Raw genomic sequence first — 57,671 nt, 5'->3', positions numbered from 1 at the left:
ATTGTTTTCCTTCCAGTATGGCAAAGATATTCTCTGGCCCGCCTTTTGAACTGACCAGACGGACTCTTTCGCCATGTAACGCTGATACCAGCTGAATATCACGGGCTATAGTCATACTGGTACCATATTTGTAACCTGCAATAATACCGGCTTCTTCATAGCGTTCGATCGCTGCTACAGGTAAAGAAGTGATACTGAGAAAGCACAGACCGACTGCTAAGAGCAGGCGTCTTATCTGGAGTGGACAGTTGCCGACGGATGATATCATGGCAGCTCCAGCTCCTGCATAAAGGCATCAAAGTCCTGCTGGGTATACCGGATTGGTTCGATATGACTGTGGGCGGTCTGATAATACAGCGCTTCTGTCCGGTCATAGTCGAAGTCATATAGTCTGCCTATCAGTTCAATCAGGGAATACTTGATCAGCATATTGGCTGAATACTGTAAGCCCTGTGACAGAGTTTTACTTACGCTTTTTTCCTGACCGGTACCACCTATCAGGTAGTAGTATTCCAGATCATTGGTGGTGCGGCCGGTTTTGATGTAGTTATTCACGACCAGCCCGGCTCTGCTTTCACCGTGGCGTCCGGTCAGAAACAGTGCCGCTTCTATCTGGAAGCTTTCAACTGAATCGTCTTGCTCTATGCCGCCGAACAGGCTGGTATCCAGGGCCGATGCTGAGAACTTAATATTATTGCCTTCTGTCCGACGCCCTTTCTCATCACTGGACGCCAGTACGCCATTTAGAGTAAATGTCTGAAATTTATAGTTATTCTCGAAAACGTCTATGACCTCAGGACGACAATTCTGACAGGAAGAAAATCTGGCATTGGTCTGAAGTTCAGTAATCAGTGTACTGGCAATATAAGCGAAATTGCTTTGTAACTCCGGGCTATTGGTAATGTTTTCAATATCCAGAACATTAATGAATATTTTTTTATCACTGGACAGAATCTTATTTTTCAATGCCAGCAGCATGAAATTATATTTCTGATTACCAGACTGGAAGGTTTCAATATTTTCATCAGGAGGAGGTGGTGGAGTGGTGGTACAGGCAGCCGTCAGCAGTACAGCAATAATCAGATTAACGCGCACGAACCTTATCGCCGTTAATGATGACATCCACTTCATTAATGTACTGGGCTCCCTTGATATTTCCAATTTCGATACAGGCACCCCGATTGTAGTGGTTAATCTCTTCGAACTCGACATCCAGAGTCAGTTTTCTGATACTGACGCCATCAACGTCTACTGAGCCTACTGAAATACAATCGCCCTTAGATGCAATATCGGAATCTACGTCAATCTTAATGACGATATTATCCCGGCCCTGCCCCGGGGAATCAAACTCGAATTCGCCGTAATGCTCTGTTTCCCCATCACGACTCTGATTCGTCATGCGGCGAGTATCTTCATGTCCATACTTCTGGCTGATATATTCATTGGCTTCACCCTGAGAGAGTTTGGCTCGCTGTCTGATCACTTCATCATCAAACGCAGATGCATAAACTTCAATGGCTGAAAATGTTATACCGGCTAAGAATATGACTGTTCTTATCATCTGTATCCACCATTGCAGGGAGCTGGTATCAATCAGCTCCCTGCCTGGTAACAATTAGTATGCCTGAACAGCACCCATTTCCAGAGAACCGCCGTTACGAACGTCTACGTTATTCGCTGAGGTGTTGATGTGGACATTAGAACCACGAACATTAGAGTCTGTTGCGTGGAAGTGACCCACTGATACCTCAGAGTTGCCTCTTGCTGTCAGGTTGTTCAGTTTAACATTAACATAAACTTTAGAGTCACGCAGATTGCTGTCGTTCAGGTTAACTGTACCTACTTCAGCTTCTGAGTTACGTACGTCTGCATTACCACTCAGGTGAGCATTGACGCTGATCGTGCTGTCAACGATGTTTGAATCAGCCGCAAATGCTGATGCGCTCATAACCATAGTAGCTGCCAGTGCAATAATAGACTTTTTCATGATTTAACTCCGTAATGAACAAATAACAATTGATGCATGTTTGTAACAGTACGCAGAGCTGTTCTGTGTTGATCAAGGATTCTGCTGGCAGGTCAGAGGTTATACGGGAGGTCCCTGAGTTGGCTTTTGCCTTTCCTGTGACAGCTGAGTAACTCTGCTAATAAGTAAGTTAATTCAATGTTTGTTACAAAGCAAGTTGCCAACTGTGACAAAAGTTCACAAATCGAGCGGAAAATTAATCAATGAAATGTTTTTTTTAATTGTTTTGATATTTTTTCCTTAAAAAACAATGCGCTGGGTGTGATTTTGATATTGTGATACAGGTCGCACTTTAAAAACATTACAGCAGCAATGTAATAGGATGTAATCAATACGACAAATAAAGACCTGTTTTATGTGCTGTGAGTAACGCTGTTTTTACCGTTTCTACTGAGAATATAACGGAGATGGTAACTCAGGATAATAGCCATATGGTTTTCCTGCGGTACCGGTATAAGGTTGTAACGGACGCAGCAAGGGACGAACTTTCAGTTCCGGACCTGAGCTGATATGGCGCCCCTGATGCATGATGATCCGGCGTGGGCTGCCCGTTACATAGTTCGCAGGGATCACATGACCATACCGCAATCCAGTGGTTTGCTGAGGTTTCTGAGCACACCCTGCTGTCAGCACGATGCTAGCCAGGCACACAGGGAACAAGTATTGTGAGATATGCATAATCTTTGGCCTTTTATATCTGTCTGAGTATCAGTCCGGTGTCTGGCAATATAATACCGGGTCTGTACATGGAAAAGATTGTTGAGGAACCGGGCTGAATCTGTTGATCCCTCCCAACAAAATTGTCAGGAGGGATAAATCAGGGGTTGTTACAGCTGATAATTACCGTCGCTGGCTTTAGACAGCAGGTACTGAGTCAGTAGCGGTACAGGTCGACCTGTTGCGCCTTTGTCTTTACCTCCGCTGTGCCAGGCCGTACCGGCAATATCCAGGTGAGCCCAGCGATAGTCTTCAGTAAAGCGGGACAGGAAGCAGGCTGCAGTAATGGTACCTGCCGGACGACCGCCAATATTGGCAATATCGGCAAAGTTAGAGTCCAGCTGCTGCTGATACTCAGACCACAGCGGCAGGTGCCATGCACGATCCGCAGCATAGATACCCGCTTCCAGCAGTTCTGCAGCCAAGTCATCGTCATTCGCCAGCAGGCCCGTAGCATGATGGCCCAGGCCGATAATGCAGGCGCCGGTCAGGGTTGCAATATCGACTACTGTTGCCGGGTTATAACGCTCGATATAGGTCAGTGCATCACACAGAACCAGACGGCCTTCTGCATCAGTGTTCAGAATTTCAACGGTTTTGCCTGACATGGTCGTTACGATATCGCCAGGCTTGGTTGCGTTACCCGCAGGCATATTTTCAACTGCCGCCACGACACCTACGACATTGATGGCTGGCTTCAGAGCTTTCAGCATCTGCAGTACGCCCATCACGCTGGCAGCACCACACATATCGAATTTCATCTCGTCCATACCGGCACCTGGCTTCAGGCTGATACCACCGGTATCGAAGGTCACGCCTTTACCGACCAGCACATGGGGCTGTTCATCACCGGCACCACGGTATTCCACCACCACCAGGCGAGAAGGCTGCACACTGCCCTGACCAACAGACAGCATAGAGTTCATACCCAGTTCTGACATCTGATCTTCGTTCAGTACTGTCAGGCTCATCTCGTCACAGTCTTCGACCAGAATCTCAGCCTGTTCTGCCAGGAAAACCGGCGTACAGACATTACCCGGCAGGTTACCCAGATTACGGGTGACATTCATACCCTGACCTGTGGCCTGACCCACAGCTAAGCCGGAGGCTACGGCATCCTGATCCTGAGTACTTACAGTGATACTGTCCAGGCTGATCGGATCGGCTTCTTTGCTCTTCATCTGATCAAAGACATACAGGCTGGTTTCGGTATTTTCTGCCAGCAGGCGGGCTTTCCAGCCGTTGCTTCGATCATCTTTCAGTGCCACATCGTCCAGGCTTAATGCCAGGCTGGTGACTTTCAGGCCTTTAACCGCACCAATGATGGCAGCGACCAGAGAACGGAACTTATTATCCGTCAGCTCTTCACTTTTACCGGTACCAACCAGCAACAGACGTTTTGCTGACAGGCCTTCTGCAAATGGCAGTAACAGAGTCTGGCTTTGTTTACCGGTAAAATCTTCCTGCTCAGTAATGCGGCTGATTAATCCACCCGCAGCCTGATCAATCTGCTGAGTCACCGGACTGAGTTCACCCTCAGCGCCGACAAAAGCGACCAGACAATCCGTGTTCAGCTCAGTCAGAGCCTGGTTGGTTGCGTTAAACTGCATAAAAACTCCACGTAGTAATCAGGTAAGAAGACAAATATCTATCCAATCCCGTTATAAGAACAATAGCCACAAGACAAAAGGGGAGTGTTATTGGATAATTTGCCCGCTGAAATCAGCTTCAGCTATTGTCCTCAGTTTACGCAATGGTTAACTGAACGCAAAGTCGGAAAAGTGAATCTACTCCGACAGTTATTAATCATCCGGGCCGGATTACCGGTCTGAACAGAACACATATCAGGCAGACAAACACAGGAGCTGCTTTTGATTATTTTCCGTTATCTGATCCGGGAAGTGCTGACCACCATGAGCGCGGTATCTCTGGTGTTACTGCTGATTATTCTCGGAGGTCGTTTTATCAAGCTGTTTGAAGATATTGCAGAAGGCTCGTTGTCTCTGGATTTTCTCTGGAGCCTGTTACTGCTGCAGTTACCTTCGGTACTGGAACTGATTCTGCCACTGGCTTTTTTTCTGGCGGTGATGCTGGCGTATGGGCGTCTGTATCAGGAAAATGAGATGGGGGTATTGCTGGCCTGTGGTTTTTCGCCGCGCAAACTGCTGTTGTATACCCTGTGCGTTGGTTTTTTCGTTGCTGGCATTGTGGGTAGTTTCAGCCTCTGGCTGACCCCCCAGAGTGAAGCCAGAGCCTTCAGTATTGTTGAAGATCAGAAAAAACGCATGGATTTTTCTACCATTAAATCCGGACGTTTTCAGAAGTTTTCCGGTGGTCAGGTAGTTTACAGTGAAGAGCTGACTGAAGAGAACACCCGCATGAGAGGTGTGTTTCTGTCCCGTGAAATTAAAGGGGATGATGGTCAGGTGCGGACAGCGGTATTCCGGGCGGATCAGGGCTATCAGTACCTGGACCCGGACACCGGCAGTCGTTTTCTGGTACTGGAAAACGGCGCTCGTTCTGAAGGTCAGGCGGGTTTTGGTGATTTTAACTTTCTGACCTTTGAACGTTATGCCGTACGTCTGGCAGAAAAAGATCCTGCACGTAACTCGGTGAAGGTGCGTCAGTTACCGACCAGCCAGATCTGGAATTCTGATACACCGGCCCATCAGGCCGGTGTACAGTGGCGCTTATCTCTGCCACTTATGGTAATTGTGGTGACGCTGCTGGCTGTGCCTCTGAGTTATGTCCGGCCACGTCAGGGACGATTTGCCAAACTCTTCCCGGCAGTATTTCTGCATATCTTCTATCTGAGTGGCCTGATCTCAGTCCAGGGCATGATAGAAAAGGGCAGACTAGACCCGGCCATTGGTATGTGGTCAGTGCATCTGGTGTTTATTGCGATTGCTCTGGCTTTATTATCTAAAGATTATCTGTTCAGTCGGGGCGGTAAACGCAATAAGAAAAATGGCAATAAACAGACTCCTCCTTCAGCCACAGGGACGGCATAACCGATGAAGACACTGGATCGTTATATCGCCCGTAATGTGCTGGGGGCTGTACTGGTAGTACAGACCCTGCTGCTAGGACTGGATTTTCTGCTGGCGCTGGTCAACGAGCTGGATAATCTGAATGAAACCTATCAGATTACCAATGCGTTGTACTTTGTCACGATGACTTTACCACGTCGTTTTTATGATCTGGTGCCGGTCAGTGTGATGGTGGGCTCTCTGATTGGTCTGGGGGCGCTGGCCAGCAGTAACGAACTGTCAGTGATCCGGGCTGCCGGGGTATCCATTGTTCGCATCATTGTCTCCGTGATGAAGCCCATGATGCTGTTGATGGCTCTGACCTTTGTGGTTGGTGAGTTTATCGCGCCTCAGACTGAAGTGACCGGTCAGAACTACCGTATTCTGAAACGATCCGGCAATACTATGGTGAAATCGGAATCAGGTGTCTGGCACAGAGACGGTAATGAATATTTCTATTTCTCTTCGATTCAGGCCAATGGTCAGTTATTTGGTGTCTCACGTTACGAGTTCAATGAAGAAAACCAGGAACTAAAAAGTATTGCTTATGCCGAATACGGGGTATATCAGGATGATCACTGGCTGCTGAAAGGGGTTCAGGTCAGTGAGGTTAACGATGATGGCGTTTTTACCGGTCGGACACCGGAGTGGGTATGGAAGACAGATCTGACACCTGATCTGATCAAGATGATTATTATCACTCCCCGTTACCTGGCACCCAGTGAGCTCTGGCAATACGGTCAGTATCTGAAAGAGCGTGGTCTGAAATCCCATGAGCATATGCTGGCGTTCTGGCAGAAGATGCTGATGCCTCTGACACTGTCTTCTCTGGTTCTGGTAGCGGCATCTTTTGTATTCGGGCCTTTACGCTCTGCTCCGGCGGGCACCCGGGTTTTCAGTGGTGTAGTGGTTGGCCTGCTGGTGAAATATCTGCAGGACATTCTTGGCCCGGCCAGTGTGGTGTACGGTTTTGAACCGGTTTGGGCTATTTTGCTACCTGCGCTGGGGTGTGCCTTGTATGGCGCTATACTGATCCGGCGTAGCGGCTGATACAGACCAATACAGATTGCTCTAAGCATTCAACGATTTAAGCATTCAACGATTTAAGCAGGATAAAACTATGTTTCGACGCGGGCGACAATTCTCTAATCAGCAATGGACACGGCCAGCTAATCTGACCCGTCGACTGGGTGCTTTGATGTATGATTTTCTGATTATTGTGGCATTGTGGATGTTTGCTGGTTTTGCCCGTTTGCCTTTTGTGGACGCGGATGCGATGACAGATCAGGCCGGGCCTGCTTTTCAGAGTGCACTGTTTGTTCTGACTTTTGGCTTCTTTGCCTTTTTCTGGTTGCGTACCGGACAGACCCTGGGTATGCAGGCCTGGCGTATCCGTGTACAGAACGAGGATGGCACTGCCATGTCGCCAACTCAGGCGCTGATGCGTTTTCTGTCGGCAGCAGCTTCTATTGCGTGTGTCGGATTAGGTTATGCCTGGATGTTGTTCTCTAAAAGTAAAAAAACCTGGCATGATCAGTTCTCGGATACCGTGGTGGTTTATGTCCCTTCAGATAAAGAGATGGCACAACTGGGTAGCAGTTCTGATAACGGAACAAAAGCTGGGTGTGAGGAGGAAGCTGGTGATGGAGAAAAAGCGGGAAATAACATCGGATCTAAGAGTAAGAAAAAAGGGAAATAATCAGGATGCTGATCCTGCTTCTTCCTCTTCATTCTTCAAATTAAATTGTTGACCTGGTTTGTCTGGGTGTAGCTGATATGAAAGCTTGTTATTGCATCTGATGCTGTAGGTGTGAGCGTTCAAAAAATAAGAGGGCATCGACTAAAGTTATAGCCTTTCAGGGAACTAAGATTACCGGTTATTGCTCTATATACGGGTTGAATGGAGATAGAGAACACTGGTCGTCTGCACCTTTTAACCACCAGAACTGATTCTGGCCGCATGAAGTATCAGGCGTTCTTATTTATCATCGCTTTTATTGATCCCACCCTTTGTATGCTGTTGTCATTTGTCATTGTGTTGAGAGCAGTCTGTACAGGAGGTTTTTAATCGGTTGATTGTTTAATGAGTAGTGACGATTCGAGAACATCTTTTTGTCTGTTGAAATCTGAAGCCTATCTGTTTAATAAGAAAGCCTATATTGAATCACGCTTGCTACAGGAAGGCTTACAGGTGACTGAGATATGGCAGGTTAAATTAACACTCAGGGATTTCTTTCAGATCTACGATAGCTGGGCTGCCCGCTTTTTTTCTGTATTACGAACCCCACCACTATTTACACTGGATCTGTTTATTGTGGAGGGGGACGATGCCATTGCCCGCATGCATACACTGAAATATCAGATTCGGCAGGAAATTGCTTTTGGTCTTAAGAAAGGTGGTTTTTTACATGCACCGGACTCTGTCGCAGAAGCCCGGCAACACAGAGCTATTCTACTTCAAAGAGTGGTCAGTAAAACGACTATCTCTGAGCCTGTTGATGGATGATTACTCTTTTTCTGACAATAAAATGCCTTTCAGGCCATGATCAGTGGCTGGCTTTTTTCAGATCAGATCCTAATATATTCATCCGTTTCTCCTCCTGAGAAAATGTTTAAGATAGTGCTGATAATATTCTGGCGACCGAACCAGAAATCACTATCTTACAGGTAAAGTAAAAGCAGTTCAGTCCACTATAACATTACTGGAATAGCTCGTTTTATTGCCTGGAAAGCGATCGAAAAGTGCCTGATGCGAACGGCGGGAAAACAGATCATCTCTGGATTCATACTGTGAGATCCACTCTTTCAGCATCGGCAGGTTGGCATCCTGAACCGCTTTAGACTCATACTTATGGGGTTCCCACGGCCTGTTTTCAGCATTCGCAATACAATCCTTAACGGGTAAATCCATAAAGATAATCTGGTCAGCATACTCGGCAACCAGCTCAAGCAAATCGGTATAACAACCTTCAATTACCCAGTTTTCGGTTGATCCCATAAATACTTCTATTTCTGCCATAGAGTCAGACAGAGCTTTTCTTACGGGGGGCATCTCTGGTAACCAGGCCAGAGTATCCAGGTCCAGATGCTGATAACCGTGTTGCTGACACAATTGTTTCGCCAGAGTCGACTTTCCTGCTCCGGAATTGCCAAAAATCAAAATCTTCTTCAATTCGCACCTTTTATTTCATGTCAGGGAAAGTTTCAAACTGGGGGAGATCAAACATCTTCTCTTCCCAATCAGCTCGACTACGAACAAAAATATGGGCATCAGGCTTTATGTTAATAGGAGAGTCAAGACTACCTGCAGGAACAGCCAGTAAACCCGTTACTTCAGAATAGACAGGTAACGCCGATCCGCATTGACGACAAAAACTGCGCTCATGTTTTGTTCCGGGCAAGCACCAGTTATTAACCATATCTTTACCACTTAGCCAGTTCAGGCGCGCGGAAGCCGAAAACAGGTTTGCTCCATGAGCTGATCCAGTATCTTTCTTGCAGTATGTGCAGTGGCAAAGATAGAAGGCATCAAACTCTCCATCAATCTCAAACTCAATACTTCCGCACAAGCACTTTCCTTTATACAAACTCATATTTATCTCCCTGGCAGCTGCAGTATGCGAGCATTAGCGCTCAGAAACGATCGATTTGATACCATTCCATGATAAAAAGGCAACAGCTCCACCGAACATTAGGGTATGAATAGTAAAAATAATCGCAATTTTAGATAAAGGCAGGGATAAATTATTTAGCGCCATAAGAGCTGCGAATGGCAACCCATACACAAGCCCTGTGGTAATAAAATAGTGAATAGCACCCCGGTTAAACTGATCGACAGCTTTATCCGGATCCGGGAACTGAATCCCATCATCACCTGACACCTGGACACCATCCACCAGAATCTGGCACCCCGTGCCAATACCACTTCTTCTGGCCGCTAATCGAATCTCGACGCTTTTAGTCTGGCCAGAAAAATCATATGATGTTTTTATACAGTCAAACAGCTGGAGCCAGCTTCCTTTTTTATGCTCAATAACCCGGCCATCTACTTCCAGTAATACCCGGTTATCAGGAGGAAAAAAGCTGACCTGGTTAATGACTTTAATCAGATGATTATCAACAACGATTCTCCAGACTTTCTCTTTCATAAGCATCCCTGAGCATCATGCTATAAAGTACTTTCTGCACCATTGATGACTATCATACTCCCCTTTTGTCATTTCTCCTGTTACACCGTTAACCAATATGTAGTAAATATGTTTCGTTACCATTGAATAGGATATGGTTTCTGGGCGTTGCGATGTATCACATAGCGAGCTTTACAGCTTTCTCACGAACACTTTGGAGTTACGCTGCCAGTTATAAAGCTCCTGGCGGCTTTGTGGTAAGCGCTCTACTCCCGCTGGGTCAAATCCTCGCTCTCTGAACCAGTGAGCTGTATGTGTGGTTAGTACAAACAACTCATTCAACCCCATTCGATTTGCTCGTTTTTCTATATGTTGCAGAATCAGGTCTCCCCTGTTACCTCCACGATACTCAGGATGAACCGCCACGCAAGCCAGCTCTCCAATCTGCTCATCCATAAATGGATAAAGTGCAGCACAAGCGATAATCATGCCGTCCAGTTCTACTACCGTGAACTGGTCAATCTCGTTTTCAAGCCGCTCCCGTGAACGTCTGACCAGAACCCCCTGATCTTCCAGAGGCTGAATCAGTTCCAGAACACCACCCACATCATCGATACTGGCATCACGGACCTGCTCATAAATCTCCTGAGTAATCATGGTGCCATTACCATCACGGGTAAACAGCTCTTCCAGTAAAGCACCGTCCTGCTGATAACTGATCAGATGGGCACGTTTCACACCAAAGCGACTGGCTTGCCAGGCTGCCTGTAACGTACTGTATAAAGGAAGCGTTTCATCCATCTGGTCTAGCATCTGGCGGGCCTCCCGCGGAGACATATCCCGGATCAGTTTATTCTCGCCATCCAGTAAACCAGCCTGATCACTGAATACAATCAGCTTTTCAGCTTTCAGCTCTATTGCAGCCTGAGTAGCTACCTCCTCTACACTCAGAGAAAAAACCTCCCCGGTAGGTGAAAAACCCACAGGAGGTAGTAACACAATCGCTCCATCGTCCAGTTGCCGGTTAATGGCATCACAGTTCACGCTGCGTACCAGACCGGTATGGCCAAAATCCTGACCATCAATCACACCTAATGGACGGGCCGTAATCATATTACCACTGGTCACTCGTATTGATGCGCCGTGCATCGGAGAATTTGGTAATCCCATCGACAGGCGAGCCTGAATATCAATCGCTGCCGATCCAGCAGCATCCTTGATGCATTCCATCACTTCCGGACTGATAACAGGTCTGCGGCTTTTATAGCTGAGTGTCAAATTCTGTAGCGCTAGCCGCTGGTGAATCTGGGGGCGCACACCAAATGCGACTACCAGACGAACCCCAAGACTGTTCAGTAAGCCAAGGTCATTAATAATATTGGTGAAGTTCTGATGTTGTAATGCATGACCATCCAGCAGCAGTACAAACGTACGGCCTCGATGAGCATTAATATAAGGTGACGAATTACGAAACCAGTGAACGTAGTCTTGCAGGTTATCCAAGGCGATCAGCTTCCAGGGTAATCAGGTCTGGCGAGTGCAGAAATTAGAGATTGCTTTGTGCTGATTGTAGTCGCCTGCACTCTGATAAGGAAGACTGCACTCATTCACACATAAGGCTTTCTTTTTGTAACACTTCTGATGTTACTGCGGATTGATAAATATTTTCTATCTTTCCCTGTCGTCCGATCTGTGCAAGTTCATAAAGAAAGAATAATTCTCAACGAAAAAAGCAGACTGATCATAGGGATATTTATGTCTTTTATGAGAATGATTTTCAATAAACTTCTTCAAACAGGGGAGTAACCGCACCTATCGTGCCGGTATTGTGCAAAAAACGATAAAACTAAGCAAAAAAGTCAGGTATAAGGGTTTTGTTCAAAGTTAAATAGGACTAAAATGGTCTACTATGACGAATACGGGTTGAACAATGCTGAAACTAAGTAAACTGACCGATTATGCTGCTGTAGTGATGGCTCATATAGCCAGAACCCCTGATCAGCTGTTTACCGCTTCGGATATTGCTGACCATGTCCAGATTCCTAAGCCTACTGTCAGTAAGACATTAAAGATGCTGCAAAAAGGTGGCCTGTTGATATCCCATCGCGGTGCTCAGGGCGGATATGGGCTGGCCAGGGCACCACAACAGATTACTGCCAGCGATATTATTGATGCCATTGAAGGCCCTTTTGGTATGACTGAATGCAGTCAGGAAGATGCTTTATGTAATCTGCAGGAAACCTGTGGTGTGGCAGATAACTGGCAACGGGTGAGTCTGGCTATCCGGCAGATGCTGAGCAGCATTACTCTGGTTCAGCTTGCCCAGAAAGAACCACTTCAGATGGGCTGGTTTGGACATGAACCCAGGCCAGAGCAAGTGGCAGATCAGCGTTCAGCCCAACAGGAAATTCCGCTGGTGGCTTTGTCCGGCGATTAGTAAAGACAAAGCAAGGCAACACAATAACGCCGGAATGACACCAGCCCTCACAGACAGCAGTGCTGAGACTGTGAAACCAGAATTGCAGACCGGATTCAGAAAGAAAATACCATAACTCTGCGGATAATATGCGGGGTGGGGAGAAAGAAATGGCAAGTCAAGAGATGGAACAGCTGGTACGTCGTGAGTACAAGCAGGGTTTCGTAACTGATATTGAAACAGAAATGGTTCCACCAGGCCTGAATGAAGACGTGATTCGTTTTATTTCGGCTAAAAAAGACGAACCTCAGTGGATGCTGGACTGGCGCTTAGCGGCGTTTGAGCAGTGGAAACAGATGGAGCACCCGGAGTGGGCGCACGTGAATTTCCCTGAAGTTGATTTCCAGGCCATCTCCTATTATGCAGCGCCTAAATCCTCTGAAGATAAGCCTAAGAGTCTGGATGAAGTAGACCCTAAGCTGCTGGAAACCTACGAAAAACTGGGTATTCCTCTGCATGAACGTGCGGCGCTGGCCGGTGTGGCGATGGATATGGTGTTCGACTCCGTATCGGTCACAACGACGTTTAAAGAGAAGCTGGGCGAAGCCGGTGTGATCTTCTGCTCCATCTCTGAAGCGATCCGTGAATATCCAGAACTGGTACAAAAGTATCTGGGGTCAGTGGTTCCGGTAACCGATAACTTCTATGCGGCGCTGAACTGCGCGGTGTTCTCTGATGGCTCTTTTGTTTACGTGCCAAAGGGCGTGAAATGCCCGATGGAGTTGTCCACTTACTTCCGTATCAACGCGGAAAACACCGGTCAGTTTGAACGTACCCTGATCGTGTGTGAGGAAGGCGCTCAGGTGTCTTACCTGGAAGGTTGTACCGCGCCGATGCGTGATGAAAACCAGCTGCATGCTGCGGTAGTAGAGCTGGTGGCGCTGGAAAATGCCGATATCAAATACTCAACGGTTCAGAACTGGTATCCCGGTGATGAAGAGGGTAAGGGCGGTATCTACAACTTCGTGACCAAGCGTGGCGAGTGTCGTGGTGATAACTCCAAGATCAGCTGGACTCAGGTTGAGACCGGTTCTGCCGTGACCTGGAAATACCCAAGCTGTGTACTGAAGGGTAAAAACTCCGTCGGTGAGTTCTACTCTGTTGCCGTCACCAACAACATGCAACAGGCTGATACCGGCACCAAGATGATCCATGTGGGTGAGGGCACTCGTTCGACGATTATCTCTAAAGGTATCTCTGCCGGTCGTTCCGATCAATCCTACCGTGGCCTGGTAAAAGTTCTGCCAGGCGCAAAAGGTGCCCGTAACTTTACCCAGTGTGATTCCCTGTTGATTGGCGATCAGTGTGGTGCGCATACATTCCCATATCAGGAAATTGCCAACAGCACAGCACAGGTTGAGCACGAAGCGACCACTTCCAAAATTGGTGAAGATCAGCTGTTCTACTGTCGTCAGCGTGGTATCTCTGAAGAAGATGCCGTGAACATGATCGTAAACGGCTTCTGTAAAGACGTATTTAAAGAACTGCCAATGGAGTTCGCAGTAGAGGCCGAGGCTCTGCTGAACGTCAGCCTGGAAGGTGCTGTGGGTTAAGTATCAGAGCTTAGAGGATCAGGTCTGGCCGGTTTCTGTTTTTAAACGGCAAAACATCCTGTTTTGATCCGTTTTCGCTTCGCCATCCATGGCTGCGCGTAAAACAGAAACTCTGTCCAGTCCTTGTCAGCTCCTTAGCTAACAGCCATATGTGGCAAACGAAAAGAATTCAGATTGTTGATAGGTGCGCAAGCCCATAGCGCCGCACCATCCGAGATAAAAGGTTAAACCATGTTAGAAGTTAAAGACCTGCGTGTTAGCGTTGAAGATAAAGAGATTCTGAAAGGCCTGAACCTGACCATTAATCCGGGTGAAGTTCACGCCATTATGGGCCCAAACGGTGCCGGTAAATCGACGCTGTCTGCAGTGATTGCAGGTCGTGATGGTTACGAAGTAACCGGCGGCAGCATCACTTTTGAAGGTGAAGACGTTCTGGAGATGGAAATTGAAGAGCGCGCCCGTGCCGGTATGCTGCTGGGTTTCCAGTACCCGGTTGAGATTCCAGGGGTGAAAAACGTTTACCTGCTGAAAGCGGCTCTGAACGCTAAGCGTGAGCACCTGGGTCTGCCTGAGATCGAAGCCCCTGAGTTTATGAAGCTGGTGCGCGAAAAGCTGCAGTTTATGAAGATGGACAACAGCTTCCTGCACCGTTCAGTGAACGAAGGCTTCTCCGGTGGTGAGAAAAAGCGTAACGAGATCCTGCAGATGCTGATCCTGGAGCCTAAGCTGGCGTTGTTGGATGAGATCGACTCGGGTCTGGATATCGACGCCCTGAAAGTCGTTGCAGAAGGTGTTAACAGCCTGCGTGACGAAGGCCGCTCCATCGTGATGGTGACGCACTATCAGCGTCTGCTGGACTACATCGTACCGGATCATATCCATGTTCTGTCCGGCGGTAAGATCATCAAGTCTGGCGACAAGTCTCTGGCGCTGGAGCTGGAAGAGCGCGGTTACGACTGGGTTATCGAGGAGGCTGCTCAATGAGCCTGAGTGAATATACTGATCAGTGGCTGTCTGCGGTAATGCCGCAGGTCAGCGAGGGTCCGGGTTGGTTAACGGATCTGCGCCAGGGTGCGGTTGAGCAGTTTGCCACTTCAGGTCTGCCTCACGCCCGTCTGGAAAACTGGAAATACACCGACGTTAAAGCACTGGCTAAACGTGATTTCAGGCTGCCGAAAAAGGTTGATGCCGCTGAATTGGTGGCGGAAAAGTCACTGGGTGTGCAGGGGCTGCGTCTGGTATTTGTTGATGGTCTGTTCAGTCCTGAGCAGTCTGACCTGGGCGAACTGCCAAAAGGCGTAAACGTACTGCCGCTGGCAGACAACGCCAATGCAGCGAAAACCGTATTGGGTCAGGTGGCTGCGGCTAACTTCAGTGGCTTTACCGCTCTGAACCTGGCCAGCTGGCAGGATGGTGTGCTGATCGATCTGGCCAACAATGCGGTACTGGAACAGCCGGTTTATCTGCAGTTTGTGTCGACAGCTCAGGACAATGCAGTACTGATTCAGCCGCGTATTCTGATCAAAGCCGGTGTACACGCGCAGGCGACGGTAATTGAGCATTACTCCGGTGCTGAAGAAGCCGCCAGCTTCAGCAATGTGGTGACCGAAGTGGATCTGGCCGATGGCGCCCGGATCACCCACTACAAGCTGCAACAGGAAAGCACTAAGCAATATCACGTGGCGAGTCTGCATGTACAGCAGCAGCGTGACAGCCGTTTCACCTCACACAATATCTGTCTGGGTGGCAAGCTGGCCCGTCAGGATATTCAGGTCGAGCTGAATGCGGAAGGTGCTGAGGTGTATCTGGATGGTCTGTATCTGGGTAATGGCCGTCAGCATCTGGATAACCACACTCTGGTGAATCACAACGCGCCGCACACCAACAGTAACGAAGACTACAAGGGCATTCTGAACGATCGTTCCCGTGGCGTTTTTAATGGTAGTGCTGTGGTACATAGAAACGCGCAGAAGATCGAGGCTCATCAATCCAACGCCAATCTGTTGCTGTCAGACAAAGCCGAGATTGATACCAAGCCTGAGCTGGAAATCTACGCCGATGATGTGAAGTGCTCCCACGGCAGCACTACAGGTCAGCTGGATGAAAGCGCACTGTTTGCCCTGCGCTCCCGTGGTATCGATGAAGCGATGGCGCGCGGTCTGTTGACGCTGGCCTTTGCCAACGAAGTAATTGATCGAATTGAGATCCCTGAAGTACACGACCAGATCGAAGAAGCCGTTGCTGGCCGTTTACCTGAAAAGTTCAACCTGAAAGGGCTGGTGTAATGAACGCGATCGCTCCCAAACACGGTTACAGTGAAGCACAACTGGCGCAGGAGATGCTTGCCCTGCGTGAGCAATTCCCACTGCTGAACCGTACGGTACACGGCAAGCCTCTGGTGTATTTTGATAATGGTGCTACGGTACAAAAGCCGGAAGCTGTGATCGAAAGCATGAACCAGTACTATCGTGAGCTGAACTCCAATATTCACCGTGGCGTGCACTATCTGTCCGGTGAAGCGACGGATGCTTACGAACAGGCCCGCGAGAAGGTGCGTCAGTTTATTAACGCACGCTCCAGCAAAGAAGTGATCTTTGTGCGTGGTACCACGGAAGCGATCAACTTAGTAGCCAACACCTTTGGTCGTCAGCTGTCAGAAGGCGATGAAGTGATTGTCTCCATGATGGAGCATCACGCCAATATCGTGCCCTGGCAGCTGCTGCGTGACCAGCTGGGTATCGTGCTGAAAGTGATCCCGGTGGATGAGGATGGTGAGCTGGATATGGCGGCACTGAACGCCATGATCAGCGATAAAACCAGACTGATCTCTGTGACTCATATCTCTAACGCGCTGGGCACCATTAACCCGGTGAAACAGATCACTCAGCTGGCGCATCTGCATGAGATTCCTGTACTGCTGGATGGCGCTCAAGCCGTACCGCACACAAAAGTGGATGTGCAGGATCTGGATTGTGATTTCTACGCCTTTTCCGGCCATAAAATGTACGGCCCGACCGGTGTCGGTATCCTGTACGGCAAAGAAACTATGCTGGAAAAGCTGCCGCCCTGGCAGGGCGGTGGCGATATGATTGACCATGTCAGCTTTGAAGAAACCACCTTTGCCGATCTACCTCATAAGTTTGAGGCGGGTACACCGGCCATTGCCGAAGGCATTGGTCTGGGTGTGGCCTGTGACTGGCTGACCAACGCAGGGCTGGATAAGATCGCGGCCTGGGAAGATATTCTGCTCAAGTATGCCACTGAACAGATGAATGAAATTCCGGGTATGCGGATTATCGGCAATGCCGAGCAAAAAGCCGGGGTGATCTCGTTTGTGATGGACGGTGTGCACGCTCAGGATCTGGGTGTACTGATCGATCAGCTGGGTGTCGCTATTCGTACCGGTCACCACTGTGCTATGCCTGTGCTGCATCACTTCGGTGTTAATGCGACGGCCCGTGCTTCTTTTGGTCTGTACAACACCAAAGAAGAGATTGATGTCTTTATAGCGGCTATGAACCGCGCGCGGGATATGCTGCTGTAAGGGGCCGGTGAATGAAAAAAGACGATAAAATCATTCTGCAACGGGATGTGGAAGCGATCTCCATCCCGTTCGGTAAAACCGTCACTCTGCCGGAAGGCGGTGAGGTGATCGTGATGCAGGCGAAGGGCGGCAGTGTCAGTGTCGGTTTTGAAAGCCGTTTGTATTTGATCGAAAGCTATAATCTGGATGCTATTGGCGGTGAAGCGAAAGCACGCCCCAGTCTGCCGGAAACCGCTTCAGCGAAAGAGCTGGAAGAGTATGTCTGGGAGCAGCTGCGTACCTGTTATGACCCGGAAATTCCGGTCAATATCGTAGATCTGGGATTAGTCTATGGCTGTCGTATCGACCAACTGCTGACCGGTGAAACCGTGGTGATCATCAAGATGACCCTGACCGCACCGGGTTGTGGTATGGGTGATGTGATTGCCGAAGATGCCCGTCGTAAGATTCTGGGAGCACCTCAGGTATCTAAAGTACTGACCGAAATCGTCTTCGATCCTCCCTGGAGCCGGGATATGATGTCGGAAGATGCCAAGCTGGAAACCGGTATGTTCTGATTGCTGAATGATGGCTTCAGATATTAGATAAGCGCAATTTTAAATAGCTTCCTTGCCATTGCTCTGGCCCGGAAGCTATTTTTGTATATCGGATCAGATAGATAAAAATAGAATTAAAGAACTTTATAACAACAGATTAGCTGAGAAAAATATGGCCTGGATTAAAGTTGATGTTGCTGCGGCTATCGCAGATGGCGAATACCAACTGGTAACCACCGAGGATGATGTTGAGCTTTTAGTGGCTAACGTTGATGGTGAGTTCCACGCAATCGAAAATCTGTGCACCCACGATAACGGCTCGCTGGAAGGTGGTTGTATCGAGGATGGTGAGATCGTATGCCCTCGTCACGGTGCTCGTTTCTGTCTGCGTAGTGGTGAGGTGACTGCACCTCCAGCGTATGAAAATGTGGATGTGTATCCGGTGAGAATTATTGATGGCGTCGTTGAAGTCAGCGATGAGCCGGACGATTAATCTCTTCTATCAGGCTGGTAGCGGAGAATATGACGGCTGCTTATAGCAGCCAGCTGATTTCGGAACATCTCTGGGCTACTGTTTCTGCAATGTACTTCAGCCCTGAAATACATTTTGATTTCAGTGGGTTACCAATCTAGTAACTGCTCTGGATTATTTTGCAGGTAAGCGATCTTTTCCCGCAGCCGCCCGGCAAACTCCTGGGTGATCATAGATTGCGGTACACCAGAGGGATACATAATAGCCGTTTTCAAAAATACCTCTGGTTCAAAACAACGGAACACCACTTTGCCCGATTGGGCATCGCTGTGATAGCTATAGACCGAGATCGGATCAAGAATACATACGCCCATTCCTCTCTCAACCAAACGCAACGCTGGAATATAAAATCGACACTGCAAGCGAACGTTCATTCGATAGCCACCCTCTTCAAACAGTGTCAGCAGATCGTGAAAAATCATATGATCCGGAAGCAGACTCGTTCTGCTTCGATAGCCTTTTTAATATGCTGAACCCGGCTTAAGGTGGACACCAAAACTCTGCTAACTGGTCCTATGGTCATTCTGTGCAATTTCTTACTCTGCCAGTATCAAAATATTGCAGGATCAATGCAGACGTGGAAATTGTTGAACTCTCCTATACCAGCATGCTCTGGTTATCGCTGGCCATTGCTCTGGCTTCTATGATCACTTCCATTACCGGAATGGCAGGTGGCGTGCTTATGTTTGCCGCGATGAGTGTCTATATGCCGGTGCGTCCGCTGGTGGCAATTCATGGCACGGTTCAGGTGTTCAACAATGCCGCGCGCAGCTGGTTTTTACGTTCCAGTATCCGCTGGGGCATGTGTATTCCTTTTGGTATCGGTGCTGTACTGGGCGCAACAGTGACCACACTGTTTATCGTGAAGTATATCGGGGAGTTCTTCCCGCTGCTGATTCTGGTTGGCCTGATTCTGTATACCCTGTTTAAACCGAAGCGCATGCCACAGTTGAAAATTCAGGATAAGAATTTCTTCTGGGTCGGCATCGCTACCGGAAGCCTGGGCATTATTGCCGGAGCAATCGATCCTTTGCTGGCGGTGTTTTTTATCCGTGATGATCTGACCAAAGAAGAAGTGGTCAGCAATAAATCCCTGATGCAGCTGTTTGCCCACCTGACAAAGATTCCGGCTTACCTGTTCCTGGGGTTCTCTTTTATCGATAACGCAGAAGTGATCGCTATCCTGAGTCTGGCAGCCGTGATTGGAGCCAGGCTGGGTGTGATTGTGCTGGGTTATATCAATACTAAAGTCTTTTTTGCCCTGATGAAAGTGGCACTGTTCTGTGCTGCCGGGCGCATTATTTATCAACTGATTCAGATGGGGGTTCAGCCATGAGTCAAACTTATTCCTTAGTGAATCCATATAACAATGAGCCAATCGGTGAATACCAGTACACCTCATGGGATCAGGTGGAACAGAAGCTGGCTCTGCTGAAAACCGGTCACAAAACCCAGCGTGACAGTTCTGCATTTGAGCGTGCCAATGTGCTGGCCCGTCTGGCCGAACTGCTGAAAGAGCACTCTGAAGATCTGGCTCAGCTGATCACCCGTGAAACCGGTAAAACCATCTCTGACTCCCGTGTTGAGATGATGCGCGCAGTGAATGCAACCATTGCCTGTAGCGAAGAAGCCCGTCAGATTACCGGTGAAGCATTGGATTCAGATGCCTATGCCAGCATGGGTAAGAAAATCGGTATTGTTTGCTGGCGTCCACTGGGTACGATTTTCTGCATCACACCGTTTAACTTCCCGATCAATATTGCGATTCATAAGATCGGGCCAGCTTATGCGGCGGGTAACAGTGTACTGTTTAAACCCGGTCCTCAGAATACTGCCACAGCCCGGCGTCTGGTTGAGCTGTGCCATGAGGCAGGTATTCCTGAGAATGTGCTGCAGTTCTGCATGCCAGAAATGAAAGAGCTGGATCGTCTGAATGCACATCCGGATATTCATGCCATTAACTTTACCGGCGGTACTGCGGCTGCCAATGCGATCGCTGCTGCTGCAGGCTATAAAAAGCTGCTGCTGGAACTGGGCGGTAATGATCCTCTGATCGTAATGGATGATGCCGATCTGGAAGGTGCAGTAAAGGCCGCCATTAATCAGCGTTTCGCCACTGCCGGACAGCGTTGTACTGCTGCTAAGCGTCTGTTTGTACATGAAAAAGTTTATGATGCTTTCCGTGATCTGCTGGTTGAGAAAAGCTCAGAGCTGGTAGTGGGTGATCCGGCAAAAGATGAGACCTTTATCGGCCCTCTGATTCACCAGGGTGCAGCTGATCAGGTACGTGGTTTTATTGAAGACGCCATTGAGCGTGGTGCAACCGTGGCAATGGGCAATCAGTACGAAGGGGCTTTTGTCTATCCGACGATTCTGGAGAACGTTGACCCGGAGTGTGAGCTGATGGTGGAAGAAGCCTTTGGCCCGGTTATGCCTCTGTTTAAGTTTGATGATGTGGACGCCATTATTCCGATCATCAATAACACAGCTTACGGCCTGCAGGGTGGTATTTTCACCAATAATCTGGCTCTGATTCGTCGTCTGTTTGAAGAACTGGATGTAGGTACGTTGGCCGCGAATGATGGTCCGGGCTTCCGTACTGAGCATTTCCCATTTGGTGGTGTAAAAGAGAGCGGTGTCGGTCGTGAAGGTATCAAATACGCGATTCGTGAGATGAGCTTTACCAAGACTCTGGTGCTCTAACCCCGACAGATCTGATAACCCCGGTAGATCTGATGTTCGATTGACTCGTTTGCCCTGAGTTAAATGCCTGAATAATGGCTCCCTGCTAAAAGCAGCCGGATTTTCCAGCTTCCGCTGGCTTTTATCAAGCGTTGATTCAGGTACTTATTCAGTTAACAGGCGGCAAGGCCCTGCTTCTTCTGGTATCAGGTGAAACTCTGAGTACAGGGGCAAGCAGGGCTTTTTTATTAGCATTGATTGAAAATCTTATTATGGCATTGCTCACAGCCTGAGGGTGCAGAAGTATGCTCAGTCAGCGCAGACAAAGCAGCTTCTGTGGTGGTGAAAAAGCGCGCCTCTCCGATCTGATCGAGATAGCCCGACTGAGACAGTGTTTCCATCACAGCATGTTTCACTGAACAAAAATATAAATGCTGTCCGGAATGCTCCAGTCGCTTTGCTTCCTGCCACAACATGTCGGCTCCGGCCAGATCAATAAAGTTAATCCCGGAACACACCAGCAGAATATCTTGCTTTTGCTTATTCGCGGGTTCACTGTGCTGCTGCAGTAATTGCTGAATATGATCCGTCGCCCCAAAAAATACCGAGCCATCAATACGCAACAGCTTTAGTTGAGGGAGCACCGGCAGATCAAAACGCTCTGTACTGCGCAGATCCAGACCTGGCGAAAAAGATTTTGGTGCCACTTCAGTCACTTGTGGCCGGGATGTCTTTTGTAAATAAAGAATCAGCGACAGCGCGACTCCCAGATAAACGGAGTACTCCAGTTCAACCACAAGGGTTGCAGTAAAAGTCAGCAGAAATACGGCAATTTCCTGTTTATTGCTGCGCAATATCCGAGTGATATGGTGCTGATCAATCAGCCCCCAGGCAATCAGCAGGATGGTGCCAGCCATCACTGGCAGCGGCAGAAACACCGTAACCTCAGGCAAATAAAGTAATATCAGCAGCAAGATCAATGCGGCAAAAATGGCTGCCAGAGGGGTTTGCGCCCCGGCTTCGTAATTGACACCGGTACGAGTAAAAGACCCCGATCCGGCATAGCAGGAGAAAAAGCTGCCTACCATATTAGAAAGCCCTTGCCCGATAAACTCCTGATTGCCTTCAATACGCTGACCAGAGCGCAGAGCTATGGCACGGGCTATTGATACCGCTTCTACCAGTCCCAGTACAGCCACAGCCACTGCACCCGGTAATAATTCACTGATGGTCTGTAGTGACAGCTCCGGCCAGGCAAGCTCCGGTAACTGGCCGGAGAGCGCTCCCAGCAGGACTACGCCCTGGTCAGCACCCTCCAGCAACCAGCACAACAGGCTACCGGTTATCATGCCAATCAGCATCGCAGGTAATGCGGGATTGATACGTCGTACCAGCAGCACAACGACCATAGTGCTGAGCGCTATCAACAGAGCATAACCATTGGTTTGTGGAAGTTGCTGCACAATAAACTGCCAGCTGGCAAAAAAAGAACTGCCTGAAGGCACATCAATGCCCAGGGTATATTTCATCTGACTGGTGGCGATCAGAACGGCAGCCCCTGCGGTAAAGCCGATAACCACGGTATGAGAGATAAAATTAACCAGGGTTCCCAGTCGGGCCAGGCCAAGCCCGAGTTGAATCAGTCCGGTTAACAGTGTCAGCGTCAGAACTGCCGGAATAAACAACCCGCTATCTGGTGGCACTACTCCACTGACCACACTGAATACCACAATAGAAATAGCTGCTGCTGGACCGGAAACAAGGTGCAGAGAAGAACCGAATAACCCGGCAATCACTGGCGTTACCATAGCCGTGTACAAGCCGTATTCCGGTGGCAGACCAGCAATCATGGCATAAGCCACACCCTGAGGCAGCACAACAATAGCGCCGGTCAGACCGGCAATGATATCCGCCCTGAGTGATTGTCGATTGATATGGGATTGCCAGGCCAGAAATGGCAGACACTTTTTCAGCCAATACAGAATCGCTTCTGCAGCACCGGAGTGTTGAGTGCTCATAATCTATTCCACAACAGAGATCAGATCTGCTATGCCCATAGGCATCAGGCAGGTCAAAGGGAACCAGCTGATATCACAGAACTATCAGATTCCTTTGATATCAGGCTGAATTCCGTCTTACACCGATATAGTCAGGCCGAAGCCGCTGTAAAGTGCTTGCCTAATAAGGCGTGATAGAAGTTCACATCGGACAGTACACCCACCAGATGGTTATCTTCTTTCAGCAATACCGGTTGTCCTGTGCGATAGCGAATCTCAATAGCCCGACGCATCGATATATCCGATGGTGTCATCACCAGGGTATCGCAGGTCAGCTGATCCAGACAGTCGCCTTCATGCCAGTGCTGTACCGATAAGGGTTGGTCCTGGCGATGAGCTCCTGTGACCTGACCTGAGCTGTCTGTGCTGATACAGGTATTGTCGTGAGCATTAAGCTGCAGAGTATGTCCGTTCCGCTTCAGCTCGGTCACATCTGTCATCAGAGAACGGCCTCGCAGTACATTCAACGGGTTAGTATGCGCAACAAACTCTTCTACATAAGCGTTACCTGGATTGAGTACAATATCCTCCGGTTTACCATGCTGGACGATACGTGCAGACTCCATAATGGCGATATTTGTACCAATTTTCAGGGCTTCATCCAGATCATGGCTGACAAACAGGATGGTCTTATTCAATTGCTGTTGCAGTTCAATCAGTTCATCCTGCAACTGACTACGGATCAGAGGGTCCAGTGCAGAGAAAGGTTCATCCATCAGCAGAATATCGCTGTCTATCGCAAACGCTCTTGCCAGACCAACCCTTTGCTGCATGCCTCCGGACAACTCATGGGGCAGCTTACTCCCCCATTCTGCCAGCCCGACCATCTCCAGCTTTTCCTGAGCACGGGCTAAACGCTCTTCCTTCGCAAAACCCTGCATTTCCAGACCGAAGGCTACATTCTCCAGTACCGATAGCCAGGGCATCAGAGCAAATTTCTGGAAAACCATAGAGACCCGATTGGTACGTATATGACGCAGCGTGGCGGCATCACAGGAACCAATATCCACCATCTGCTGGCCATCACGTACCAGCAGTTCCCCCCGGCTGACCGGGTTCAGGCCATTCACCGCTCGCAACAGACTGGATTTGCCAGACCCGGATAAACCCATCAGGACACAGATCTCGCCCTGAGAAACATCAATACTGGCATTATGTACCCCAACCACACCTCCGCCCTGTTCGATAATTTCCTGACGGCTTTTCCCCTGATCCAGCAGGGCCAGGCTTTGTGCTGTCTGATCTCCGAATACCACATCCAGATTACGAATACTGATCGCTTGCATGGTTCAGATCTCCTCTTTCAGATTCGGCGTTTTACAGATGCGATCCAGAATGATCGCAACCAGCACAATGGCCAGCCCGGCTTCGAAACCCTGTGCAATATCAACTGTATTCAGTGCACGAATTACAGGTTTACCCAGGCCGTCTGCCCCAACCAGAGCCGCAATCACTACCATAGATAACGACAACATAATGCACTGGGTAATCCCGGCCATGATGTTAGGCATCGCTGCCGGAATCTCCACTTTGTACAGGAGTTTCATCGGGGTTGCGCCAAAGGCTTTGCCCGCTTCAATCAGCTCGCCAGGTACTCGGGTAATCCCCAGGCAGGTCAGTCGGATTGGAGCCGCAATGGCAAAAATAATGGTGGAAATAAGGCCTGGAACCACTCCAAGACCAAACAGCACCAGTGTAGGAATCAGATAAACAAATGTTGGAATAGTCTGCATCAGATCCAGCACAGGTCTTAACAGAGTATTCAGCCAGGGATTATGGGCCGCCAGGATACCCACAGGTACACCAACCACAATCGACAACGTGGTCGCAGTCAGTACGAGAACAAAGGTTTCCAGCATCTCCTGCCAGTACCCCATATTCAGTATCAGCAGCAGTGCAGCGGTAATAAATACCACCAGAGGCACACTGCGGTGTAACAGCCAGGCAATTGAAGCGGTCAGTGCAATGGGAACCAAAGGTGGAAACCACTGAAAAATATCCACCAGGTTCAGAATGATCCATTCCAGAAAAAACGCGATACTGTCGAAAAAGCCAGTGGCATTAGATGTTAGCCAGTCAACAATAGCTTCCATCCATTGTCCCAGTGGAATTTTATGTTCTGTAATCCAGTTCATGAGCTTACCTGCAAAAACAGAGGGTTCAGGCAGAGCAGAGAATCACCCTATTCCGGCTGATTTCTGCCCTGACAATGACATGCTCCCGGTAACACAAGAGCACCTGAATAAGAGAGGGTGAATAAGAGAGATGAATACGCTACTGAATACCCAGTGAAGCCTGCACTGCTGGCAGTGCTGCCTCACCCTGTACTGTTTTCACACCCTTAAGCCACTGTTTGAGCACATCCGGATTCTGCGTCAGATACTTGCGCGCTGCGGTGGCAGGTTTATCGCCATCCTGCATGATGTAACCCATCACCTGGTTTTCCATATTCAGACTGAATTTCAGGTTATTCAGGAACTGCCCCACGTTGGTACATTCCTGCTGATAGCCTTTACGGGTCAGAGTATGTACTGTGGCTCCGCCAAAATTCGGACCAAAATATTTATCCCCTCCGGTCAGATAAGCGATATCAAAATTGGTATTCATCGGATGAGGTTCCCAGCCCAGAAACACGATGAACTGCTTACGTTTGATATCCCGCTTCACCTGACTCAGTACACCCTGCTCGCCAGATTCCACTAGACGCCATCGGTTCAGACTGAAGTCACCGCTATCAATCATGTCCTGCAGCAACTGATTGGCCGGTGCGCCAGCTTCAATACCATAGATACGATTACGGAACTGATCACCAAAACGGGACAGATCAGCAAAGTCCTTTACACCCGCGTCATAAGCGTAACGGGGCACCGCCAGAGTAAACTTAGCCCCCTGCAGGTTCTCACCAACAATATCCACCTGCCCAGCAGGTACATATTTATCAATAAACTTCTGCTGTGCTGGCATCCAGTTGCCCAGAAACACATCTATTTCATTGTTCTTCAGGCCTTCAAAACCGATAGGTACAGCCAGGGTGCTGATCTCTGTCTGATAGCCCAGACCTTGTAATACAGCACTTGCCAACGCATTGGTGGCGTTGATATCGCCCCAGCCAGGATCAGTAAAGTGAACCGTCCGGCAAGTATCCGGTTCGGCCGCCGAGATCGATAATGACAATATGCTCAGCCCGAAACCCAGTGCGCAGGCTATTTTTTTCACGGTTTTTGCAGTATTCATAGGTAGAATCCTTTTATTATTTTTGGCTCACTTAATACAGAAGCATTCGCTGCTCTTTGGCCTGTCGCGGATACGTTTAGTCTCAGATCAGACTGAAGAGCGATGTCTGTTCACCTGTTCAGTGCTTATGCGTAAGCAGGCCGTTACACCTGTGGATAACGTGCTCTTTTTTCCAGATCATCCAGATCAATGTTATTGCGCATATACATCCGGCTGGCATCAAATATGGGCTGGTGGTCCCACGGCGTTTCTTTACCTTGTTTGTGGGCTTCAGCAATCATGCGACGGCGCTTCTGACTGATAATCACGTCACGGGTAATGGCCTCAGAATCCCAGCGATCAGCCGCTTCCTGGCGGAACTCAGCGATCAGCCCGGCACAGGCCGGATCATCTGCCAGGTTGGTGCGTTCCTGTGGATCATCCTCCAGATTGAACAGCTGATCCGGATCTGGCTGGCTGCAGATATATTTGTAAGGGCCTCGTCGGATCATAAACATAGGGGCGACTACACCCTCGCCCATGTATTCGCCAATCACTTCATCGTGACCACCTTTACCGGTCAGATGAGGCATCAGACTGCGTCCATCAATGGGCATGGCATATTCAGGAGTCTGGCCACCATGAGCCAGCTCTGCAAAGGTAGGCAGCAGATCCATAGTAGAGACCGATTCGGTTACCCGGTGCGGTTCAAAACGGGATGGGGCATAGACCATCATGGGCACACGGGCAGACCATTCGAAGTAGCTCATTTTGTACCAGAGGCCACGCTCACCCAGCATGTCGCCATGATCACCGGAAAAGACAATAATGGTGTTATCTGCCAGCCTTGCTGCTTCCAGGGTATTCAGTAATTTACCGATCTGATCATCCACATAGCTGATCGCACCGTAATAAGCACGTCGGGCATTACGGATCTGCTGATCACTGATCTGAGTCCGATCCATTTGATATACGTGCAGTAAACGTCGGGAATGCGGGTCCTGTTCATCATCCGGAATCTCAAACGATGGCAGATCTATCTCTTCATCGCTGTAGCGATTCCAGTACTCTTCCGGAATGGCATAAGGGTCATGGGGATGGGTCATGGATACTGTCAGACAGAAAGGGCGTGTGTCTGTGCCGCGAACATGATCAAACAGATAGCGCTGGGCGTGAAACACCACTTCATCATCAAAATCCAGCTGATTGGTTCTGATGGCAGGCCCGGCCTGAGTCACTGATGACATGTTGTGATACCAGGTCGGACGGTTATCAAAATCCTCCCAGTCCGGAAACCAGCCATAATCCGCCGGGTAGATGTCAGTGGTCAGTCGTTCTTCAAAACCATGCAACTGGTCCGGGCCACAAAAATGCATCTTGCCGGACAGTGCCGTGCGATACCCGGCATGACGCAGATAATGGGCAAATGTCGGAATATCAGCAGGAAATTCAGCTGCATTATCATAAGCACCAATTCTGGCAGGCAGCTGACCGCTCATCAGCACATAACGACTGGGCGCACATAAAGGGCTGTTGCAATAAGCGGAATCAAAGACCACACCACCAGCGGCCAGTTTATCCAGATTAGGGGTTCGGGCTACCTTGCCTCCATAAGCCGACAGTACAGGAGCTGCCAACTGATCTGCCATTATGAAAAGAATATTGGGCTGTTGCTGAGACATTGCTTCTTTCCTTTTTCTGTGTCCGGTTTGTTGTTGTCGATTTTTATTTTTAACAGTCGGCATAGCGGAGTAAACTGGGGCAGAATTAATACCTGATATAAGCTGAGCTAATGATACTTTCAGAAAGATTACCTTCTGCACAAAGCCTGATCATATTTGAGTCAGCGGCGCGCCATTTAAGTTTTACTGCCGCAGCCAGAGAGCTAGGCTCCAGCCAATCAGCCGTAAGCCAGCAGATCAGGGGGCTGGAAAAGCAGCTGGAGCTGCAATTATTTCGCAGAATTTACCGGGGAGTGGCGCTGACAGAAGAAGGGATGCACCTCTATGAAGCGGTTCAGGAGGGCTTTCATCAGATGGTTAATTGCCTGGAACAGCTGCAAAAAACTCGTTTGCGCCAGAGTATAAATGTCGCAACTGATTTCGCTTTTGCCGCTTATTGGCTATTACCGCGCTTGCCAGAGTTCCGAAAACAGCACCCGGAAGTAGATGTTCGCCTGATTACTTCACAGGGAGAGTATGACTTTTTTAATCAGGATACTGATGTCGCGGTTGTCTTCTCACATCAGCCTGCTGACCAGTTCGCTGGCCGGAAACTGTTCGATGAAGTCGTGTTTCCGATATGCAGTCCGGGTTTTCTGCAACAGAATGGGCCGGTAAACAGCCATAAAAAACTGGCATCCCTGCCTCTGTTAAAGTTGGGAGCCGATGCCGGGCAAGGGCGCTGGCAGGACTGGTACAGCTACTTTAAAGGCCGACGCAGCCTGGTCGTTCCCGGAGAACCCGTACTGACGTTCAACAACTATACTCTGCTGATTCAGGCCGCCATTGCTGGTCAGGGTGTGGGCATAGGCTGGGGTACTCTGGTCGATGATCTGTTGGATTCAGGGGTGCTGACCGGTTTGAGGGAGTTCAGTCTGCAGACCTCTGGAGGCTATTATGTTGTCGACCCTCAGCCGCAGGAACTGTTGCATGCCAAACAGCTGTTTATGAATTGGTTGCTGAGTGAGCCATCTTCCAGATATCAGTAAATGGAAAGCCGGCTCTGAAATAATGCATCTCGCTGATTTAACAACATAAAATGCACCATTTTGTATACTTCCCTACCACCTTTTAACCTTATTTTTTCTGGCCTCAAACTCGTCTGACATCTGGTTCTAACGGCTGAACCGGACGCAGGGTACTTTTAGTTTACGGATTGTCAGACAGGCTTCTCCATCCTCGGTTGTGCATAGGGTTCTTAGAAGATTTCGCACACGGTTCAGTAATGGAAACGGAGCAGCAAGACCTGTCTCACTGATTGATTTGATGAGGCCCATATGACTTATAACGTAAATGATTTTGACTCCCTGGATGTCGTAAACAGCGACCGTAACCACGTGTGGCACCACCTGTCTCAGCATAAGGCTTATGAGACCAGCGATCCTATGGTGATTGTTAAGGGTGAAGGTATGCGGGTCTGGGATGCAAAAGGTAATGAATACCTGGATGCCGTATCCGGTGCGGTCTGGACCGTTAATGTGGGGTATGGTCGTACAGAAATTGCTGATGCGGTACGGGATCAGCTAGTCAGCATGAACTACTTTGCTCACAGCGCCGGTAACGTACCAGCCGCTCTGTTTTCTAAAAAACTGATTGAGAAGATGCCGGGCATGAGCCGGGTATATTTCTCAAACTCCGGATCAGAAGCCAACGAAAAAGCATTCAAAATCGTTCGTCAGATCGCCCATAAAAAGTACGGCGGTAAGAAGACTAAGATTTTATACCGTGAGCGTGACTACCACGGCACAACAATTGCGACCCTGAGTGCCACCGGCCAGCTGGAGCGTCGTGCCCAGTACGGACCTTTTGTACCGGATTTTGTTGAAGTACCGCACTGCTGCGAGTACCGCGCTCAGGAAGAAGCGGATAAAGATAACTATGGCGTATGGGCTGCCGATCAGATCGAAAAAGTGATTCTGCAGGAAGGCCCGGAAACCGTCGGCGCTCTGTGCCTGGAACCGATCACTGCCGGAGGTGGTGTGATTGAGCCACCAGCAGGTTACTGGGATCGTGTACAGGAGATCTGCAGAAAGTACGACATCCTGCTACACATTGATGAAGTGGTATGTGGTCTGGGTCGTACCGGTAAATGGTTCGGTTATCAGCACTATGGTGTACAGCCAGATATCGTCACCATGGCAAAAGGTGTGGCATCCGGTTATGCCGCCATCTCCTGTACTGTCACCACAGAAGCTGTGTTTGAAGCCTTTAAGGAAGATGAAAACCCTCGTCTGGGCTACTTCCGCGATATTTCTACCTTTGGTGGCTGTACAGCCGGTCCAGCAGCCGCTCTGGTTAATATGCAGATCATCGAAGATGAAAAACTACTGGAGAATGTCACCATGCAGGGGGAATACCTGCGTGGTCGTCTGAATCAGCTGAAAGAGAAGCACCCGCTGGTTGGTGATGTCCGGGGTAAAGGTCTGTTTGCCGGTTTTGAAATGGTCAAAGACAGAACCAGCAAAGAACCTGTGGATGAAGCCACCGCTTCAGCCGTTCAGGCTCACTGCATGGCCAGTGGCGTCATTATCGGACGTACCAACCGTTCGTTCGAAACGCTGAATAATACGATTTGTCTGGCACCGGCTCTGATTGCCACTCAGGCCGATATCGATCAGATCGTTGATGCGATTGATGAAGCTCTGACAGAAGTCGCCAGCAAGCTGTAATAGCTGGTCCCGGATACGGAGTCTGACAGGCTCCGTATATCCTCGTTGTACCTGCCAGTACTGACGGGGAATTCTAAGGAGGTATCAGGAGATGGCATCAGGGGTCAGAAAATATGCCATCGTTTATCTGACTGCGGATAAACACACTTTTATGCTGGGATGGCTGCCTCCTCCTCGAAGGGCCCACCCAAACGGAAGGCTATCTGCAGACATGATAGTACTTCCGGAGCCATCTCAGCTTTTTTCCTTTCGTATTCCGTCTGAGAACAGGTATCCGATAATGGTATTCCGGTGTTTCTGTCGGCTATAGTAACGATAACAACAGCGTAACGCCCATAAGATCTGTTGCCTGTATTCAGCACAAGGCCCCGATATGTTTCAGCTTTTTCACCTGACCCAGAACAAAGGCAACAGCCTGCAGAAGCAGCTCAGAGAGCAAATAGCCACCGCCATCCTTAATGGCAATATTCCACTGGATGTTCCCTTACCTTCCAGCCGGAAACTGGCTCAGCAGCTGGGCATCGCCCGCAATACTGTGGTACTGGCTTATGAACACCTGCTGGATGATGGCTATCTGATCGCCAGGGAACGCCGTGGCTATTTTGTGAATCCGGATATTCTGGCCGGTCAGGTGGAAAACCCAGCGGCTGATCAGACACCCCAGGTCCGCTTACCCGATTGGGAAAAGCGCTTTAAAGTTCATCCAAGTGCTCAGCGCAATATCGTAAAAGCTCAGGACTGGCAGTCCTATGACTACCCGTTTATTTATGGCCAGTTCGATGAAAAAATCTTCCCCAGTGTTAACTGGCGCGAATGCTGCCGGGATGCCGCCAGTGATGCCGCCGTCAGTGACTGGGCTGCCGACAGCATGGATCATGATGATCCTCGCTTGATTGAGCAGATTCGCACCCGCTTATTGCCCCGTCGTGGTGTCTGGGCCTCGCAGGAACAGATTCTGGTGACCGTGGGTTCTCAGCAATCTCTGTTTATGCTGGTTCAGCTGCTATTAGACAAACACTCGGTACTGGGCTTAGAGGAACCCGGCTATGTGGACGTACGCAATATTGCCAGCCTGCATCAGTGTCAGATTAAACCGCTGGCTATCGATCAGCAGGGGCTGATTGTTGATGACCAGCTGAATCAGTGTGATCTGATTTACACCACCCCCAGCCATCAGTGCCCGACAGCGGTCACCATGCCTATTGAGCGTCGTTATGAGTTGCTGCGCAAAGCCTGTGAAGAAGATTTTCTGATCATAGAAGATGATTACGAAAGCGAGACCAATTTTGACAGTAAACCGAACCCGGCTCTGAAAAGTCTGGATAACAGCGACCGGGTGATTTATATCGGCAGTCTGTCCAAAACTCTGGCACCGGGTCTTCGGCTGGGTTACGTCGTGGCTTCAGAACGTCTGATTGAAGAAGCCAGAGCCCTGCGCCGCCTGATGATTCGCCATCCGGCCTCTAATAACCAGCGTGCCGCCGCATTCTTCCTGGAACGGGGCTATCACGATGCCCTGGTGATGAATATCGCCCGTAACTATCAGGCCCGCTGGCGGGCGATGAATGAAGCGTTGACTCAGCACCTGCCTGACAGCCATGACACGCCGACCTTTGGCGGTTCCTGTTACTGGGTAAGAGGACCGGAAGGGCTGGATGCCGCCGCTCTGAAACAAAGAGCCATGGCAGATAGCATTCTGATTGAACCCGGTAAGATTCACTTTTACCAGCACTCCAGTCCGGATAACTATTTTCGCCTGGGCTTCTCTTCTATCTCTACTGATCGTATTGCGCCAGGTATCAGAAAGCTGGCCGGTATTATCCGGGAGATGGTGCCTGACTGATTGATCCCCGCTGTTTAAAACCTGCTGTTTGAGCTCTGGCACCAGCTCTCCTGCCTGTACCATCTGTTTAAAGAACAACTGGTTCTAAACTTAGATCGCTTTTGTATCCAACGCCCGACGGAATACACACGTTATATTGCCTTCACAATGAGGATCTGAACCCACAGATCCCGGACCCGGACGATTGTGGAGACCGATATGGCCAATAGCGCGAAAGGGCTGACCTTACTGCCCGATAACAGCAGAACCTGGCTGACCGAAATGTTACCCGGCTTTATGCTTTGCCTGGTTGTAGGTATGGCTGCAACCTTCGTCTCTGACCATTATGGCGGCCCGACTATTCTCTATGCGCTGCTGATGGGCATGGCGCTGAACTATCTGTCTCAGGAAGGGCGCTGCGTCGCCGGTATCCAGTTCTCTGCCAAATCCGTGCTGCGGATCGGTATCGCCTTACTGGGTGCCCGCATCACCTTTGAACAGCTACTCGGGCTGGGCATCACACCTATTGCCATCGTACTGGTCGGTGTGCCCGCCACCATTATGTTCGGTGTTTTCTGTGGCCGCTGGCTGGGGCTCAGCCGCTCTCAGAGTGTATTGTCTGGTGCCTCGGTAGGCATCTGTGGAGCATCAGCAGCTCTGGCCGTTTCCGCCGTCCTGCCGGAAGATAAAGACTCTGAATGCAACCTGATTTTTACCGTCATCGGAGTGACCGCCCTGAGTACCGTGGCCATGATCCTGTATCCATTAATCGTGACCGGCGTCGGGCTGAATGAAGCTGAAAGCGGTATCTTCCTGGGTGCCACTATTCATGATGTGGCTCAGGTGGTCGGTGCAGGCTATATGATCTCTGACGATGTCGGCGATGTGGCCACTTTTACTAAGCTGCTGCGTGTGGCCTGCCTGGTTCCTGTTGTCGTGGTCATTACCCTGCTGTTTACCCGTCAGGGCCAGGCTCAGGCTGGTAACTCCAGCCTGCCACTCCCGATGTTTCTGGTGGCTTTTATCGTTATCGTCGCTATCAACAGTACCGGTGTGGTGCCAGCCCCTATTCTGGAATCGATGACTGAGCTGTCCCGTTGGTGTCTGATTGTGGCGATGGTCGGTCTGGGTATGAAGGCCTCTTTTAAAGAGCTCTCAACTATGGGGTGGAAGCCGGTGATGCTGCTGGTTTCAGAAACCCTGTTCCTGGCACTGCTGGTGATGGTCTGGTTGTTTATCGCCCGCTAGTGAGCTGAATGTGGCTAATTTCAGCTTATAGCTCGAACTACTCAGCAGGGTCTCTGGCCCTGTTTTTTTGTCCTTTAGACTGCCGCTTTTATCCGTTTTCTATCCTTCATCGTTTAGTTGGTTTTTAGTCACAGTTTTTTTCTTGTCATTAAAATTTAATGAAAATCAGCTAGTGGGCGTTTGACAGTCTTTAGTCATCGGTATAACCTGTTTGTGTATATACATTTGCTATCTAATAGATATCAATTCGATAATAAATAGATATCTTTGGCTATCTTGTTGGTGTCGAGCAAATATCTGGTGACAGCGTTTGATATGCATGTACGTTTTCTTCTTGATTTACCGGTTTTGAGGATGCATGCATGGATAAGAGTAGAACGGTTAAGAAAGCCGGAAAAAAAGATAGCCAGTTGATTATTCGAATCAACGGTGAAGAAAGAGACCGATTTGTCAGCCTGTGCGATGAACTGGATACCAGTGCAGCACGGGAGGTTAGAAGATTTATTCGTAGTTTTCTTGAAGAGCATGAACAGGATGATCCAGCGGACTAAACGCTGGTTGCCTTCCATGAATGGATAGAAAACTAACACTCAAAAGCACGGAGATACATCTCATGGCTAAGAAAGCTAACGCAAAAGATCTGAAAAAAGCAATCAAAGCACGTCAGGCTAAAATTGCTAAGCACTCTGACAAGCTGAAAAAGCTGCAGAAGATGCTGAAAAAAGCGAAGTAATTGATACGATTACTTTTATGCTTTTTAAGAGGCGGGGCTATTTAGCTCCGCCTTTTTTGTCTTTGCTATCCTGATATTTGGGCTATTTGATCTTTAAAGCATATTTTTTAAGGTACAGGCTCGACTGGCAGGTCTGAATCCCGTTTGACCTCTTTCACCGAAATATGAGATTGCACTGCCGTCACCCCAGGAATACGGCGTATCAGGGTTATACGCTCTGAAAACTCATCCATATCCCGCGCAACCAGTTGCAGTAAGTAATCTACATTTCCAGTGATACAGTGACACATCTGCACCCATTCAAAGCCACTGATTAACTCTTCAAAACGATTGGTCAGCTCGACCTCATGACTGGCAAAAGAGACCTGGGTAAAGACCACGATGTCATAGCCCATTTTTCTGCGATTCAGCACCGTACGGTACTGTTCGATATAGCCGTTTTCTTCCAGGCGTTTCCAGCGTCGCCAGCAGGGTGTTTCACTGAGATTAACCTGTTCGGATAGCGCACTGTTGCTGATACGTGCATCGGACTGCAACTTACGCAAAATCTGCAAATCCGTGCTATCCAGCTCATCGTGAGATAAATCTTTCTGTTTCTTGATCATTAGTAGGGGATTCTTTTAGACAGGGTGTGATATCGAGTGTAGATAGCAAGGTTATTCCTGGCAATCCCGATAGACTTTTTCTGTCGCTGCCAGATGTCACTTGTTCTTCACAGGTACTGAGACGGTGATTGCATATACCTGCTCAATACAGATAGATAGGAGAAAAAGATGGCCGATTTGCTGATTAATAGTCCATTGCTGGGCAGTGTGCTGACGTTGATCATTATTCACTTTATTGCCACGGTGTCCCCAGGACCTGATTTTATGCTGATCTCTAAAGAGGCGCTGACTAAAGGGAGAAAAGCCGGTTTTGTTTCTATGGCGGGCACCTTATCCGGGTTGAGTATTCATATCCTCTATTCCGCACTGGGGCTGGCAGCGGTATTAGCCAGTTCGGCGCAGGCGTTGTTGGCGATCCAGCTTATGGGAGGCGGTTATCTGATCTATCTGGGGGTTAAGGGGTTACGAGCGCAGCCCGCTCAGGTCTCAGACGAGCATGACAGGGTGCCTTTTACAGACTCTTACTGGCAGATTTTCCGCGCGGGTTTTATCTGTGATCTGCTGAACCCCAAAGCCCCGGTGTATTTTGTGACCCTTTTTACACTGGTACTGTCACCGGATATGCCGGTTGAGCATCTGATGATCTACGCAGGCTGTATTTTAGCGATACATTCCGGCTGGTTTACCCTGGTGATTGTTCTGTTATCCACACCGGTGATCAATAAACGTTTTAAACAGATGAGCCACAGGATCGATAGGGTATTAGGTGGGGCGATGCTGTTGATCGGTATGAAGTTATTGGCAAGTTGATAAGCGATCACTCTTCAAGCCGTAAGCGGGCGCATCGCCTACGGCTTTCCTTTTCTACTTGCCACTTACTGTTTCACTCGCAGAGTCGATTAACTCTGTGGGTTAAAACAGTTAGCTGGCCACACAGCTACGCACGTTAGAATCGCCCGCTGCAGCAGGTGCTTGCTGACCTGCTTTAGGATCAACCACACGTACCGTTGCCACCTTGTTCTGAGTAAAAAAGTCGACCGCATCTTTACCCTGAACCTTGTTGTTGCCGACCAGAGAACCCTTGATACCACCAAATGGCAGGTAAGGGTGTGGTGCACAGATACCGACGTTAACACCAACCATGCCCACATCCGCTTCGTTGATAAATTTCTCGGTATAGAAACTGTTCTGAGTAAAGATCACTGCACCATTACCCATCTCATGATTCTTGATCGCGCGCAGAGCACCATTGATACAGCCCACTTTCATAATACTCAGTACAGGGCCGAAGATCTCTTCACGAGCGATCTGCATACATGGCGTCACATCGGTAAAGATGGTTGGGCCAACAAAATAGCCGTCTTTGTTGGCATCAGCCACATCGGGGTTACGACCATCCAGCAGCAGAGTTGCTCCCTCTTTCTGACCGATTTCGATATAGTTTTCCACACGGGCTTTTGCTTTCGCGGAGATGACGGGGCCCATAAAGGCATCCGGGTCCATCGCATCACCCACTTTAACAGTCCTGGAAGCTTCTAGCAGACGCTCGATAAACTCGTCATAGATCTCTGGTACAACAGCAATATTTGAGATCGCCAGACAACGCTGACCGGCAGAGCCGTAACCGGACATCAGGATGTTCTCGATCATCAGATCCATCGGCGCATCTTCCATGACTGCGGCGAAGTTTTTCGCACCACCCAGCAGCATGGTCTTCTTACCATGACGACCACAGCCTTCGGCAATAGCCTTGGCGGTTGGTGTCGAACCCACCAGACATACACCGGCGACGTTGTCATCGTCGTACCAGGCTTCAACCGCTTCGCGGTCACCATGAACGATGTTTACCACGCCATCAGGCAGACCGATATCCACCAGCAGTTGCATCATCTTCTGCATAAACAGTGGTGATTCGGTCGAAGGCTTGTACACGAAGGTGTTGCCGGTGCCGATGGCAAATGGGATAAACCAACCGAATACCAGTGCCGGGAAATTAAATGGTGCCACACCACAGAATACACCCAGTGGTGCTTTGATCAGACGGCCATTGATATTGTTGGCGATACCCTGAACTGTCTCACCTTGAATCAGTGCTGGAATCGTACACGCCATCTGCAGAATTTCTATCACACGGCCGACTTCACCACGAGCCTCAGCGATATGTTTAGCCTGATCAACTGCAATAGATTCTGCCAGCATCTCCAGGTTGTCTTTCATCGCCTGCTGCATCTTAAAGATGTAGTCCATACGTTTTGGCAGAGGCGTGGCACTCCAGGCAGGAAAAGCGTCTGCGGCTGCCGCAACAGCGGCACGGGAGGTTTCAACAGAAGACAGAGGGACTTCGCCAATTACAGCACCGGTGGACGGGTTCTTCAGCGGCTCATACTGGCCATTGGTTTCGTCCAGCCACTGACCATTGATATGGTTTTTTATTTTGATGTAAGAGGTCATTTATTCGTTCCTGTATCGCAGGTTGATCAGGGAACCTCCGGCATGCAGTGCCACAGAGATTCACGCTTATTGATTAATGACCTCAATATAAATTCGCAGCAGACAATGACCGTAGACCCACAGTGTTCAGATCTGTAGTTCCAGGTAAAACGCCCTCTGTTATCAGGGCAAGAAAGTAATCGGAAAGTATCGTTAATGCAGGAATAGGCAGACCTGAACCCGTCAATCCGGGTTCAGGTCATGTTCTGATCATCAACAGATCATATTTATTGTCGTTTAATATCCCATCAGCAGTTTTGGCAGGAATAGCGATAGCTCTGGTACAAAAGTCACCAGGAACACCATCGGCAGATGGCCAAAACACAGGAACTTCAGGGTCGGTGTGATATAGCGATCCAGCGATAGCTTACTGACCCCGCCGGCCATATAGAGCATGGGCGCACAAGGCGGTGAAACATTACCCAGCCCCAGGTTCACCCCGACAACCGCCGCAAAGTGAATCGGATCAATACCCAGCTCATTAATGATCGGCAGGAAGATAATCGCTGCCAGCACACTGCCTGAAATATCATCCACAATCATGCCGATTAACAGCAGTAGCAGGTTAATCAACAGCAGCAGAACATATTTGTTCTCTGAGATCTGCAGCAGTGCCGTTGCCAGATCACGAGGCACCTGCTCCAGAATCATGGCGCGACTCATGATAAACAGGAAAAAGAGTACCGCCATGATAGAACCGGTCATGGTTACAGCACGAACGGTCACAGACCCCAGGCTTCTCAGAGACATCCCTTTATAGATAAACATCCCCACCGGGATGGCATAGATCACTGCAATAGCCGCCGCTTCCGTCGGGGTGGCGATACCGCTGTAGATCGCTCCCAGAATAATCAGCGGCATCAACAAGGCAAATGCGGCATGGTAACCACTGTCGACCACACCTTTTGCCGCCTGTTTAAATGGCAGAGGTTTATCCACTTTGATCCGGGTATCATTACGCAGGAACCACATATTGAGTACACAGTAGATAATGGTCAGCAGAATGCCCGGAATAATGGTCGACAGAAAGGCTGCGCCCACAGACAGACCACCGGTGATGGAAAACACGATCATAGGGATACTGGGCGGAATCAGCAGCGCCAGTACTGATGAACAGGCCACCAGCGCGGTAGCGTGGCCCTCAGGATAACCTTCCCGGATCATACGAGGAATCATGATCTGACCAACCGCTGCAATTGCTGCAGAAGAGCTGCCTGAAATCGCACCGAACAGGGCACAGGTCAGTACGGTTACAGCCCCCAGACCGCCTTTGATGCGCCCGACAATCGAGTTAACAAAGTTCAGCAACCGTTCCGAGATGCCGCCTTCTGCCATCAGCAAACCGGCAAAAATAAACAGTGGCAGCGCCAGCAGGGCAAAACCACTGGCGGTTTTAAAACCGTGGGGTATCAGAAAAGAAATATTATTGCCTGTGGTATAGGCAAACATCACAGCGCCAATACCAAAAGCAAAGGCCACCGGGATCTCCACCAGAATCAGGATGACGACCACCAGCATGGAAAGTAAAAACAGCGTCATGGATCAGACCTCCGGGCTTTCTGGTTGCTTCGTCAGCGAGGCAGTCTGACTGGCTGCCGGTGTGGCAGATGTCTCACTTTGTTGCTGGCGACGTAAACGGGCGTTTTTAACCAGCCCCCGGTATTCATTAATGGTTTCCAGCAGAAAGTAGCCCACCATCATGGCAAAACCGACAATCATGCTGGCGCTCCACAAACCACGAGGCCAGCGCATATTGGTACTGACACGCCCTCGGGTGATCTCTTTCAAGGCGTATTTATAGGCGAAATAGCCAAAAACACAGGCCGCGATCATACAGATCAGCGAACCGACAAAGCGGATAAAGGCGATTTTCTGTGGATCTTTCACCATCAGACTAACAATACCGCCATGGATATGCTCCCGTTCGCGGGTGGCATAGCCCATACCCAGAAAATAGACCCAGACTGCCAGCAGAATGGAGACTTCTTCAATGCCGGTAAAAGGTGATTCCAGCACATAACGCATAATCACCTGAGTGAACATCAGTCCGGCCAGTCCCAGACAGGTCAGTAACATCATTGTGCGGAAAAGTTTGTTCAGCACCTGTTCAAAACGTATCAGGTAGCTATCAACCCGGCTTTCCGCCTGGTTTGGTATTGCATGTAAATGGGGAGATACAGGATGTGAGCTGAGATCTGGATCGTAATCATAGATCCGGGTCTCACCCACAGAGGAAGCAGAGGTGTTTTTTTCATTGGACATCGTGGCTGATCCTGATCAGAAAGTTCCGGGAAGCACCCGGCCATTTCAGATTCTGGCGAGTTAAGCTCTGCAGCGCAGAGACTTAAGAGGTGAACCTGAAGCAGCCGGATACCGGGAATAATCGAAGCAATAACGGATCAGTTGATGCCAGCGATTTCGCGCATCATGCCCATGATCTCAGGCCCAACGATCTCTTCCATAAACGGCCATTCGTTGGTGTACAGCAGCTGTTTGGCTTTTGCCAGTTGCTCTGGCTTCAGCTCAACCACCTGGATACCGGCATCACGTACCTGTTTCAGGAAGCCTTCGTCTACCGCCTGGGCTTTATCCCAGATCTGATTCAGAGTTTCATCAGCTGCAGCCAGCAGTTTCTCACGCTCATCTGCTGGCAGATCTTCCAGCCAGGACTTGTTAACCACCCAGAACGCATGTTCAAAGTAGTCACGGGTTAGAATGTAAGCAGACAGTACGTCACGCATCTGCCAGATCTCAACGGATGGACCAAATGCACGACCGTCTACCGTACCCAGCTGCAACGCAGTGTACAGTTCAGAGAACGGCATAGGCACCGCAGTGAAACCCCAGTTCTTGAAGCGCTCAATACCGATTGGCACCGGTGGCACACGCATCTTGATGCCTTTAGTATCTTCAGGGAAATTAACCGGCACTTTGCCTACGTCTTTGCGGATAGCCACTGAACCAAAACCGGTCGGAATAGTCCCCAGTACCACCAGGTCCAGATCCGCCATGATTTCGTTGTAAACGCCGGACATTTTACCGCCCGGGCCATACACTTTACGGGCATCATCCCAGTTATCCACCACGTAACCCAGCCAGGACAGATCCAGTCGTGGGTCAAACTCAGAGGCGGCAAACGTCAGAGACATAGGCACAACGCCTTCCATACTCTGCTCAAAGATAGAAGCCCAGTCACCCAGATCTCCACCCGGATGGTAATCAACCTCCAGATCAGAGCCTTTCTTCTTCATCTGGGACATAAAGGTTTCAGATGTCAGGTGAAAGATATGATCAGAAGGGTAAGCATGTGCCAGCATAAAATCATCGCCAGCGTGCGCCACGTTAGCGGCAGGGAGTGTCAGTGCTGCTGTGATTGCACAGGCAGACAGGACAGATTTGAAGGTATTTCTAATTATCATGATGACCTCTGTGTTTTTGTTATGGCCTGCTCGTATGCCCCAGGAGGTATTGAATCTCGCGTCTGCTGAGGCTCAGGCTATTCTGTGAGAGGCAATGGTTTGGATAAATTTGAAATGCCTTGCATTCAGTTAAATATTTATTTAACTAATTATTTTTATTCACATAATCAATGAAGTAAGAATACCGGAAAGAAAAGGCTTCCTGAGAAGGGGAAAATACCACTGCAGCGGTGGCAATAGCTTGCGGGACATAACGCCCGGACCGGATTTTCCGCTACCAGTCCGGGCAATCCTTATGGAGTTCCCTTACAGAACCCCGACAAACCAGAATCTGAAAACAAACAGCTCCTATAAAAAAACGATAAAAAACATATAAAACAGCCCCTATAAAATATGAACGTTCTGTCGGATTAATATCCCATCAGCAGTTTCGGCAGGAACAGCGATAGTTCTGGTACAAAAGTCACCAGGAACACCATCGGCAGGTGGCCAAAACACAGGAACTTCAGGGTCGGTGTGATATAGCGATCCAGCGACAGTTTACTGACTCCACCGGCCATATAGAGCATCGGCGCGCAAGGAGGCGAGACATTACCCAGCCCCAGGTTTACCCCGACAACCGCCGCAAAATGAATCGGATCAATACCCAGCTCATTAATGATCGGGAGGAAGATAATCGCAGCCAGTACACTGCCTGAAATATCATCCACAATCATGCCAATTAACAGCAGCAGCAGGTTAATTAACAGCAGCAGAACGTATTTGTTCTCTGAAATCTGCAGCAGTGCCGTGGCCAGATCACGGGGCACCTGCTCCAGAATCATGGCGCGACTCATGATAAACAGAAAAAAGAGTACCGCCATAATAGAACCGGTCATGGTTACGGCACGCACCGTCACGGACCCCAGGCTTCTCAGAGACATCCCCTTGTAGATAAACATACCCACCGGGATGGCATAGATCACCGCAATAGCTGCCGCTTCCGTCGGGGTGGCGATACCGCTGTAGATCGCTCCCAGAATAATCAGCGGCATCAACAAGGCAAATGCGGCATGGTAACCACTGTCGACCACACCTTTTGCCGCCTGTTTAAATGGCAGAGGTTTATCCACTTTGATCCGGGTATCATTACGCAGGAACCACATATTGAGTACACAGTAGATAATGGTCAGCAGAATGCCCGGAATAATGGTCGACAGAAAGGCTGCTCCCACAGACAGACCACCGGTGATGGAAAACACGATCATAGGGATACTGGGCGGAATCAGCAGCGCCAGTACTGATGAACAGGCCACCAGCGCGGTAGCGTGGCCCTCAGGATAACCTTCCCGGATCATACGAGGAATCATGATCTGACCAACCGCTGCAATTGCTGCAGAAGAGCTGCCTGAAATCGCACCAAACAGGGCACATGTCAGTACGGTTACAGCACCCAGGCCACCTTTGATTCGCCCGACAATCGAGTTAACAAAGTTCAGCAACCGCTCCGAGATACCGCCTTCTGCCATCAACAAACCGGCAAAAATAAACAGTGGCAGCGCCAACAGGGCAAAACCACTGGCGGTTTTAAAACCGTGGGGAATCAGAAAAGAAATATTATTGCCTGTGGTATAGGCAAACATCACAGCGCCAATACCAAAAGCAAAGGCCACCGGGATCTCCACCAGAATCAGGATGACGACCACCAGCATAGAAATTAAAAACAGAGTCATCGTTAAATCTCCTGACTGTCAGGCTGACGTTCAGATTTTGTTCTGGCTGATTCATCACCGCTTTCACTGGCATTAACCTGAGAGAACAAGCTCTCATTCTGCATAACTGAATCAGGTGTCGGTGAAGTTGATACCGCAGATGTCTGTTCACTCTGCTGTGCTCTTTTAAAAGACAGTCTCATTCTGATCAGGCCACGGTATTCACTGATGGTCTCCAGCAGAAAGTAGCCCACCATCATGGCAAAACCGACAATCATGCTGGCGCTCCACAAACCACGAGGCCAGCGCATATTGGTACTGACACGCCCTCGGGTGATCTCTTTCAGTGCATATTTATAGGCGAAATAACCGAATACACAGGCCGCCATCATGCAGATCAGTGAACCGACAAAGCGAATAAAAGCGATTTTCTGTGGATCTTTTACCACCAGGCTGACAATGCCACCGTGGATATGCTCCCGTTCACGGGTGGCATAACCCATACCCAGAAAATAGACCCAGACCGCCAGCAGAATGGACATCTCTTCGATGCCGGTAAAAGGTGACTCCAGGACATAGCGCATGATCACCTGGGCAAACATGAGACCGGTCAGTGACAGGCAGATCAGCATCATCATTGCGCGAAAAGTTTTATTCAGCAGCTGTTCAAAGCGCATCAGATAGCTGTCTATCGGGCTTTCAGCCTGATCTGGCACAGCATGCAGGTGAGGAGGTGCAGGGTGTGAGCTGAGTTCAGGATCATAATCGTAGATCCTGGCGTCGCCCACCGAATGTGCAGGGGAACGTTTTTCATCAGACATGGTACTGATCCTGATTAACACTTTCCGGGAAGTATCCCCGGCTGCGCCAGAGGCTGCTCCGTAATCAACCGATGTCACAGCAGGGGATACAAGAAGGGTTCAGACGATAGCGTTATGGATCAGTTGATACCTGCGATCTTGCGCATCATGCCCATGATCTCCGGTCCGACCGTTTTCTCCATGAAAGGCCACTCTTCGGCGTACAGCGTTTTCTTCGCTTTCGCCATATCTTCAGGACTCAGTTCAACAACTTTCACACCGGCTTCACGTACTTTCTTCAGGAAGCCTTCATCAATGGACTGAGCTTCATCCCAGACTTTAGCCATTGTTGTGTCAGCCGCTGCCAGCAGCTTTTTGCGATCGTCTGTCGGCAGATCTTCCAGCCAGGACTTATTTACCACCCAGAACGCGTGCTCAAAGTAATCCTTAGTCAGGATGTAGCTTTCGATCACATCACGCATCTGCCAGATTTCAACAGAAGGCGCTGTGGCACGGGCATCAATAGTGCCTAACTGAAGCGCGGTATACAGCTCAGAGAATGGCAGAGGAACCGGAGTGAAACCAAAGCTCTTGAAGCGCTCGATACCGATCGGAATAGGCGGTACACGAATCTTGATTCCTTTACCATCAGCCGGGAAGTTTGTGGGAACATCTTCTACCCCTTTACGAGTGGCAATAGAGCCAAAGCCGGTCGGGATAATACCCAGCACTTCCAGATCCAGATCACCCAGAATCTCATTGTAGATCTCGGTCATCTTGCCATTCGGACCATACACTTCGCGGGCTTCTTTCCAGTCATCCACCACGTAGCTCAGCCAGGACAGATCCAGACGCGGATCGTATTCTGAGGCACCGAAACTCATGGTCATCGGCACTACGCCTTCCATGCTCTGTTCAAAGATCGACGCCCAGTCACCCAGCGCACCACCTGGCTGATAGTTCACGCTGATATCTGCGCCTTTTTTCTTCAGCTCATCCATAAAGGTGGTAGATGTCATATGGAAGATATGATCGGAAGGGTAAGCATGCCCCAGCATCAGTTCCTCTTCAGCCTGAGCATGCTGCGCAACAGGCAGTGCCAGAGCGGCGGAGAGAACACAGGTGGAAAGTATCGATTTCAAGAAGGTTTTCGTTGTCATAGCGACCTCTGATATTTGTTATTGTTGTCTTGCCGGTCCCGGATGACAGTGCGGCATTGTGCAGCTATCACTCCGAAACAAATCCTGTCGTTAGCAGGCCAGAGCCAGGGGAGTTCTGAGGAGGGTGTCCGAATCCCTGCTGGTGTTTTCAATATAGATTTTGCGATGGCCGGTCCAGTAGAACCAACCGGAACCAGAGTTGTGGTTCCAGCAGATCAGAGGGGATTTACGGTGTAAAAAAGTGCATAAAACCAGAACCATTCTGGTGCAGAGAGGCTCTTTTGCTGGCTCTACTGCAGGAGAACAGCACGATAAAAGTGCAGCAAAGAGGTCGTATCAGGTCAGTTGATTAATTATCCCGGTCAGTCGATCAATACCTGGCAGAATGCGTTCTGTTGTAATGGAGGAATAGCCCAGACGGAAAAAGTTTAACGGCGGGTCAGTACGCTGAAAATAGATATCCCCGGATTCAATGACAACGCCTCGTTCACGGGCCATCAGTTTCAGTTCCCGGGCATCCAGATTATCCGGTCCTTTCACCCAATAAGCTGAGCCACCAAATACCGGAGGCCGGGCTGATTCCGGCAGACACTGCTGCAGAGCATCTCCTACAGCTTTCCAGCGCTCTTCATACACCTGCACCAGACTGCGCACCAGCGAATCATGATAGCCACGGGATAAAAACAGCCCGACCGCACGCTGATTATTCATAGGAGGATGGCGCAGCATCATACGGCGGAACTCCCGGATCTCGCGAATCAGCTCTTTAGGGCCAACCATATATCCCATACGCAATCCGGGCGATAAGGTTTTAGACAGACTGCCGATATAAATCACCCGGTCATTATCATCCAGACTTTTAAGAGCCGGTGTCGGGTTGGTTGCAAAAGTGGTTTCACATTCATAATCGTCTTCGATAATCAGAAAATTATCCCGGGATGCCTGCTCTAATAAAGCCTTACGCCGGGCCATCGGCATCGTTACCGTAGTGGGAAATTGATGACTCGGAGTGGTAAAAATCAGATCACAGTCACTGAGCTGATCCCCCATAATCAGACCATTATTATCAATGGCCAGACTTTTCACCCGGGTATCGGTACACTCCGCCATATGAGTCAGATCCGGATAGCCCGGATCTTCCAGCCCGAAACAGGTGTCTTTATTCAGCAGCACCCTCAGTATCATATAGAGCGCATGCTGAGCCCCCACCGTGATCAGAATCTCATCCGGGTCAGCCCAGACACCGCGTCTTGGTAACAACCGGGAGTGAATCTGCTCAATCAACAGCGCATCATCATCGTCATAACGATCTCCTGACCACTCACCAATCGCCTGCACCGACACCGATTCTTTACAGCATTCACGCCAGTGATTGACCGGAAACAGCTTAGGGTCCAGCTGCCCGTAAATAAAAGGATAGGGATAATCCTGCCAGCGATTCACCTTATTCAGACGACGTTCACTGGGCCGCATCTTCAGGCACTGATCCCAGTCGGGCCGACTGCCACCGGTAATTCTGACCGGGGCTTCATCCTGTCCTTTAACAGAGCTTTTCAGGATCTCGTCATTGACATAAAACCCGGCCCTCTCCCTGGAAACCAGATAACCATCATAGGTCAGATGTTCATAAGCCAGAATAACGGTATTACGGGAAACCCCCAGCATTTCAGCCAGCTTACGGGTTGAAGGCAACGGAATATCCGGCGGAATATGGCCATCAATAATGGCTTTACTGATCTGTTCCCGAATCTGCTGCTGCAGACTGGAATCGCTGTCCGGGGAAAGATGGAAGAGGTGGTTCAACATGCTGTGTCTCCGTCGTTTGTCATCGCCAGCACAGGACAAAACTCAGACGTTATTGTTATAGTCTGCTCAGACTATAGAGCACAGCCAGAGAACGCTAGTACCAGCAACTGGCACCAGATAGTACCAGTGAAGCTCTCCTGTAATTTACATGCCTGGGAACAATGCTGCTTATCCATCTGACAAGAACGTGCCATTCAGATGCAGGTAGTAAGTATCGGTTTTAAATATATGTTTTTCATATATATGCATCAATATATATGTAGAATCATATGTTTTACTGGCAACCCAACGATTACTCTGGTCCGGTTTGCAAACCGGATCCGGCACAGGTTTAACCGGCTTAATCATTTTCCAATCAGAGACAGGATATTATGACGACACATCCTGCAGCATTACTCTCTGTAAAATTCTCTGCCAGTCTGACAGGCACTGATAACCTCATACAGGATATCCAGTGCCTGCCGGATCTCCTCGGTGTTATATCCGGCAAACCCCATAATCAGGCCATTGCCATCTACTCTGCGCTGACAGGATTCTGATAAAGCCCCCAGTGCCAGTCCGGCCTGATTAGCCCGTATGACAATATCGGTGTCTGTAAACGGTTGTTTCAGATGAAACACCAGCTTCATACCAGCACTGTAATCCTGTACCTGACCTGAATCGCTGAACCTCTGGTTCAGTTGCTGCACCAGATATTTATTGCGCTCACTGTAGGTTTTGCGCACCCGTCTGAGATGACGATAAAAGTCCCCGGAATGAATAAACTCAGCCAGTGCCGGTTGCGGCATTAAACTGGCTTTCAGGCCAAAATCAGCCATAGTCTGACGCATCGATTCCGTCAGGCTGTCCGGCACAATCAGATAGCCCAGACGCAGGGTATTAGAGAAAATTTTGGCAAAGCTGCCGGTGTACAGAATGCGATTCATCTGGTCCAGGCCAGCCATGGCAGGAATGGGACGACCGGCATAGCGGAATTCACTGTCATAGTCATCCTCAATGATCCAGCTGCCATGCTGATGGGCCCAGTGAATATATTCCCAGCGTCGCTGAGGCGACATAGTATTGCCCAGTGGATACTGATGAGAAGGTGTCAGCACCACAATAGCCGGAAGCTGCTGATCTGATTCAACCTGCGGATTAATAGCCAGATCCTGATCCACTGGCGAACCAATATCCGGCAGTTGAGCACCCTCTTTATCCACATCCATAAATACCGGCTTAAGCCCCAGCCCCGTCACCTGACGCAGAATAGGCCGATAACCCGGATCTTCCAGGCCAACACTCTGGCCTGGCTTCAGCAGAGTACGAAAACAGATATTCAGAGCATCCGTAGCCCCGGCAGTCACAATCACCTGATGGGGAGACACCTCCAGTCCGCGCCATTCCCGCACATGATCGACAATGGCCCGTCGCAGTTCAGGATAACCAAATGAATCACTCCCGATTAACATCGACTCCGGATGTGTCCGGCAGACTCTGGCGACGGTTCTGGCCCATAGCCGATGAGGAAATAAACGCATATCCGGCAGACTGGGTTTAAGCAGTCCTTCTTTATGAGCTGTCGACGAAACATCTTTACTGCCAGCAACAGAACGTTTTCTTTCTGATGATGCTACAGGTAACTCCGTATCCCCCATAGCACACACCACATAGCCTGCACCGGGCTTGCCTTCCAGATAGCCTTCAGCCACCAGCTGTTCATACGCGGTGACTACCGTTGAACGTGATATTGCCAGCTCCTGCGCCAGGGTACGTGTCGCAGGTAACGTCATATTCTGTGTTAACACACCACGGTGCACAGAATGACGAATGGTGTCACAGAGCTGTTCAAACATCGGGCGCGTGTCTTCCCGATTAACAGAAAAGAGTAACGGAGGTGTTTCAGACATACTGGCCAGCTATATTGGTATGTTTATTTTTAACAGAATTGGATCTTATAAGAATACCAATTGACTGACAGACTTGCCTCATACCTGATTATGTTACAGAGGAGGCACCCTATGTTTTTACCGGCTTGTTTTCGGGAAAACCGCATCGAAGTGATGCAGGATCTGATACGCCATCATCCATTTGCCAGTGTTATATCCCTACAGGAAGGTGAGATCGTTGCAGATCATCTACCCCTGGTACTGCACCCGGAATTATCTGAATACGGTCGGTTACAGGGCCATATCAACCGGGCCAACCCTATGCGTAAAATGCTAACAGACAATGCTGATGTACTGGTGATTTTTCAGGGGCCACATCACTATGTATCTCCGTCCTGGTATCCCTCCAAACAGGAACACGAAAAAGTGGTACCGACCTGGAACTACATCATGGTCCATGCCCAGGGGAAACTGACGCTGCGTGACGAGGCAGACTGGCTGTTAAATCATCTGAATGATCTGACAGACCAGCATGAATCTGGCCGATCAATGCCCTGGAAGGTATCTGATGCCCCGGCAGAGTATATCGAGCGAATGACTCGGGGCATTATGGGTGTTGAAATCGAAATTACCTCATTACAGGGCAGCTGGAAAGCCAGCCAGAATAAAACGGATAACGACCGTCAAGGGGTTGTCGACGGGCTGGGTCAGGAAGATTCATCACAGGCAAAAGCGATGGCGGTGTGTGTGGATCAACGCAGAAGCTGAACGGTGTGAGCTGACCTTATTCAGCTCATATTCAACCCTATCTGCTGCAACCTCATCCAAGCCCACACCTGTAAACCACGCTTGTTAGCTCATATACGTTAACCCACGTTCCTAAACCCACGCTCTCCTAAACCCTGCTCCTTAACCCGGCATGGTTACTAATAATGGCATCACAAACAGAATCATCAGACTGGCAAAAACAGCTCTCATTTTTTGCCGGGCTGACCGGGTCTGGATCAGCTGACCTAGTAATCGGCCAAACAATAACCAGCCGGATGTAACGATCAGAGTTGCGACAAGAGCGACAGATTCCAGCAGAACAATGCCCTGCCACTGATGATCAACCGGGGGCATAAACTCAGTGATCAGCAGCATAAAAACCGCATAGGCTTTAGGACTCAGAATATTCATCACGACCCCGGAACGAAAACCAAAATCCGGACGAACCGCTAATGAATCCTCAGACAGAGGCTGGCGCAACATGCGTACCGCCATGACCAGAATAAAACCAGTGCCGATAATCTGCATCACCAGTTTAAGCTCAGGCCACTGATTAAGCAGAGTCAGCATGCCGATACTGGTCAGCAATCCGGTTAGCAGAACACCAGCGACCAGCCCAGACATTAACGGTAATCCCTGCTTAAACCCATGGCCTGATCCGGTTGCTGCCAGCGCCATTGCAGCAGGCCCGGGAGAGCCGATCAGCAGGATGGCCATCCCGGCCAGAATAAGGATCGACTCAGTCATCATGTGCTCCTTAATCTGAACTCATCTGATAGGTCAACCAGTGTGTTTTATCAGATAAACGATCATATACCGCCCTGGCCCGATAATTATTCTCTGCCGTAATCCAGCGAACAAACGGCCAGTTATGGGCCTGGGCTTCCTGCTTCAGACGTTCAAATAACAGATCAGCAGTACCTTTTCCCCGACACCCAGAGTCGATATACAGATCATCCAGAAACCCGACATAAGCACCACGCAGAGGAGATGGCATTGCCCGGTAATGCATCAGACCAACACCATGTCCCCACTCATCTTTAGCGATCAGAGCATAAAATCGATTTTCCGGATCAAAAATCCAGCTCCAGACCGTATCCAGAGTCTGTTGCTCCATCGGCATCTGATAAAAATCAGCATAGCCACGATACAGCTTTTCCCACTGTTCTCTGTCCTGTTGCTGCAAAGCGGATACTTTAACCGTCATGATGACTCTCCCTGCACCTTGGCCATACACTGCTCCAGTTTCTGAAGCTGTTTACCGTGATCATCAAAGTTTTCTGGCGCTAACCAGCTATCGAAAGCGCTTTTTAGCGCTGGCCACTCCTGATCCAGAATAGAAAACCAGGCCGTATCCCGATTACGCTGTTTATACATCGTCGCCTGCCGGAACAGACCTTCATAAATAAAGCCCAGACGCTGTGCGGCTTTTTTAGACGGAGCATTCAGAACATCACATTTCCACTCATAACGGCGATATCCCAGCTCATCAAAGGCTCGCTTCATCATCAGATACATAGCTTCCGTTGCCAGCACCGTACCCTGCATTAAAGGAGAAAAATGAATATGACCGACTTCAATCACACCTGTAGCAGGTTCAATTCTCAGATAGCTGGCCAGTCCGACCGCTTTATCACTCCGGTTATCAACTACGGTATAAAACAGCGGGTCATCACTGCGGCAGATCTCCTGTAACCAGACAGTAAACTCATCAACCCGATCAAACGGCCCATAAGGCAGATAAGTCCAGTTATACCCGGTACGATCTTCACCGAAGGCGGCAAACAGATCTTCCGTATGCAACTCTGATACAGGTTCTAGTCGGCAATACTGTCCCATCATGACGGTACGTGATGGCCGCTCACAGGCTTGCCAGTTATCCAGAGCCTGGCCAATAGGTTGTCCCAGCTCGTTGGTCTGAATGTTATCCGAACTCATTACACAATCTCCTTTTCCAGTTGATGGCTCAGAGGTTGCAGATCTGCCAGTGCCTGCAGGGTATCTGTCAGCATATAAAACGCCCTCGCAATATCGTTTTGTTATCTATTCAATGACAGCAAGGTTAAGGCAGGAACAGGGACTCTTTAAGACCCAATATCATGAAAAATGAAAGGCCCTGTTTAAAACAGAGCAAAAACGCTGGAACACTCTGTTCTACTGATTAAAACAAGAATAGATGCTATCAGGAAAAGCAAAGAGTACAAATAGCTGAATTTTTTTGTGCAGGCACTTATATGTTATTTATATTTTAAAAATGCATGGTTACATGCTTTTATTGTTTTCTTTTTGTTGACTGATAAATAATAATGTCTGAACTCTTTGTGTTGGTCTGGTATTGCTGCTGCAAGTAGCTTCTGTTTTATTTGATGAGTTTGTTTTTTTGGATATTATTTTTATCAGATAAAATAAAAGCCCTGGTTTGGTGCGTGTTAATTTTTTTGCACTATATATAATCATATAAAAATATTTTATTGCACTATCGTAGTGCCTTTTGTGTTTTTTTACCTGATTTATGCACTGCTTTAATTCCTTTTCTCTGGACCAAAAAAGGGCATTTAACTGGCCCTAACTGTTGAAATGCCTGCATGGTTTTAATGAATGCGCAGAGTTAATCATTACGGCTGCAAATCAAGTGTTGCGACGAATGGTGGCGTATTTATTGCGTGTTTCAGGTGTTGTTTTAAAACTGATTTATCTCCTGATATCAGCGTATTCAGAACCATAAAGCAATGTTGATAGATGCCCGAATAAAACGTAAAGGCTGATGATTTAATAGTGTGGCTTTTATTATAAATAAAGTTTTTCGGGTACTAAGCCGGTTGAATAAATTAAGAGTGATGACCAGGAGTCAAAACAATGAAACAGGCACTGACAGTAAAAAAATCCCGGGTATCTGTTAAATCAGGCATGGTAAAAACGCTGGCCTTAACAACGGGTATGTTGTTATCGGCCAGTGTTATGGCCGCTAACTTCAAAATGTCGGTTGGTGATGGTGAAGGGTCTGCTCAGCAGGTTATGGGACAAAAGTTTGCAGAGCTGCTAGCGGAGAAAACCGATAATAAACATACGGCAAAGCTGTTTCTGAATGGGTTGCTGGGTTCTGAGCAGGATACGGTGAATGCTGCCTCCATCGGCACGCTGGATTTCTCCGTACTGGCCAGTAATAACCTGGCCCCTTTCTCCCCGACGGTGGGCATGTTGTCACTGCCTTATATCTTTGAAAACCTGGATCAGGCTGCGAAAACAGTTCAGGGTCCTGTCGGAACAGAACTGACTGAGAATACTCTGCGTGATGCCGGTGTTCGTATTCTGGGCTGGACGTTCAGTGGATTCCGGGTACTGAGTAATTCGAAAAAGCCAGTGACTCAGCTATCAGATCTGAAAGGCATGGTGATTCGTGTTCCTAAAAACGAAATCATGATCGATACCTATAAATCATGGGGCATTAATCCAACGCCACTGGCCTGGACAGAAACCTTCACCGCATTACAGCAGCGTGTTGTTGATGGTCAGGATACACCTTATACCACTATCTACTCGATGAAATTCGGCGAAGTTCAGCAGTACATCACAGATCTGCACTACCTGTTCCTGCTGGAGCCTCTGATTGTTTCTGAAGCGGTGTTCCAGGACCAGAATAAGAAAACTCAGCAGGCGATGCTGGAGGCTGGTAAGGAAGCAACTGCTTACAGTCTGGACTGGCTGCAGGAGAAAGAAGGTCAGATCAAAAAAGAGCTGGTCAGCAAATATGGTATGGAGCTGAACACTCTGAATGATGAAGCGGCCTGGGCTGAGGCTGCACAGAAAGAAGTATGGCCTAAGTTCTATGACAGTGTGGGTGGTAAAGACAAAATCAATGCACTGCTAAAATCACTGGGTCGTAACGAAATCTGATGGTGTGATGTCTGATCGACAGCGATCAGATCCTATCCCGATGTCTGCTTTAGCTACCGGATTTGCAGTTTGTCTGTAAATCCGGATTTTCTGCTGCCGATACCCGAGTGTCGGCAGCATTACGGAGATTCCATTATGGGCCGTAAACTACTGTATTTTCTAGACAATATTGAGAGCTATATTTGCCGCTTGCTGTTGGCAGGGTTTGTTACTCTGTTGTTTGCCCAGATTATTTCCCGCCAGTTATTTGACTATTCCTTCTCCTGGAGTGAAGAACTCTCGGTATATATGTTTGTCTGGTTTGTGTTCTTCGGTGCCAGCTATGCTGCAAAAATGGCTGCACATAACCGGGTGACCTTTCAGTACAAGCTGATGCCTGCCTGGTTACCGCCAATTCTGGAAGTGGTGACAGATCTGATCTGGGTTGCTTTTAACGCTTATTTTGTCTGGCTGGCTTATGACTTTGTATTTAATCGTATGAACCTGTTCTGGAAATCCCAGACGCTGGGTATTCCGATGAAATATATCTATCTGATATTGCCTGTGGCATTTGCTCTGATGACTTTCAGAATTCTGCAGGTGAACTACAACAAGCTGGTTAAGGGCAAAACTGTACACGCTCCGGATGATATTGATATGGATGAGATGCTGGAATATGAGCCACCTGGTGTATCGACGGGGTCATCCGATGGAACTAAAGCTATGAATCAGAATGATGCTGATCAGGCCGGAAAAGAACAGGAGGTGCGTCATGGATGAGTCCGGCATTGTGATGATTCTGTTTGGTTCTTTTCTGGTGCTTCTGGTGATGGGGGCTCCGGTAACAGTGGCGCTGGGCGTGTCGGCCATGGCCTCTTTTATCGCTTTAGATGAGAACCCGATTAAACTGGTACAGATCGCATTTACATCGGTCGGTTCTTTCCCGTTGATGGCCCTGCCAGCCTTTATTCTGGCCGGAGCTTTAATGGAGGCCGCAGGTATCTCTAAGCGTCTGGTAGCATTGGCTGAAAGTTTTGCCGGGCCTTTTACCGGAGGTATTTCGGCGGCGGCTGTACTGGCTTGTATGTTCTTTGGCGCTATTTCAGGTTCTGGTCCTGCGACTACGGCGGCAGTCGGCATGCTGATGATTCCGGCTATGGTCAAACGGGGTTACGAAAAAGGTTATGCCTCTGCGATTACCGCATCGTCCGGTGGCTTAGGCATTATTATTCCCCCATCAATTCCTATGGTGATTTTTGGCATTTCAGCAATCGGTCTTGCAGTGCCGCCAGAGGCTATTGAACAGCACGGGGAGTTCCAGAGTGTTTCTATTACCAAGCTCTTTGTGGCGGGGGTGATTCCCGGACTGGTGGTGTCCTGTTCTTTGCTGTTACTGAACTATATTCGCTGTAAGAAAGCTGGCTATCTGGGAACAGAGGAAGGCTGGGATTTTGAACAGATTGGTCAGGCATTTAAACATGGTTTCTGGTCCATTCTGGCGCCTCTGGTCATTCTTGGAGGAATCTATTCTGGTTTCTTTACGCCAACAGAGTCAGCGATTGTCGCTATCTTCTATACCCTGTTTGTCGGTGTTTTTATCCACAAAGAGCTGAGCTGGGATGATATTTTCCGCTCGCTGGAAACAACCACCTGGTTATCAGGCCGGGTATTGCTGATCCTGTTTACAGCCACGGTGTTCGGTCGTTTGCTGGTGGAGAATCAGATTCCGGCGATTGTGGCAGAGTCTATGCTCAGTCTGACCGATAACCTTTACCTGATCTGGGGGCTGATCATCGGTTTCCTGCTGTTTGTCGGGATGTTTATGGAAACTCTGGCGGCGATCATGATTCTGACACCGGTACTGCTGCCGGTAGCCTACAGCTTAGGTATTGATCCGGTACATTTTGGCATTGTGATGGTGTGTAGTCTGTCTATTGGTTTTTCAACACCGCCGTTGGGAGAAAACCTGTTTGTGGCTTCAGGTATATCCAATGTCTCACTGGAAGAGGTAACCATTAAAGCACTGCCGTTTGCACTTATGTCGGCACTGGCGGTGTTTGTTATCGCTTTCTTCCCTGAATTAACGCTGTTTTTGCCTTCATTTCTGGGCTACTGACCGGAGGCCTTCAGCCGGATGGTACGGAGACCTGCAGAGGCTTAACGGCATCTGTGAATTCAGAATATTTCGTCTTTTCTCTGTCGGATACAAAACGGTATCCGGCGGAGTACACTTATCAGGATGTAATCTATGTTGCCGGAAATTCGTAAGATACTGTACAGCACTGATCTTTCTCCCGGATCTTATGCGGCTCTGGAACAGGCGCTGTATATCGCTAAACAAACAGGGGCAGAGGTCTATATTCTGCATCTGGTGGAAAAGCTGTCAGATGATGCCCGTTTTACTCTGGAAACCTATCTGATGGATTCGAAAAACCGCTATCAGATTTTGCGTGAGCGTATTAAGCATGCCCAGCAACGTCTTGAAGCCAGCCAGGACGCTTTCTGGCAACGTCATCCGGATGAACAGGACGTCAGGGCTCATATTAAATCAATCCATATTGCTGAGGCCTATCCGGCAGAAGCGATTCTGAGGGTTTCACAGGATAAAGATGTTGATCTGATTGTGATGGGAACCCATGAGAAAGGGGTAATGCATACTTTTCTGGGCAGTGTCGCAAAAAATGTACTCGGTCGCTCCCGAATCCCTATGCTGGTTGTGCCTTTACCTGATGCGAGTTTTTAGATCTGTTTGAGAATATTCTATCAATCGGTGTAGCCTGAAGCCTTTTGGGTTCAGGCTACCTATGAGTCGATGCCTAGTGAGCTAAAGCGAAATCGATGATGCTTTGTTCATCCTCAGATTCTGTCGTGCATATTCCAATATTTTCTAAGCGGTCTCTGAATTTTTTCAGATAATTTATCAGAGGTTCGTTATCAGCACTTGCAATATCAAGAGTGAATAAAAGATCATCAGGTTTCGTCCCTGAGTTGATCAAATGCTCTGCTTGATTAAACCAAAGATCTGCATGTTTTACTGCAAGATTTGTCGTACTCTGGTCAAATGCTAATAGCTTAATAGCCCCTTTTGTATTCCCCTGATCTAAATGTACAAATGGCATATTTACCTGAACCAGTTCAGTTTGAAGTGACTCTTTCTTATATTTTTTGTCCAGATTCATCTCTTTCAGTGTTTGCCTGAGTCTTTGCTCCAACTGTGTTTCTCTGTAATCTCTGGTGTTGAAACTCCGGCCGACGAAATAGTCGAACAAGCGTTTAACCTCTTTGTTGATATCTTCAGTTAGTAAGACTCGGGTATCAGAGAAGTTAATGACTCCGCCTTTTATACGTGTTAACTCGGCAAAAACTGTTTTGCCGTATTCTGAATCTTTTCTTTCCAGTAGCTTCTGTGTCCGCTTGAACTCATTGCTCAGAGTGTTGATGATTGTTTTGTAAACACTCTTATCCATGTTGTGGAAAAACTGAGTTACTCTGCCAAAACGAGTCGGAGTTAAGCGAAATTCAAATTGTGATCTTGCAGGGCAGAAAAGTACAATACCAACATTGGCAAACTCTTCTGTTTCAACAAAAGGAGCAAAACGTACAATTTTGTATTGGCATGCAAATTTGTTCATGTGATCTTACTCCAGAATTCATCCTTGTCTACGAGGTCTAAAGCATTCCTGATATTGGTTAGTGTAGTATTTGCTGATTCAGAATATTCGATCCACTCATCAGGTATTTGTGATATGTTTGAGTACAATTCTATTTAGGCTGTATTCAGCTTACTCGTATAAGGTCACGCGTTAAAGGAAATATTTAAGTGAATAACTTATCATTCAAGAGTCTTGGTATTGATCCACATTTTCCCGGTATGCTGGATTTAACCCTGCTGAGAGACTACATAGAGAGCATTGATCATAGCATTGAAGCTTTGACTGAACGCTACACAGAAAAAGAGCTTATACGATATGGAGATTACGATGATCCTTGCGAAGTAAATTATATATATCAGGTGGCGGATGGATACTTGCCTAATGCAGTAAAGATGCCTTTGGTAGTGACAGCATATACTTGCTTAGAATCATCCATCGAACAACTACTTAATTATGCAAAAGAAAAAGAAGGCAAAGCAAAAAGCTATAAAGATGTTGAGGGAAAAAGCTCCGTCAACAAATACCAGAAATATATTACTAATGAGTTAAAGCTGAACTTTAAATTTAAAGAGGAAGTTAAATCAAATATCAGTGATATGAATAAGTTTAGAAACTGTATAGCGCATGCGAATGGAAACCTGAAACATTGGCCTGACAATAAAGTCCAAGAACTTAAGCTTATATCAGAAAGGTTGAATGGAAAATATGACACAGATATTTATGTTGGATATGATCTCAGAATATCAACAGCGTTTCTAAAATGGTGCTTAGATGTTACTAATAATTCTGTAAAACCTTTAGAGGATTGCTTGAAGCAACGATATAAACTACGTCCTTACCACATGTAGCAAAA

55 protein-coding genes (1 of these 55 cut by a window edge) are annotated in these 57,671 nt (G+C 48.7%); 25 read left to right on the top strand and 30 right to left on the bottom strand.

Going from position 1 to position 57,671, the window contains the following annotated elements:
• The 6 genes from H4O21_RS00975 to H4O21_RS00950 all read right to left on the bottom strand — a co-directional run.
• Positions 1-268, bottom strand: the beginning of a protein-coding gene (locus tag H4O21_RS00975) for a TAXI family TRAP transporter solute-binding subunit (RefSeq protein WP_182806967.1). 695 nt of this gene lie to the left of the window's left edge; the window shows 268 of its 963 coding nt (coding positions 1-268); the start codon lies at positions 266-268; the stop codon falls past the left edge of the window.
• Positions 265-1,095 carry a hypothetical protein gene (locus H4O21_RS00970; RefSeq protein ID WP_182806966.1) on the bottom strand — a complete coding sequence of 277 codons (831 nt, stop codon included), beginning with the start codon at positions 1,093-1,095 and terminating at the stop codon, positions 265-267. The genes H4O21_RS00975 and H4O21_RS00970 overlap by 4 nt, the downstream gene beginning before the upstream one ends.
• Complete coding sequence (locus tag H4O21_RS00965; protein ID WP_182806965.1) at positions 1,085-1,561, bottom strand: hypothetical protein; 477 nt, start codon at positions 1,559-1,561, stop codon at positions 1,085-1,087. Before H4O21_RS00965 ends, H4O21_RS00970 begins: the two co-directional genes overlap by 11 nt.
• Positions 1,562-1,615: 54 nt before the next feature.
• Positions 1,616-1,987, bottom strand: coding sequence for a hypothetical protein (locus H4O21_RS00960; RefSeq protein WP_182806964.1), 372 nt, complete (start codon positions 1,985-1,987; stop codon positions 1,616-1,618).
• 426 nt (positions 1,988-2,413) lie between these two features.
• Positions 2,414-2,704, bottom strand: coding sequence for a hypothetical protein (locus H4O21_RS00955; RefSeq protein ID WP_182806963.1), 291 nt, complete (start codon positions 2,702-2,704; stop codon positions 2,414-2,416).
• A gap of 149 nt (positions 2,705-2,853) precedes the next feature.
• On the bottom strand, positions 2,854-4,353 hold the full coding sequence (locus H4O21_RS00950; protein WP_182806962.1) for a leucyl aminopeptidase: 1,500 nt from the start codon (positions 4,351-4,353) through the stop codon (positions 2,854-2,856).
• Between the two features lie 261 nt (positions 4,354-4,614).
• Here H4O21_RS00950 and lptF point away from each other — a divergent pair, with 261 nt between their 5' ends.
• From lptF to H4O21_RS00930, 4 genes are all read left to right on the top strand, one after another.
• Positions 4,615-5,754, top strand: coding sequence for an LPS export ABC transporter permease LptF (gene lptF, locus H4O21_RS00945; RefSeq protein ID WP_182806961.1), 1,140 nt, complete (start codon positions 4,615-4,617; stop codon positions 5,752-5,754).
• Positions 5,755-5,757: 3 nt separating this feature from the next.
• Positions 5,758-6,822 (top strand): LPS export ABC transporter permease LptG, encoded by a 1,065-nt coding sequence (gene lptG, locus H4O21_RS00940; protein ID WP_182806960.1) that lies wholly within the window; start codon positions 5,758-5,760, stop codon positions 6,820-6,822.
• A gap of 70 nt (positions 6,823-6,892) precedes the next feature.
• Positions 6,893-7,471 (top strand): RDD family protein, encoded by a 579-nt coding sequence (locus H4O21_RS00935; RefSeq protein WP_182806959.1) that lies wholly within the window; start codon positions 6,893-6,895, stop codon positions 7,469-7,471.
• A gap of 384 nt (positions 7,472-7,855) precedes the next feature.
• A complete protein-coding gene (locus H4O21_RS00930; RefSeq protein WP_182806958.1) occupies positions 7,856-8,278 on the top strand; it encodes a hypothetical protein in 423 nt (140 codons plus the stop codon).
• 177 nt (positions 8,279-8,455) lie between these two features.
• Here the strand turns inward: H4O21_RS00930 and H4O21_RS00925 are convergent, their stop codons facing one another.
• The 4 genes from H4O21_RS00925 to argA form a co-directional block, all read right to left on the bottom strand.
• Positions 8,456-8,944: an AAA family ATPase gene (locus H4O21_RS00925; RefSeq protein ID WP_182806957.1), complete on the bottom strand. Its 489-nt coding sequence runs from the start codon at positions 8,942-8,944 to the stop codon at positions 8,456-8,458.
• A 10-nt stretch (positions 8,945-8,954) separates the two neighbouring features.
• On the bottom strand, positions 8,955-9,365 hold the full coding sequence (locus H4O21_RS00920) for a GFA family protein (protein WP_182806956.1): 411 nt from the start codon (positions 9,363-9,365) through the stop codon (positions 8,955-8,957).
• Positions 9,366-9,398: 33 nt separating this feature from the next.
• Entirely contained in the window at positions 9,399-9,920 is a 522-nt protein-coding gene (locus H4O21_RS00915) for a hypothetical protein (RefSeq protein ID WP_182806955.1), read from the bottom strand.
• Between the two features lie 171 nt (positions 9,921-10,091).
• Entirely contained in the window at positions 10,092-11,402 is a 1,311-nt protein-coding gene (argA, locus tag H4O21_RS00910; protein ID WP_220495450.1) for an amino-acid N-acetyltransferase, read from the bottom strand.
• 427 nt (positions 11,403-11,829) lie between these two features.
• Between argA and H4O21_RS00905 the strand changes: the two genes are divergently transcribed.
• The 7 genes from H4O21_RS00905 to H4O21_RS00875 all read left to right on the top strand — a co-directional run bounded on the left by H4O21_RS00905 (position 11,830) and on the right by H4O21_RS00875 (position 18,501).
• Entirely contained in the window at positions 11,830-12,336 is a 507-nt protein-coding gene (locus tag H4O21_RS00905; RefSeq protein WP_182806954.1) for an SUF system Fe-S cluster assembly regulator, read from the top strand.
• A 149-nt stretch (positions 12,337-12,485) separates the two neighbouring features.
• Positions 12,486-13,928: a Fe-S cluster assembly protein SufB gene (gene sufB, locus H4O21_RS00900; protein ID WP_182806953.1), complete on the top strand. Its 1,443-nt coding sequence runs from the start codon at positions 12,486-12,488 to the stop codon at positions 13,926-13,928.
• Between the two features lie 231 nt (positions 13,929-14,159).
• Complete coding sequence (gene sufC / locus H4O21_RS00895; RefSeq protein WP_182806952.1) at positions 14,160-14,912, top strand: Fe-S cluster assembly ATPase SufC; 753 nt, start codon at positions 14,160-14,162, stop codon at positions 14,910-14,912.
• A complete protein-coding gene (sufD, locus tag H4O21_RS00890; protein WP_255487073.1) occupies positions 14,909-16,213 on the top strand; it encodes a Fe-S cluster assembly protein SufD in 1,305 nt (434 codons plus the stop codon). Before sufC ends, sufD begins: the two co-directional genes overlap by 4 nt.
• Positions 16,213-17,472, top strand: a complete 1,260-nt coding sequence (locus H4O21_RS00885) for a cysteine desulfurase (protein ID WP_182806951.1) — start codon at positions 16,213-16,215, stop codon at positions 17,470-17,472. Before sufD ends, H4O21_RS00885 begins: the two co-directional genes overlap by 1 nt.
• A gap of 11 nt (positions 17,473-17,483) precedes the next feature.
• On the top strand, positions 17,484-18,029 hold the full coding sequence (sufT, locus tag H4O21_RS00880) for a putative Fe-S cluster assembly protein SufT (protein WP_182806950.1): 546 nt from the start codon (positions 17,484-17,486) through the stop codon (positions 18,027-18,029).
• Positions 18,030-18,180: 151 nt separating this feature from the next.
• The gene (locus tag H4O21_RS00875; protein WP_182806949.1) at positions 18,181-18,501 is read left to right on the top strand and encodes a Rieske (2Fe-2S) protein; all 321 of its coding nucleotides are present in this window, start codon (positions 18,181-18,183) and stop codon (positions 18,499-18,501) included.
• Between the two features lie 128 nt (positions 18,502-18,629).
• Here H4O21_RS00875 and H4O21_RS00870 read toward each other — a convergent pair whose 3' ends face one another.
• On the bottom strand, positions 18,630-18,962 hold the full coding sequence (locus H4O21_RS00870) for a type 2 periplasmic-binding domain-containing protein (RefSeq protein ID WP_182806948.1): 333 nt from the start codon (positions 18,960-18,962) through the stop codon (positions 18,630-18,632).
• A 155-nt stretch (positions 18,963-19,117) separates the two neighbouring features.
• Between H4O21_RS00870 and H4O21_RS00865 the strand changes: the two genes are divergently transcribed.
• Together H4O21_RS00865 and safD are read left to right on the top strand one after the other, a co-directional pair.
• Positions 19,118-19,876, top strand: a complete 759-nt coding sequence (locus H4O21_RS00865; RefSeq protein ID WP_182806947.1) for a sulfite exporter TauE/SafE family protein — start codon at positions 19,118-19,120, stop codon at positions 19,874-19,876.
• On the top strand, positions 19,873-21,243 hold the full coding sequence (safD, locus tag H4O21_RS00860; protein WP_182806946.1) for a sulfoacetaldehyde dehydrogenase SafD: 1,371 nt from the start codon (positions 19,873-19,875) through the stop codon (positions 21,241-21,243). The genes H4O21_RS00865 and safD overlap by 4 nt, the downstream gene beginning before the upstream one ends.
• Positions 21,244-21,470: 227 nt before the next feature.
• On the opposite strand, the gene H4O21_RS00855 is transcribed toward safD, so the two are convergent.
• The 5 genes from H4O21_RS00855 to betC form a co-directional block, all read right to left on the bottom strand.
• Positions 21,471-23,240: a SulP family inorganic anion transporter gene (locus tag H4O21_RS00855; protein WP_182806945.1), complete on the bottom strand. Its 1,770-nt coding sequence runs from the start codon at positions 23,238-23,240 to the stop codon at positions 21,471-21,473.
• A gap of 131 nt (positions 23,241-23,371) precedes the next feature.
• Entirely contained in the window at positions 23,372-24,565 is a 1,194-nt protein-coding gene (choV, locus tag H4O21_RS00850; RefSeq protein ID WP_182806943.1) for a choline ABC transporter ATP-binding protein, read from the bottom strand.
• Between the two features lie 3 nt (positions 24,566-24,568).
• Positions 24,569-25,414 carry a choline ABC transporter permease subunit gene (gene choW / locus H4O21_RS00845; protein WP_182806941.1) on the bottom strand — a complete coding sequence of 282 codons (846 nt, stop codon included), beginning with the start codon at positions 25,412-25,414 and terminating at the stop codon, positions 24,569-24,571.
• 139 nt (positions 25,415-25,553) lie between these two features.
• Positions 25,554-26,513, bottom strand: coding sequence for a choline ABC transporter substrate-binding protein (locus H4O21_RS00840; protein ID WP_182806940.1), 960 nt, complete (start codon positions 26,511-26,513; stop codon positions 25,554-25,556).
• 143 nt (positions 26,514-26,656) lie between these two features.
• The gene (gene betC / locus H4O21_RS00835; protein WP_182806938.1) at positions 26,657-28,174 is read right to left on the bottom strand and encodes a choline-sulfatase; all 1,518 of its coding nucleotides are present in this window, start codon (positions 28,172-28,174) and stop codon (positions 26,657-26,659) included.
• Positions 28,175-28,284: 110 nt separating this feature from the next.
• Here betC and H4O21_RS00830 point away from each other — a divergent pair, with 110 nt between their 5' ends.
• The 5 genes from H4O21_RS00830 (at position 28,285) to H4O21_RS00810 (ending at position 34,503) form a co-directional block, all read left to right on the top strand.
• Complete coding sequence (locus tag H4O21_RS00830; RefSeq protein WP_182806936.1) at positions 28,285-29,202, top strand: LysR substrate-binding domain-containing protein; 918 nt, start codon at positions 28,285-28,287, stop codon at positions 29,200-29,202.
• A 288-nt stretch (positions 29,203-29,490) separates the two neighbouring features.
• Entirely contained in the window at positions 29,491-30,882 is a 1,392-nt protein-coding gene (locus tag H4O21_RS00825) for an aminotransferase family protein (RefSeq protein ID WP_182806935.1), read from the top strand.
• Between the two features lie 373 nt (positions 30,883-31,255).
• Entirely contained in the window at positions 31,256-32,725 is a 1,470-nt protein-coding gene (gene pdxR / locus H4O21_RS00820) for a MocR-like pyridoxine biosynthesis transcription factor PdxR (protein ID WP_182806933.1), read from the top strand.
• Between the two features lie 198 nt (positions 32,726-32,923).
• A complete protein-coding gene (locus H4O21_RS00815; protein ID WP_182806932.1) occupies positions 32,924-33,952 on the top strand; it encodes a YeiH family protein in 1,029 nt (342 codons plus the stop codon).
• Positions 33,953-34,314: 362 nt separating this feature from the next.
• Positions 34,315-34,503 (top strand): hypothetical protein, encoded by a 189-nt coding sequence (locus H4O21_RS00810; RefSeq protein ID WP_182806930.1) that lies wholly within the window; start codon positions 34,315-34,317, stop codon positions 34,501-34,503.
• A 289-nt stretch (positions 34,504-34,792) separates the two neighbouring features.
• Here the strand turns inward: H4O21_RS00810 and H4O21_RS00805 are convergent, their stop codons facing one another.
• Positions 34,793-35,290 (bottom strand): Lrp/AsnC family transcriptional regulator, encoded by a 498-nt coding sequence (locus H4O21_RS00805; protein ID WP_182806928.1) that lies wholly within the window; start codon positions 35,288-35,290, stop codon positions 34,793-34,795.
• 168 nt (positions 35,291-35,458) lie between these two features.
• Between H4O21_RS00805 and H4O21_RS00800 the strand changes: the two genes are divergently transcribed.
• Complete coding sequence (locus tag H4O21_RS00800; protein WP_182806926.1) at positions 35,459-36,100, top strand: LysE family translocator; 642 nt, start codon at positions 35,459-35,461, stop codon at positions 36,098-36,100.
• A 111-nt stretch (positions 36,101-36,211) separates the two neighbouring features.
• Here H4O21_RS00800 and mmsA read toward each other — a convergent pair whose 3' ends face one another.
• The 9 genes from mmsA to pdxR (H4O21_RS00755) all read right to left on the bottom strand — a co-directional run bounded on the left by mmsA (position 36,212) and on the right by pdxR (H4O21_RS00755) (position 48,545).
• Positions 36,212-37,741 carry a CoA-acylating methylmalonate-semialdehyde dehydrogenase gene (gene mmsA / locus H4O21_RS00795; RefSeq protein ID WP_182806924.1) on the bottom strand — a complete coding sequence of 510 codons (1,530 nt, stop codon included), beginning with the start codon at positions 37,739-37,741 and terminating at the stop codon, positions 36,212-36,214.
• A 276-nt stretch (positions 37,742-38,017) separates the two neighbouring features.
• Entirely contained in the window at positions 38,018-39,319 is a 1,302-nt protein-coding gene (locus H4O21_RS00790) for a TRAP transporter large permease (protein ID WP_182806922.1), read from the bottom strand.
• Positions 39,320-39,322: 3 nt separating this feature from the next.
• On the bottom strand, positions 39,323-40,042 hold the full coding sequence (locus H4O21_RS00785) for a TRAP transporter small permease (protein WP_182806921.1): 720 nt from the start codon (positions 40,040-40,042) through the stop codon (positions 39,323-39,325).
• A gap of 137 nt (positions 40,043-40,179) precedes the next feature.
• Entirely contained in the window at positions 40,180-41,199 is a 1,020-nt protein-coding gene (gene dctP, locus H4O21_RS00780; RefSeq protein ID WP_182806919.1) for a TRAP transporter substrate-binding protein DctP, read from the bottom strand.
• 410 nt (positions 41,200-41,609) lie between these two features.
• Complete coding sequence (locus tag H4O21_RS00775) at positions 41,610-42,911, bottom strand: TRAP transporter large permease (RefSeq protein ID WP_182806917.1); 1,302 nt, start codon at positions 42,909-42,911, stop codon at positions 41,610-41,612.
• Between the two features lie 2 nt (positions 42,912-42,913).
• Positions 42,914-43,711 carry a TRAP transporter small permease gene (locus H4O21_RS00770; protein WP_182806916.1) on the bottom strand — a complete coding sequence of 266 codons (798 nt, stop codon included), beginning with the start codon at positions 43,709-43,711 and terminating at the stop codon, positions 42,914-42,916.
• Between the two features lie 119 nt (positions 43,712-43,830).
• Complete coding sequence (gene dctP / locus H4O21_RS00765) at positions 43,831-44,850, bottom strand: TRAP transporter substrate-binding protein DctP (RefSeq protein ID WP_182806914.1); 1,020 nt, start codon at positions 44,848-44,850, stop codon at positions 43,831-43,833.
• Between the two features lie 336 nt (positions 44,851-45,186).
• Positions 45,187-46,656, bottom strand: a complete 1,470-nt coding sequence (pdxR, locus tag H4O21_RS00760) for a MocR-like pyridoxine biosynthesis transcription factor PdxR (protein ID WP_255487072.1) — start codon at positions 46,654-46,656, stop codon at positions 45,187-45,189.
• A 392-nt stretch (positions 46,657-47,048) separates the two neighbouring features.
• Complete coding sequence (pdxR, locus tag H4O21_RS00755) at positions 47,049-48,545, bottom strand: MocR-like pyridoxine biosynthesis transcription factor PdxR (protein WP_182806913.1); 1,497 nt, start codon at positions 48,543-48,545, stop codon at positions 47,049-47,051.
• 111 nt (positions 48,546-48,656) lie between these two features.
• Between pdxR (H4O21_RS00755) and H4O21_RS00750 the strand changes: the two genes are divergently transcribed.
• Entirely contained in the window at positions 48,657-49,292 is a 636-nt protein-coding gene (locus H4O21_RS00750; protein WP_182806911.1) for an FMN-binding negative transcriptional regulator, read from the top strand.
• Positions 49,293-49,433: 141 nt separating this feature from the next.
• Here the strand turns inward: H4O21_RS00750 and H4O21_RS00745 are convergent, their stop codons facing one another.
• The 3 genes from H4O21_RS00745 to H4O21_RS00735 are packed head-to-tail and all read right to left on the bottom strand — an operon-like array spanning position 49,434 to position 51,230.
• Positions 49,434-50,042 (bottom strand): LysE family translocator, encoded by a 609-nt coding sequence (locus tag H4O21_RS00745; protein ID WP_182806909.1) that lies wholly within the window; start codon positions 50,040-50,042, stop codon positions 49,434-49,436.
• A 7-nt stretch (positions 50,043-50,049) separates the two neighbouring features.
• On the bottom strand, positions 50,050-50,499 hold the full coding sequence (locus H4O21_RS00740) for a GNAT family N-acetyltransferase (RefSeq protein ID WP_182806908.1): 450 nt from the start codon (positions 50,497-50,499) through the stop codon (positions 50,050-50,052).
• The gene (locus H4O21_RS00735) at positions 50,496-51,230 is read right to left on the bottom strand and encodes a GNAT family N-acetyltransferase (protein WP_182806906.1); all 735 of its coding nucleotides are present in this window, start codon (positions 51,228-51,230) and stop codon (positions 50,496-50,498) included. The genes H4O21_RS00740 and H4O21_RS00735 overlap by 4 nt, the downstream gene beginning before the upstream one ends.
• A gap of 918 nt (positions 51,231-52,148) precedes the next feature.
• On the opposite strand from H4O21_RS00735, the gene H4O21_RS00730 reads away from it, so the two are divergent.
• From H4O21_RS00730 to H4O21_RS00715, 4 genes are all read left to right on the top strand, one after another.
• Positions 52,149-53,186, top strand: a complete 1,038-nt coding sequence (locus H4O21_RS00730; protein ID WP_255487071.1) for a TRAP transporter substrate-binding protein — start codon at positions 52,149-52,151, stop codon at positions 53,184-53,186.
• A gap of 135 nt (positions 53,187-53,321) precedes the next feature.
• Complete coding sequence (locus tag H4O21_RS00725; RefSeq protein WP_182806905.1) at positions 53,322-53,945, top strand: TRAP transporter small permease; 624 nt, start codon at positions 53,322-53,324, stop codon at positions 53,943-53,945.
• Positions 53,938-55,281, top strand: coding sequence for a TRAP transporter large permease (locus H4O21_RS00720; RefSeq protein ID WP_182806903.1), 1,344 nt, complete (start codon positions 53,938-53,940; stop codon positions 55,279-55,281). The genes H4O21_RS00725 and H4O21_RS00720 overlap by 8 nt, the downstream gene beginning before the upstream one ends.
• A 132-nt stretch (positions 55,282-55,413) precedes the next feature.
• The gene (locus H4O21_RS00715; protein ID WP_182806901.1) at positions 55,414-55,908 is read left to right on the top strand and encodes a universal stress protein; all 495 of its coding nucleotides are present in this window, start codon (positions 55,414-55,416) and stop codon (positions 55,906-55,908) included.
• Between the two features lie 73 nt (positions 55,909-55,981).
• Here the strand turns inward: H4O21_RS00715 and H4O21_RS00710 are convergent, their stop codons facing one another.
• A complete protein-coding gene (locus H4O21_RS00710) occupies positions 55,982-56,797 on the bottom strand; it encodes a DUF3037 domain-containing protein (RefSeq protein WP_182806899.1) in 816 nt (271 codons plus the stop codon).
• 188 nt (positions 56,798-56,985) lie between these two features.
• Between H4O21_RS00710 and H4O21_RS00705 the strand changes: the two genes are divergently transcribed.
• Positions 56,986-57,666 carry a hypothetical protein gene (locus H4O21_RS00705; RefSeq protein WP_182806897.1) on the top strand — a complete coding sequence of 227 codons (681 nt, stop codon included), beginning with the start codon at positions 56,986-56,988 and terminating at the stop codon, positions 57,664-57,666.
• The last annotated feature ends 5 nt before the right edge of the window (positions 57,667-57,671 follow it).

The sequence above is a fragment of the Oceanospirillum sediminis genome, assembly GCF_014164585.1.
GTDB classification, from domain to species: Bacteria; Pseudomonadota; Gammaproteobacteria; order Pseudomonadales; family Halomonadaceae; genus Oceanospirillum; species Oceanospirillum sediminis.
This window is presented reverse-complemented; position numbering and strand designations above follow the sequence as displayed.

Coding starts and splice junctions, on each gene's coding strand:
- H4O21_RS00770 (WP_182806916.1), bottom strand. CDS start 43,711: ATGTCTGATGAAAAACGTTCCCCTGCACATTCGGTGGGCGACGCCAGG.
- H4O21_RS00715 (WP_182806901.1), top strand. CDS start 55,414: ATGTTGCCGGAAATTCGTAAGATACTGTACAGCACTGATCTTTCTCCC.
- H4O21_RS00710 (WP_182806899.1), bottom strand. CDS start 56,797: ATGAACAAATTTGCATGCCAATACAAAATTGTACGTTTTGCTCCTTTT.
- H4O21_RS00720 (WP_182806903.1), top strand. CDS start 53,938: ATGGATGAGTCCGGCATTGTGATGATTCTGTTTGGTTCTTTTCTGGTG.
- H4O21_RS00790 (WP_182806922.1), bottom strand. CDS start 39,319: ATGACGCTGTTTTTACTTTCCATGCTGGTGGTCGTCATCCTGATTCTG.
- H4O21_RS00965 (WP_182806965.1), bottom strand. CDS start 1,561: ATGATAAGAACAGTCATATTCTTAGCCGGTATAACATTTTCAGCCATT.
- H4O21_RS00740 (WP_182806908.1), bottom strand. CDS start 50,499: ATGACGGTTAAAGTATCCGCTTTGCAGCAACAGGACAGAGAACAGTGG.
- safD (WP_182806946.1), top strand. CDS start 19,873: ATGAGTCAAACTTATTCCTTAGTGAATCCATATAACAATGAGCCAATC.
- H4O21_RS00935 (WP_182806959.1), top strand. CDS start 6,893: ATGTTTCGACGCGGGCGACAATTCTCTAATCAGCAATGGACACGGCCA.
- H4O21_RS00815 (WP_182806932.1), top strand. CDS start 32,924: ATGGCCAATAGCGCGAAAGGGCTGACCTTACTGCCCGATAACAGCAGA.
- sufB (WP_182806953.1), top strand. CDS start 12,486: ATGGCAAGTCAAGAGATGGAACAGCTGGTACGTCGTGAGTACAAGCAG.
- H4O21_RS00955 (WP_182806963.1), bottom strand. CDS start 2,704: ATGCATATCTCACAATACTTGTTCCCTGTGTGCCTGGCTAGCATCGTG.
- choV (WP_182806943.1), bottom strand. CDS start 24,565: ATGCAAGCGATCAGTATTCGTAATCTGGATGTGGTATTCGGAGATCAG.
- lptG (WP_182806960.1), top strand. CDS start 5,758: ATGAAGACACTGGATCGTTATATCGCCCGTAATGTGCTGGGGGCTGTA.
- pdxR (WP_255487072.1), bottom strand. CDS start 46,656: ATGTTGAACCACCTCTTCCATCTTTCCCCGGACAGCGATTCCAGTCTG.
- sufC (WP_182806952.1), top strand. CDS start 14,160: ATGTTAGAAGTTAAAGACCTGCGTGTTAGCGTTGAAGATAAAGAGATT.
- H4O21_RS00745 (WP_182806909.1), bottom strand. CDS start 50,042: ATGATGACTGAGTCGATCCTTATTCTGGCCGGGATGGCCATCCTGCTG.
- H4O21_RS00915 (WP_182806955.1), bottom strand. CDS start 9,920: ATGAAAGAGAAAGTCTGGAGAATCGTTGTTGATAATCATCTGATTAAA.
- H4O21_RS00800 (WP_182806926.1), top strand. CDS start 35,459: ATGGCCGATTTGCTGATTAATAGTCCATTGCTGGGCAGTGTGCTGACG.
- H4O21_RS00805 (WP_182806928.1), bottom strand. CDS start 35,290: ATGATCAAGAAACAGAAAGATTTATCTCACGATGAGCTGGATAGCACG.
- pdxR (WP_182806913.1), bottom strand. CDS start 48,545: ATGTCTGAAACACCTCCGTTACTCTTTTCTGTTAATCGGGAAGACACG.
- H4O21_RS00730 (WP_255487071.1), top strand. CDS start 52,149: ATGAAACAGGCACTGACAGTAAAAAAATCCCGGGTATCTGTTAAATCA.
- mmsA (WP_182806924.1), bottom strand. CDS start 37,741: ATGACCTCTTACATCAAAATAAAAAACCATATCAATGGTCAGTGGCTG.
- choW (WP_182806941.1), bottom strand. CDS start 25,414: ATGAACTGGATTACAGAACATAAAATTCCACTGGGACAATGGATGGAA.
- H4O21_RS00875 (WP_182806949.1), top strand. CDS start 18,181: ATGGCCTGGATTAAAGTTGATGTTGCTGCGGCTATCGCAGATGGCGAA.
- H4O21_RS00725 (WP_182806905.1), top strand. CDS start 53,322: ATGGGCCGTAAACTACTGTATTTTCTAGACAATATTGAGAGCTATATT.
- H4O21_RS00840 (WP_182806940.1), bottom strand. CDS start 26,513: ATGAATACTGCAAAAACCGTGAAAAAAATAGCCTGCGCACTGGGTTTC.
- H4O21_RS00855 (WP_182806945.1), bottom strand. CDS start 23,240: ATGAGCACTCAACACTCCGGTGCTGCAGAAGCGATTCTGTATTGGCTG.
- H4O21_RS00885 (WP_182806951.1), top strand. CDS start 16,213: ATGAACGCGATCGCTCCCAAACACGGTTACAGTGAAGCACAACTGGCG.
- H4O21_RS00750 (WP_182806911.1), top strand. CDS start 48,657: ATGTTTTTACCGGCTTGTTTTCGGGAAAACCGCATCGAAGTGATGCAG.
- H4O21_RS00905 (WP_182806954.1), top strand. CDS start 11,830: ATGCTGAAACTAAGTAAACTGACCGATTATGCTGCTGTAGTGATGGCT.
- betC (WP_182806938.1), bottom strand. CDS start 28,174: ATGTCTCAGCAACAGCCCAATATTCTTTTCATAATGGCAGATCAGTTG.
- H4O21_RS00950 (WP_182806962.1), bottom strand. CDS start 4,353: ATGCAGTTTAACGCAACCAACCAGGCTCTGACTGAGCTGAACACGGAT.
- H4O21_RS00785 (WP_182806921.1), bottom strand. CDS start 40,042: ATGTCCAATGAAAAAAACACCTCTGCTTCCTCTGTGGGTGAGACCCGG.
- H4O21_RS00775 (WP_182806917.1), bottom strand. CDS start 42,911: ATGACTCTGTTTTTAATTTCTATGCTGGTGGTCGTCATCCTGATTCTG.
- pdxR (WP_182806933.1), top strand. CDS start 31,256: ATGTTTCAGCTTTTTCACCTGACCCAGAACAAAGGCAACAGCCTGCAG.
- sufD (WP_255487073.1), top strand. CDS start 14,909: ATGAGCCTGAGTGAATATACTGATCAGTGGCTGTCTGCGGTAATGCCG.
- H4O21_RS00825 (WP_182806935.1), top strand. CDS start 29,491: ATGACTTATAACGTAAATGATTTTGACTCCCTGGATGTCGTAAACAGC.
- H4O21_RS00810 (WP_182806930.1), top strand. CDS start 34,315: ATGGATAAGAGTAGAACGGTTAAGAAAGCCGGAAAAAAAGATAGCCAG.
- dctP (WP_182806919.1), bottom strand. CDS start 41,199: ATGATAATTAGAAATACCTTCAAATCTGTCCTGTCTGCCTGTGCAATC.
- H4O21_RS00870 (WP_182806948.1), bottom strand. CDS start 18,962: ATGATTTTTCACGATCTGCTGACACTGTTTGAAGAGGGTGGCTATCGA.
- dctP (WP_182806914.1), bottom strand. CDS start 44,850: ATGACAACGAAAACCTTCTTGAAATCGATACTTTCCACCTGTGTTCTC.
- H4O21_RS00930 (WP_182806958.1), top strand. CDS start 7,856: ATGAGTAGTGACGATTCGAGAACATCTTTTTGTCTGTTGAAATCTGAA.
- H4O21_RS00960 (WP_182806964.1), bottom strand. CDS start 1,987: ATGAAAAAGTCTATTATTGCACTGGCAGCTACTATGGTTATGAGCGCA.
- H4O21_RS00735 (WP_182806906.1), bottom strand. CDS start 51,230: ATGAGTTCGGATAACATTCAGACCAACGAGCTGGGACAACCTATTGGC.
- H4O21_RS00830 (WP_182806936.1), top strand. CDS start 28,285: ATGATACTTTCAGAAAGATTACCTTCTGCACAAAGCCTGATCATATTT.
- H4O21_RS00920 (WP_182806956.1), bottom strand. CDS start 9,365: ATGAGTTTGTATAAAGGAAAGTGCTTGTGCGGAAGTATTGAGTTTGAG.
- sufT (WP_182806950.1), top strand. CDS start 17,484: ATGAAAAAAGACGATAAAATCATTCTGCAACGGGATGTGGAAGCGATC.